Source organism: Nostoc sp. DedQUE08 (assembly GCF_034530895.1).
In the GTDB taxonomy this organism is placed as follows: Bacteria; Cyanobacteriota; Cyanobacteriia; order Cyanobacteriales; family Nostocaceae; genus Nostoc.
Genome location: NZ_JAVRCD010000014.1, coordinates 57,672 through 115,342, shown reverse-complemented (window position 1 = coordinate 115,342; position 57,671 = coordinate 57,672). Strand labels below are relative to the sequence as shown.

The 57,671-nt window shown below is 40.9% G+C and carries 51 protein-coding genes and 1 CRISPR repeat array (1 of these 52 only partly in view); of the genes, 23 read left to right on the top strand and 28 right to left on the bottom strand.

Annotated elements, in window-relative coordinates:
- The 3 genes from RMY64_RS12070 to RMY64_RS12060 all read left to right on the top strand — a co-directional run.
- Positions 1–423 carry the 3' portion of a CHAT domain-containing protein gene (locus RMY64_RS12070; protein ID WP_322700167.1) on the top strand. It extends 3,438 nt beyond the left edge of the window, so the window shows 423 of its 3,861 coding nt (coding positions 3,439–3,861); its start codon lies beyond the left edge, outside the window; it ends in the stop codon at positions 421–423.
- A gap of 355 nt (positions 424–778) precedes the next feature.
- Positions 779–1,246 carry a GNAT family N-acetyltransferase gene (locus tag RMY64_RS12065; protein ID WP_322670878.1) on the top strand — a complete coding sequence of 156 codons (468 nt, stop codon included), beginning with the start codon at positions 779–781 and terminating at the stop codon, positions 1,244–1,246.
- Between the two features lie 740 nt (positions 1,247–1,986).
- Positions 1,987–3,693, top strand: a complete 1,707-nt coding sequence (locus RMY64_RS12060) for a fasciclin domain-containing protein (protein ID WP_322670877.1) — start codon at positions 1,987–1,989, stop codon at positions 3,691–3,693.
- 54 nt (positions 3,694–3,747) lie between these two features.
- Here RMY64_RS12060 and RMY64_RS12055 read toward each other — a convergent pair whose 3' ends face one another.
- Positions 3,748–4,413, bottom strand: a complete 666-nt coding sequence (locus tag RMY64_RS12055; RefSeq protein WP_322700166.1) for an O-methyltransferase — start codon at positions 4,411–4,413, stop codon at positions 3,748–3,750.
- Between the two features lie 67 nt (positions 4,414–4,480).
- Between RMY64_RS12055 and RMY64_RS12050 the strand changes: the two genes are divergently transcribed.
- Positions 4,481–4,888, top strand: a complete 408-nt coding sequence (locus RMY64_RS12050) for a hypothetical protein (RefSeq protein ID WP_322700181.1) — start codon at positions 4,481–4,483, stop codon at positions 4,886–4,888.
- 40 nt (positions 4,889–4,928) lie between these two features.
- Here RMY64_RS12050 and RMY64_RS12045 read toward each other — a convergent pair whose 3' ends face one another.
- Complete coding sequence (locus RMY64_RS12045) at positions 4,929–5,396, bottom strand: hypothetical protein (RefSeq protein ID WP_322700165.1); 468 nt, start codon at positions 5,394–5,396, stop codon at positions 4,929–4,931.
- 102 nt (positions 5,397–5,498) lie between these two features.
- On the opposite strand from RMY64_RS12045, the gene RMY64_RS12040 reads away from it, so the two are divergent.
- The 3 genes from RMY64_RS12040 (at position 5,499) to RMY64_RS12030 (ending at position 7,471) form a co-directional block, all read left to right on the top strand.
- A complete protein-coding gene (locus RMY64_RS12040; RefSeq protein WP_322700164.1) occupies positions 5,499–6,272 on the top strand; it encodes a hypothetical protein in 774 nt (257 codons plus the stop codon).
- Between the two features lie 189 nt (positions 6,273–6,461).
- Positions 6,462–6,830, top strand: a complete 369-nt coding sequence (locus RMY64_RS12035) for a hypothetical protein (RefSeq protein WP_322700163.1) — start codon at positions 6,462–6,464, stop codon at positions 6,828–6,830.
- A 362-nt stretch (positions 6,831–7,192) separates the two neighbouring features.
- Positions 7,193–7,471, top strand: coding sequence for a hypothetical protein (locus RMY64_RS12030; protein ID WP_322700162.1), 279 nt, complete (start codon positions 7,193–7,195; stop codon positions 7,469–7,471).
- Between the two features lie 130 nt (positions 7,472–7,601).
- On the opposite strand, the gene RMY64_RS12025 is transcribed toward RMY64_RS12030, so the two are convergent.
- From RMY64_RS12025 to RMY64_RS12015, 3 genes are all read right to left on the bottom strand, one after another.
- On the bottom strand, positions 7,602–8,486 hold the full coding sequence (locus RMY64_RS12025; protein WP_322670871.1) for a hypothetical protein: 885 nt from the start codon (positions 8,484–8,486) through the stop codon (positions 7,602–7,604).
- Positions 8,487–8,555: 69 nt separating this feature from the next.
- Positions 8,556–9,146, bottom strand: coding sequence for a DUF1517 domain-containing protein (locus RMY64_RS12020; protein WP_322670996.1), 591 nt, complete (start codon positions 9,144–9,146; stop codon positions 8,556–8,558).
- Positions 9,147–9,250: 104 nt separating this feature from the next.
- On the bottom strand, positions 9,251–10,813 hold the full coding sequence (locus RMY64_RS12015; RefSeq protein ID WP_322700180.1) for a pentapeptide repeat-containing protein: 1,563 nt from the start codon (positions 10,811–10,813) through the stop codon (positions 9,251–9,253).
- A gap of 70 nt (positions 10,814–10,883) precedes the next feature.
- Between RMY64_RS12015 and RMY64_RS12010 the strand changes: the two genes are divergently transcribed.
- Both RMY64_RS12010 and RMY64_RS12005 read left to right on the top strand, forming a co-directional pair.
- A complete protein-coding gene (locus tag RMY64_RS12010; protein ID WP_322700179.1) occupies positions 10,884–11,720 on the top strand; it encodes a prephenate/arogenate dehydrogenase in 837 nt (278 codons plus the stop codon).
- Between the two features lie 207 nt (positions 11,721–11,927).
- A complete protein-coding gene (locus RMY64_RS12005) occupies positions 11,928–12,224 on the top strand; it encodes a hypothetical protein (RefSeq protein ID WP_322670870.1) in 297 nt (98 codons plus the stop codon).
- Positions 12,225–12,624: 400 nt separating this feature from the next.
- Positions 12,625–14,024: a CRISPR direct-repeat array (repeat unit 37 nt; unit sequence ATTGCAATTCATCAAAATCCCTATTAGGGATTGAAAC).
- 95 nt (positions 14,025–14,119) lie between these two features.
- Here the strand turns inward: RMY64_RS12005 and hetF are convergent.
- The 8 genes from hetF to RMY64_RS11965 form a co-directional block, all read right to left on the bottom strand.
- Positions 14,120–16,618, bottom strand: a complete 2,499-nt coding sequence (gene hetF, locus RMY64_RS12000; protein WP_322700161.1) for a cell division protein HetF — start codon at positions 16,616–16,618, stop codon at positions 14,120–14,122.
- Between the two features lie 698 nt (positions 16,619–17,316).
- Positions 17,317–17,478, bottom strand: a complete 162-nt coding sequence (locus tag RMY64_RS11995) for a hypothetical protein (protein ID WP_322700160.1) — start codon at positions 17,476–17,478, stop codon at positions 17,317–17,319.
- Positions 17,479–18,727: 1,249 nt separating this feature from the next.
- On the bottom strand, positions 18,728–19,483 hold the full coding sequence (locus tag RMY64_RS11990; protein ID WP_322670868.1) for an FHA domain-containing protein: 756 nt from the start codon (positions 19,481–19,483) through the stop codon (positions 18,728–18,730).
- A gap of 696 nt (positions 19,484–20,179) precedes the next feature.
- The gene (locus RMY64_RS11985; RefSeq protein WP_322670867.1) at positions 20,180–21,775 is read right to left on the bottom strand and encodes a serine/threonine-protein kinase; all 1,596 of its coding nucleotides are present in this window, start codon (positions 21,773–21,775) and stop codon (positions 20,180–20,182) included.
- A 692-nt stretch (positions 21,776–22,467) separates the two neighbouring features.
- The gene (locus tag RMY64_RS11980) at positions 22,468–23,298 is read right to left on the bottom strand and encodes a phytoene/squalene synthase family protein (protein WP_322670866.1); all 831 of its coding nucleotides are present in this window, start codon (positions 23,296–23,298) and stop codon (positions 22,468–22,470) included.
- 838 nt (positions 23,299–24,136) lie between these two features.
- Positions 24,137–24,580 carry a thioesterase family protein gene (locus RMY64_RS11975; protein WP_322670865.1) on the bottom strand — a complete coding sequence of 148 codons (444 nt, stop codon included), beginning with the start codon at positions 24,578–24,580 and terminating at the stop codon, positions 24,137–24,139.
- A 41-nt stretch (positions 24,581–24,621) separates the two neighbouring features.
- Positions 24,622–25,209: a TetR/AcrR family transcriptional regulator gene (locus RMY64_RS11970; protein WP_322670864.1), complete on the bottom strand. Its 588-nt coding sequence runs from the start codon at positions 25,207–25,209 to the stop codon at positions 24,622–24,624.
- Positions 25,210–25,359: 150 nt separating this feature from the next.
- Positions 25,360–25,611 (bottom strand): hypothetical protein, encoded by a 252-nt coding sequence (locus RMY64_RS11965; RefSeq protein WP_322670863.1) that lies wholly within the window; start codon positions 25,609–25,611, stop codon positions 25,360–25,362.
- A 430-nt stretch (positions 25,612–26,041) separates the two neighbouring features.
- On the opposite strand from RMY64_RS11965, the gene RMY64_RS11960 reads away from it, so the two are divergent.
- The gene (locus RMY64_RS11960) at positions 26,042–26,839 is read left to right on the top strand and encodes a sulfite exporter TauE/SafE family protein (protein ID WP_322685895.1); all 798 of its coding nucleotides are present in this window, start codon (positions 26,042–26,044) and stop codon (positions 26,837–26,839) included.
- Between the two features lie 50 nt (positions 26,840–26,889).
- On the opposite strand, the gene RMY64_RS11955 is transcribed toward RMY64_RS11960, so the two are convergent.
- A complete protein-coding gene (locus RMY64_RS11955; protein WP_322700159.1) occupies positions 26,890–27,552 on the bottom strand; it encodes a cadmium resistance transporter in 663 nt (220 codons plus the stop codon).
- Between the two features lie 243 nt (positions 27,553–27,795).
- Here RMY64_RS11955 and RMY64_RS11950 point away from each other — a divergent pair, with 243 nt between their 5' ends.
- Together RMY64_RS11950 and RMY64_RS11945 are read left to right on the top strand one after the other, a co-directional pair.
- Positions 27,796–29,382, top strand: a complete 1,587-nt coding sequence (locus RMY64_RS11950; protein ID WP_322700158.1) for a hypothetical protein — start codon at positions 27,796–27,798, stop codon at positions 29,380–29,382.
- A 200-nt stretch (positions 29,383–29,582) separates the two neighbouring features.
- Positions 29,583–30,269, top strand: coding sequence for a cadmium resistance transporter (locus tag RMY64_RS11945; RefSeq protein WP_322670859.1), 687 nt, complete (start codon positions 29,583–29,585; stop codon positions 30,267–30,269).
- Positions 30,270–30,529: 260 nt separating this feature from the next.
- Here RMY64_RS11945 and RMY64_RS11940 read toward each other — a convergent pair whose 3' ends face one another.
- The 3 genes from RMY64_RS11940 to RMY64_RS11930 form a co-directional block, all read right to left on the bottom strand.
- The gene (locus RMY64_RS11940) at positions 30,530–30,877 is read right to left on the bottom strand and encodes a hypothetical protein (RefSeq protein WP_322670858.1); all 348 of its coding nucleotides are present in this window, start codon (positions 30,875–30,877) and stop codon (positions 30,530–30,532) included.
- A gap of 437 nt (positions 30,878–31,314) precedes the next feature.
- Complete coding sequence (gene cysK / locus RMY64_RS11935) at positions 31,315–32,277, bottom strand: cysteine synthase A (RefSeq protein ID WP_322670857.1); 963 nt, start codon at positions 32,275–32,277, stop codon at positions 31,315–31,317.
- Between the two features lie 18 nt (positions 32,278–32,295).
- Complete coding sequence (locus RMY64_RS11930) at positions 32,296–32,778, bottom strand: Rrf2 family transcriptional regulator (RefSeq protein ID WP_322685903.1); 483 nt, start codon at positions 32,776–32,778, stop codon at positions 32,296–32,298.
- 216 nt (positions 32,779–32,994) lie between these two features.
- On the opposite strand from RMY64_RS11930, the gene cysE reads away from it, so the two are divergent.
- The gene (gene cysE, locus RMY64_RS11925) at positions 32,995–33,720 is read left to right on the top strand and encodes a serine O-acetyltransferase (protein WP_409339895.1); all 726 of its coding nucleotides are present in this window, start codon (positions 32,995–32,997) and stop codon (positions 33,718–33,720) included.
- Between the two features lie 180 nt (positions 33,721–33,900).
- Complete coding sequence (locus tag RMY64_RS11920) at positions 33,901–34,491, top strand: Crp/Fnr family transcriptional regulator (RefSeq protein ID WP_322700157.1); 591 nt, start codon at positions 33,901–33,903, stop codon at positions 34,489–34,491.
- A gap of 6 nt (positions 34,492–34,497) precedes the next feature.
- On the opposite strand, the gene RMY64_RS11915 is transcribed toward RMY64_RS11920, so the two are convergent.
- Together RMY64_RS11915 and RMY64_RS11910 are read right to left on the bottom strand one after the other, a co-directional pair.
- Complete coding sequence (locus RMY64_RS11915) at positions 34,498–34,830, bottom strand: NIL domain-containing protein (protein ID WP_322688945.1); 333 nt, start codon at positions 34,828–34,830, stop codon at positions 34,498–34,500.
- A 22-nt stretch (positions 34,831–34,852) separates the two neighbouring features.
- Entirely contained in the window at positions 34,853–35,518 is a 666-nt protein-coding gene (locus RMY64_RS11910) for an NIL domain-containing protein (protein WP_322700156.1), read from the bottom strand.
- Between the two features lie 688 nt (positions 35,519–36,206).
- Here RMY64_RS11910 and RMY64_RS11905 point away from each other — a divergent pair.
- Complete coding sequence (locus RMY64_RS11905; RefSeq protein WP_322700155.1) at positions 36,207–37,718, top strand: hypothetical protein; 1,512 nt, start codon at positions 36,207–36,209, stop codon at positions 37,716–37,718.
- Positions 37,719–37,848: 130 nt separating this feature from the next.
- Here the strand turns inward: RMY64_RS11905 and RMY64_RS11900 are convergent, their stop codons facing one another.
- The 8 genes from RMY64_RS11900 to purE form a co-directional block, all read right to left on the bottom strand.
- Positions 37,849–38,115: an NIL domain-containing protein gene (locus RMY64_RS11900; RefSeq protein WP_289797696.1), complete on the bottom strand. Its 267-nt coding sequence runs from the start codon at positions 38,113–38,115 to the stop codon at positions 37,849–37,851.
- A 149-nt stretch (positions 38,116–38,264) separates the two neighbouring features.
- Positions 38,265–39,140 carry a sulfate ABC transporter permease subunit CysW gene (gene cysW, locus RMY64_RS11895; RefSeq protein WP_322700154.1) on the bottom strand — a complete coding sequence of 292 codons (876 nt, stop codon included), beginning with the start codon at positions 39,138–39,140 and terminating at the stop codon, positions 38,265–38,267.
- Positions 39,127–39,987 (bottom strand): sulfate ABC transporter permease subunit CysT, encoded by an 861-nt coding sequence (gene cysT, locus RMY64_RS11890; RefSeq protein WP_322670850.1) that lies wholly within the window; start codon positions 39,985–39,987, stop codon positions 39,127–39,129. Before cysT ends, cysW begins: the two co-directional genes overlap by 14 nt.
- A 248-nt stretch (positions 39,988–40,235) precedes the next feature.
- The gene (locus tag RMY64_RS11885; protein ID WP_322700153.1) at positions 40,236–41,405 is read right to left on the bottom strand and encodes a sulfate ABC transporter substrate-binding protein; all 1,170 of its coding nucleotides are present in this window, start codon (positions 41,403–41,405) and stop codon (positions 40,236–40,238) included.
- 323 nt (positions 41,406–41,728) lie between these two features.
- Positions 41,729–42,493: a sulfite exporter TauE/SafE family protein gene (locus tag RMY64_RS11880; RefSeq protein ID WP_322670848.1), complete on the bottom strand. Its 765-nt coding sequence runs from the start codon at positions 42,491–42,493 to the stop codon at positions 41,729–41,731.
- A gap of 422 nt (positions 42,494–42,915) precedes the next feature.
- Entirely contained in the window at positions 42,916–43,695 is a 780-nt protein-coding gene (locus tag RMY64_RS11875) for a class II glutamine amidotransferase (protein ID WP_322685886.1), read from the bottom strand.
- A 153-nt stretch (positions 43,696–43,848) separates the two neighbouring features.
- Positions 43,849–44,148 carry a putative quinol monooxygenase gene (locus RMY64_RS11870; protein WP_322670846.1) on the bottom strand — a complete coding sequence of 100 codons (300 nt, stop codon included), beginning with the start codon at positions 44,146–44,148 and terminating at the stop codon, positions 43,849–43,851.
- Positions 44,149–44,316: 168 nt separating this feature from the next.
- The gene (gene purE, locus RMY64_RS11865) at positions 44,317–44,835 is read right to left on the bottom strand and encodes a 5-(carboxyamino)imidazole ribonucleotide mutase (RefSeq protein WP_322685885.1); all 519 of its coding nucleotides are present in this window, start codon (positions 44,833–44,835) and stop codon (positions 44,317–44,319) included.
- 91 nt (positions 44,836–44,926) lie between these two features.
- On the opposite strand from purE, the gene nagA reads away from it, so the two are divergent.
- The 5 genes from nagA to RMY64_RS11840 all read left to right on the top strand — a co-directional run bounded on the left by nagA (position 44,927) and on the right by RMY64_RS11840 (position 50,793).
- Entirely contained in the window at positions 44,927–46,090 is a 1,164-nt protein-coding gene (nagA, locus tag RMY64_RS11860; RefSeq protein WP_322685901.1) for an N-acetylglucosamine-6-phosphate deacetylase, read from the top strand.
- Positions 46,091–46,171: 81 nt separating this feature from the next.
- Positions 46,172–46,579, top strand: a complete 408-nt coding sequence (locus RMY64_RS11855; protein WP_322700152.1) for a hypothetical protein — start codon at positions 46,172–46,174, stop codon at positions 46,577–46,579.
- A 327-nt stretch (positions 46,580–46,906) separates the two neighbouring features.
- Entirely contained in the window at positions 46,907–50,032 is a 3,126-nt protein-coding gene (locus RMY64_RS11850; RefSeq protein ID WP_322700151.1) for a tetratricopeptide repeat protein, read from the top strand.
- The gene (locus tag RMY64_RS11845; RefSeq protein WP_322685905.1) at positions 49,971–50,420 is read left to right on the top strand and encodes a hypothetical protein; all 450 of its coding nucleotides are present in this window, start codon (positions 49,971–49,973) and stop codon (positions 50,418–50,420) included. Before RMY64_RS11850 ends, RMY64_RS11845 begins: the two co-directional genes overlap by 62 nt.
- A gap of 16 nt (positions 50,421–50,436) precedes the next feature.
- The gene (locus RMY64_RS11840) at positions 50,437–50,793 is read left to right on the top strand and encodes a DUF4288 domain-containing protein (protein WP_322675246.1); all 357 of its coding nucleotides are present in this window, start codon (positions 50,437–50,439) and stop codon (positions 50,791–50,793) included.
- Positions 50,794–51,021: 228 nt separating this feature from the next.
- On the opposite strand, the gene typA is transcribed toward RMY64_RS11840, so the two are convergent.
- Positions 51,022–52,812, bottom strand: coding sequence for a translational GTPase TypA (gene typA / locus RMY64_RS11835; protein WP_322675245.1), 1,791 nt, complete (start codon positions 52,810–52,812; stop codon positions 51,022–51,024).
- A gap of 612 nt (positions 52,813–53,424) precedes the next feature.
- Here typA and RMY64_RS11830 point away from each other — a divergent pair.
- The 3 genes from RMY64_RS11830 (at position 53,425) to RMY64_RS11820 (ending at position 57,646) form a co-directional block, all read left to right on the top strand.
- The gene (locus RMY64_RS11830; protein WP_322700150.1) at positions 53,425–54,795 is read left to right on the top strand and encodes a serine/threonine-protein kinase; all 1,371 of its coding nucleotides are present in this window, start codon (positions 53,425–53,427) and stop codon (positions 54,793–54,795) included.
- A gap of 71 nt (positions 54,796–54,866) precedes the next feature.
- Positions 54,867–56,330 (top strand): ABC transporter substrate-binding protein, encoded by a 1,464-nt coding sequence (locus RMY64_RS11825; RefSeq protein ID WP_322700149.1) that lies wholly within the window; start codon positions 54,867–54,869, stop codon positions 56,328–56,330.
- 263 nt (positions 56,331–56,593) lie between these two features.
- Positions 56,594–57,646 carry a hemerythrin domain-containing protein gene (locus RMY64_RS11820; protein WP_322675242.1) on the top strand — a complete coding sequence of 351 codons (1,053 nt, stop codon included), beginning with the start codon at positions 56,594–56,596 and terminating at the stop codon, positions 57,644–57,646.
- Positions 57,647–57,671: the final 25 nt, after the last annotated feature.

The following is a 57,671-nucleotide window of genomic DNA, read 5'->3' as shown; positions in this document are numbered from 1 at the left end:
AACCTTATTACCCTCTCTGCCTGTGAAAATTTAAGTACTAACAACTACACTATCAGCAGCGAATATGTGAGTTTAGTCAGTGGTTTTATAACTCAGGGCGTACCTCATGTAGTGAGTACTCTTTGGAGTGTAGAATCTTCGGCTAGCGCCTTAGTGATGATCGAGTTTTACCGACGATTACAGCCCAATAAATCAGCAGTTACTGCCTTAGCTGAAGCAACACGATGGCTGAAAGAACTAACTGCTGGAGAACTGACAAAATGGTATGAAGATATTTTGAATAATCTGCATCCAGAAGAAGTAAGAATTCAAACTTATTTAGCGACCCAACTATATAGAAATAGTAAAATGGCATCAGATAAAAATCTTTATAATCATCCTTATTATTGGGCAGCTTTTACAATTATGGGTAAGCCTAATTAATACTTTGAAACTTTTATTCCAGCCATAAAATTAGCCAGATACTTGTTTTTAGCTTCACCTCTCTAAAAGTTCAATGATTTCACTAAAATAGTCTAATTATATACAAAAATTGGATGAATTCACTGTGGTCTTAAAATTAATGGCAAAAGTGAAGATTAAAAATAAATATGAAATCAGAAACCAGAAATATAGTACTTAAAGCTTACGCAGAACTACATAAGTAAGTCGGCATAAAAAACCAAACTAAGTAAGTTTGCACAATAAAACTAAACTATGTGAAGAGAGGTAAACTAGACTAAAACTTTCTTTCCTCCTGCCTTATCGCAACGATAAATTTTTACGCCGAACTACAGCTTTGTCTAAACCTATAATTACCGTTCGCCTAATTACACGCGACGAACTTCCCCAACTTTTGGCTTTATATAAGCATCTAAATCCTGTCGATGCGCCTCTACCGACTGATGATGTCTTACAATCTATCTGGGATGGAATTTTAGATGATCCCCGTTTGTATTACATTGTGGCTGATGTTGATAAGCAGTTAGTAGCAACATGTAATTTAACTATTGTTCCCAACTTGACGCGTGGCGCACGTCCATACGGCATTATTGAAAATGTTGTTACCCATCTCGATTATCGACAACAGGGATTTGGTACACAAGTGCTGCATTATGCCTTAGCTTTAGCATGGCAGCAACAGTGCTATAAAGTGATGCTTCTAAGCGGCTCAAAAAACGAGGAGACGTTGCACTTCTATGAAAAAGCAGGATTCAAGCGTGGACTAAAAACAGGATTTGTTGCCCTACCTCCAGAGGAGTTGTGAGCAAAATTTATAGAGATTAGCTAGCTTCCAAAAATCCTAGTTTATCTTTGGGTTCGCTTTTATAAAATAGTCTTTTGGAAAAAAATAATTCTTAGCCAAAAATCTTGGCGCAATCAGGCTCGAAATTTTGGATTGCGATCGCTAATTTCCCGTCTAGTATTTGAAAATTTACCATCAAGGACAACTATCTAAAGAGTGAAAGTTTTTCTTCAAAATCCAGCCCTGAGTTAGTTGTATAATCACAATAAAAGATTAACAATACACCATATCGCCAAGATTGATTTTATTTCTTAAATCTTGCTAAAGATCATGATACATTGAGTTTAACGGCATTAACCCTCCTCGGCAATTATAAAGAGACGGCTATTAAAGGCCAATTATTTTACTGCTTGACTGCAATTTTAGAACTGAATAAAATCGCCTACTTGCATTAATTCTCTTTATTGTTGCGACATATTATATTACCACAGGAGCCATGCTTATTTTTAGTGTACTCTGCGGTTCTTAAAAAAAAATAGGAATTCGATACTATGTGTGGTGCACATGAGGATAAACGTTATGAGATATCAGAGCAGCTACTCATAATGTCCAGCGTATTAATTTTCCAGAGCTAACAGGTTTCATTTCTGGTTTTCATGTCGAGGCGAACCAAATAATCATCTAGATATTTGTATTCACTTAACCTTGCATCCAGTATTTTCCATATAGTCAACCCAAGAAATTGAAAAGAGGATATTTCCATGTCTAGTTTGTCTCGTTGGTCATCAACAAAGGTTGCTTTGCTAGTTCTGGGAATGACAGCTGCTACAATAACCCCCATCATAATTTCTGCCCCAGCTTCATCTCAAACCCCTGTTCCATCTACGACACCATCACCTGATACACCATCACCTGCAACACCATCACCTGCGACACCATCGCCTACGTCAACAGTTAACCTGTCTGATGTTTCCTCAGATTATTGGGCGCGTCCCTTCATTCAAGCCCTAGCTGAGAATAACGTGATTAGTGGCTTTCCTGATGGCACTTATAGACCAAATCAGCCTGTGACTCGTGCGGAATTTGCTGCTTTGATTCAAAAAGCTTTCAGTAACCAAAACCGAGTCCGGCAATTAAGTGCAGGTGGATTTAGTGATGTTCCTGCTAACTACTGGGCCGCTGCTGCAATTCAAAACGCTTACGAAACTGGATTTTTGGCAGGCTATCCTGGGAACGTGTTTAGACCAAATCAAGAAATTCCTAGAGTGCAGGGGATCGTTGCTTTAAGTAGTGGCTTAGGTTTAACTGGTGGCGATACAAGTACTCTCACTACTTACTACAACGATGCCTCAGCTATCCCAGAGTATGCTGTTGGCAGTGTTGCAGCAGCGACAGTAAGTAATCTTGTTGTCAACTACCCAGATGTAAAACAACTCAATCCGCAACAGTCTTTGACTCGTGCTGAAGCAGCAGCACTTTTATATCAAGCTTTAGTTAAACAAGGACGGGCGCAACCCATTGCTAGCAATCTTCCAGCTAGTCAGTACGTTGTAGCTGGAACTCCTGCCGGTACTGATATTGTTGCTCTAGCGTCATCCAGTAGTTCTTTTACAACTCTGACTTCTTTATTAAAGACAGCCGGTTTAGCAGATATTCTTCAACAGCCAGGCCCTTATACAGTCTTTGCTCCCACCAATGACGCATTTGCTGCTTTACCTGCTGCTACCTTACAACAGTTAGAGCAACCAGAAAACAGAGAAGCGTTAGTTAAGATTTTGAGATATCACGTGGTTCCCGGTGCGGTAACTTCTAGTCAACTCTCAGCAGGGGAATTGACAACAGATGAAGGAAGACCTGTAAATATTAAAATCGATTCCGCTAACAGTCAAGTCTCGGTGAATAATGCCAGAGTTCTCCAGGCGGACGTGAAAGCTAGCAATGGTGTTATCCATGCAATTAACCAAGTCCTGATTCCGCCTGACGTTAACATCAGTCAGTTAAATCAGCCACCAACAGGAAATGGGACACCTGATGTTAACGTAGGTAGAAGTACTCGTGGTGGCAGAAGCTATATCGGAGTTGGTGGTAACATTGGTTTGAGCGGCGATGATACAGCTCTGAGCGACACTAACTTTACAGTGATCAGCAAACTTGGTCTGACAAACAATATATCAGTGCGACCATCGGTAATCTTCGGGGACGATACAATATTTCTAGTTCCCGTGACTTTAGATTTTTCTCCCCGCAGAGCAGGTTCAGTGGGTGAAAGAACCTTTGCTATATCTCCTTACATCGGTGCTGGTGTAGCAATTGAAGCTAATGCTGATACTGATATTGGATTACTACTAACAGGTGGTGTAGACATTCCTCTCGGTTCTAGACTTACGCTAACAGGTGGTGTAAATGCTGCTTTTGTAGATGATACTGATGTAGGACTACAGTTAGGAATTGGCTATAACTTCAGGTAAATAGAAGTAGAACATGCAATAAGGGCGCACAGTTAGTTGTGCGCTCTTGCTGTATTAAGGTCGCTTGATTGCTAAAGTAAGTCCATCGGCGATGGGGACAAGGGAGAGGGTAACTCGTTCGTCATGATGTAACTTTTCGTTTAGCGCCCGGATTGCTTGGGTGCTTTCATCTTGATTTTGCTTATCAGCTACTTGTCCAGACCATAAAACATTATCGATCGCAATTAATCCACCTGGACGAACTAATTGCAGCGATCGCTCATAATATCCATCATAATTTTCTTTATCAGCATCAATAAAGGCAAAATCAAAAGTTTCGGCTTGTCCAGTTGCTAATAACTTATCTAAAGTTTCCAAAGCTGGTGCTAATCGTAAATCGATTTTATCGGCAACTCCGGCTTCTTGCCAATATCTGCGGGCGATCGCAGTAAATTCTTCACTCACATCACAAGCGATAATCTTGCCATCAGGCGGTAGTGCCAAAGCTACAGAAAGTGAGCTATAACCCGTAAATACTCCAACTTCTAGGGTTTTTTTCGCTCCAATTAACTGCACCAGAAGACTCATAAATTGCCCTTGTTCTGGTGAAATCTGCATTCCACTCCGGGGATGATTGGCAGTTTCTTGGCGCAACTTCCCAAGAATTTCTGGTTCTCGTAGCGAAACAGATAAAAGATAATTGTAAAGTTGGTTATCAAGACCTATAGACTGTTTTGGCATGATAGATCGGAGAATTGAGAGAAACTACAGTTATACTATCGCTGATAAGTGGAATCTCAGGAATAACATGGTGCGGTTAGTTTTGACAGCAATATTGCTGGTGCTAGTGACAGCTTGTGGCAGTATTGGACTGCTACCAACTAGCGATTTAGTGCAAAAAGCGATCGCACTTGGGCTAGAACAAACTCAACAAAAACTTAGCCAACAGTTGGATTTAGATTTTCAAGGATTTGAAATCAAGCGGTTATCAATTACCCAGGAACAACCCCTGACGATTGAAAATTTACCAGCTTTCCACGTTCGGGGAACCTACGACTTGATTCTCAAGCTACCAAAACGACGTTTGACGCAACCAAAACAACCCTTTGATGTTTACCTGCAAATTCAGCAAGAAGGTAAAACTTGGCGATCGCTAATTCCAGAAAAAGGTAGTAAAGATACTCAATCAATTTGGCGCAGTTATCTCATCCAATAATGACGGGGAAACGTTTGAATTACCTCACTCTTTTCCCAAACTACAGGTTAAATTTTGTGTATTCTATACCGTCATCTTCTGCAAGAATTACAAAATCGAAGGATTCAATTAACGCCTGTATTGCACCAGTTCCGCCATAGGGATGGCCAAAGGGGTCAAACTCCAGTCTAGCTCTGTCAACAGAAAGCATTCTACAAGCAATTAATTGATATTCACCATTTTGAAAAGCATCAAACATAGAATAAAAGTCCCAAGGAGTTTCGAGGCTAGGATCTGTCCACCTCTGTTCCACAGGTGTTGCAAACCAGCGACGGTAATATTCAGTCTCTTCCTCTTCACTAGGCCACCAAAAATGTGATAATGCTTTGCGATCAAAAAAAATTAGCCAATCTTCTTCATTACGCCAAAAATCGTTGTCTTTATCTTTTTTAATTTCGTTGAAAACTTCACAAAGAGCATTGAATCTTTTGCAATCATCTACTTGAAACTCTACAAAGCAGTATTCCATTCTTTTATTATGTGCAACTAGAAAAACCATCACAAATATATTTGTATAATTGAGAACCACTAGCCATAATCGAGGTGATAGTTTCATCGGAGACAGGGTAAGATGTATATCAACTTTTTCATCAGTTCCATTATTGGAATTGTGGTTCCGGTGCTGGTGGCTTTTGGCTTACTGCAATGGTTGCACATACCTACAGGTAACTTTCTTGATTGGGTAATTGGTGGTGCTAGTTTTTGGTGGCTGTTGGTAATTGTCACCGTACCGTGGAATGTGCATTTTCAAGCCAAAGAAGTCTTAGCAGAAGCAGCACAATCAACTGAGAAAGGCATTCCAGTTGATGAGAAACAAGTGAAGTATGTCACAGTATTGGCAAAGCGATCGCTCTGGGTTGCTATTGCTTTACACTTATTCTCAGCTGTTGGTCTTTATACTCTTGCTGTCACTGGTATTAGTACAGTTGGATATATAAGTTCTGGTGCAGCTTTATTATTAACAATTCTGCGTCCTGCGATTCGCGCTTACGAGTATTTATATGCGCGGTTAGCGATGATTCGCCAAGAATGGAAGTATCCGCGCGAAGATATTTTTGAACTGCGCGATCGCTTCTCTATATTGGAACAAAAAATCCAGTCTTTGGAAGATCAGCTTAATCCCGAACAACCCTATTCCTTATCCGCAACTCAACAACGTTTTGCCGAAGAAACTCGCAGAGATTTAGCTCGGATTGCGGCTAACTTGGAAGAATTACGGGCGACAAATCAAACAGAACATGAGCGTTTGGCAAGAGAAGCCAGAAATGCGATCGCGCAACTTTCTACCGATGGGCAATTTCTCGATCATGTCCGCGAAATCATTCGATTTTTTAAGACAGCTTAATTATTGCTTTAATAACTTGACCGAATTTTAAGTTTTGGATAATGATAGTGAATATTCATCATCCAAAATTTAAAAGAATTATTCAAAAATGGTTAACTATACCTTACGACCAGAAGAATAAGTTTGACATAAATTGTATAGTTCGGTATGCAATTTTTCTATATGTTGTAAAAAAGGAAAAAATCGGAAATGTTGGATTCTCTTATCTTGATTTTTATATTAGCCATAATTATCCCTTTTTTTATTGCTCAGATTATGCCGAACAGCAAGTGGCTAATAGGTTATGCTATTTGTTTTGGAACTTTTGTTGTTTCTGAGTATTATAATCACTTAACAACGCCAATCGAGCAACGAGGAAATGGTTTTGTTTACGCCTGGGCAATGCTTGCGAATTATTTAATTAATACATCGGGAACTGTGGGAATAATCGACAGGGCTATTGTATTATACTTTAAGTCAAGAGGGTATAAAATCAATATATGGTTCATAGTTAATATAATTTTTATTGATTTGATCCTTGTTTACATAGCGATATTGATAGTTAACATTCCTAAATAGATAGGCATTATTAAACAGAAAACAAGGATTATCAGGACTAAAGTCCTTATTACAAACTTTAATTGATTTACGTCTAAGAGGATGTTTGAAAAGTTTTTTTATCGGTAACAAAACGTTCTAGATCCCCCTAAATCCCCCTTTTTAAGGGGGACTTTGATTTCGGTTCCCCCTTTTTAAGGGGGGCTAGGGGGGATCGGTTAGTGCCTAAAATCACAGCCAACCACTTTTCAAACAACCTCTAACGACTTAGTAAATATCCCTTCATTTCTACTAATTTAAAATCCACTATTGAGGCTCATAGTATACCTCACTAGAGCAGGAAAGGCTATAGTGAAGTTCACATAACATCAGGAGTACTCATAGTGAATCAGATACAACTCACTTTAACTATTAGTTACTTGTTAATGTCATGCTATTTTTTAAGCAATTGGTTAATATTTTCCCTGCGTCATCCCACTTCTACTCCCGATGATAAATTTTTATCGGTTGTGATGTTTGTGGTAACAGCTATCTTCTGGCCTTTGATGATTCCGATGTCTTGTTTAGAAATGGTTCAACAAAAGCGCATAGACTTTAGTAAAATTATTCCTGTTCTCTTAGCAATATTTATATTTAGTATTTCATATTATTTAACCGAATAATTAATAATTCCTCCTCACAAATTGTATAGATATTAAAGAGAAGCCGGAGGATTGACTTGTTACCCTCCGGCTTCTTTATGCACAACTACCTTAACTTGTTAGGCAGTCTATTTATTAAACTTGGAATTGATTAACGGCGTCTGCTGCCAAAACCAGTTGAGCGACGAGGTGCTGAACTACGCCCACTACCAAAACCACTGCCAGAATTGCGTCTGGGTGAAGTGACTCTGCCAGAGGGTTGCAAGGTGCTACCACCAAAACCAGAACCAGAAGGACGGTTATTACCTGTAGTGCTACGCGGTACATTGCGTACATTTGAATTTCCAGGATATGACCTTCTAATTGTCCCTGTATTGCGGAACGCAGTGCGATTTCTCACGGCTGCGGGTTGCGTATTATAGCGAGTTTGGTAACTTTGAACTGCTTGGCCATAGCTTCCGCCATATCCACCAAAGCCACTTAATCCTTGCCCTGATTGATAGACAGGGGGTACATAATACTGGGGTCTAAACAACATACTACCAATTGCCTGACCGGCCAAGCTACCAGCTACAGACCCAGCAAATGGTGCCCAAAAATTATTTTCTCGACGGACTACAACCGTCTCTTGTTGTCCTGTTTGGGGATTGGTTTTATTCTCGGTAACGTTGTGGACGTACTCAATTTTAAAATCTTCCGTCAGATATAAAATGGGTTGTCCTTTATCTACCTTCAGATAGGTTTTTTTACCCTGCTTGATTTCATCATCAGTTAACCGTGCCATTTGCAAATTTTCGGTTGCAAAGGTTGGAGGATTATTGTTAAGTAAAAACAAGCTGTATTCACCAGTTGCATCGTCATAAGTAGCTTGTTGTATTTGATACTCACCATCACTCAGCTTGGTGTTAGTAGAGGTTTGGCTAACGTTCTTAGCTGGAGGAGTACTTTGGTTCTCGCCACCACAAGCAACAGTTGTGATACACAAACTCAGAGCTAAAAAAACGGCTGTAAATTTACGTACTATGGTCATGATCATTGGATTATTGTCCTATCTCTGAGCTTAACAATTTATCATCTAAGTAGTAAGTACGGACTACCCAACAGATTACAAAGGAATCAATTCTGGGTAATATTGCAGCAGTTGATCGCTAGTGAGTTCATCGCCCAACTGTGCTGGAGAGAAATGCACTTGAATTGCCTTTAATCTATGTTTATAATGCAAATTTATCAATGCTTTCAATCCTTCCTTGAGCGCCTGAACGTTAGAAAGATCGGTTTCCAAATCTGGCACTTCTCCTTCATAAGCTACTGTAATCATCACAATGACGTTGCGGGTTACAGGTATAGATAAAGGTTCATTCGATCCATTGGAAGCGTAATCTGGTTCGCTAAGATATCTTTCGGCAGAGTCAGTAAATAATTCATTCACGTAATCTCCCGCTTCGCCCTCATTAAAAAATACGTCACCTTCGTTAGCAGCAGAAAGCCAATATTCATCGTATTGCAGCAGGGTTTGGCTGATTTCTACCAATCCTTCTCCTAAAACTTCTAAGTCGCCATCGGCATCGATCGCATCCCGTCCTGCACTATTTAACACTCCCAAAATTGGCGCTACTTCACCTCCCCCTAAGTGCAGAAATAGGCGAAACACGACATAGCGAGTTCGACCGATCATTTTATTAAAAAGATTGCTCATTTTTTCCTCCAAAATTTTGTCATTTGTCATTTGTCATTGGTCATTGGTCATTTGTCATTGGTCATTGGTCATTGGTCATTAGTTCAATGCCCAATGTCCCATAACTAATGATTAATATAATGAAATCCTTTAACAAAATCTATAATAATATCTAATGAAGGTAATATATTTTTTGTTGAATCACTAGACATATCATAAGCTGAAGCATTAAGAGCAGAGCGATTAATAAATCTTTTTCCAAAGTTGGGATGGTCATAAACAATCAAAGTGTGGGCACTGGAATTCGTTAAAACTATTTGGGTTGGGGCTTTACAAAAATTTAATTTTGCGGCTACTTCGATATTTTTTTTCATCTGTTTAATTGTTGTAGCCTGATTCATAGCTTGTTCAAAAAGAGTATTTAATTGTTTCACTATCTGAGGCGATTTTAAGTCTTGCTTTGCAATAACTTCACTGTTAATCATTTCCACTATACTGGAAATATTTTTTTGAGTAGATGCCGCATCTAGAAAGGGAAGAATGACAATGTAAGCAGTGGGAAATAACGCTTCGTCGCTATCTACATGAAAGGTGAAAATAGTCCGGCGACGACCACTTTCGATGCTTGGAGGTTGTTTCAACCCTCGATATTCTTGAGCAATTTGGTAGTAAGCGCCAGCGATCGCAAAATTAGCTTCATGTTCTAGAGCTGCATCAACAATAATCCGAATTGTTGGCGGTGTTTCGTTAAAAAAATCTCGTGACTCTTCAGAATGGAAATTTTGGACAATGGAGCGATCGCCATTTGGGCTAAGATCGACCCATTCACAAACTATGCCTTCGGTTTTTAAGCCAAATCTGGAAGTGGCATAAAGCTTGGCTCCTGTCAAAGTTGCTCCTGTTAAGTCAGCACCGATCCATTCTGCTCTAATTAATTTTGCCTGAGTTAAATTAGCGTGGACTAAACTTGTATTTGTTAAATTGGCATTGCTTAAATCTGCGCCAATTAAATCAGCCCCGCTCAATTTTGCGCCGCTTAAATCTGCCCACCGAAGATTTGCGCCGCTCAAATCAGCCCACCGGAGATTTGCACCACTCAAATCAGCCCCGCTCAAGTTAGCATGGCTGAGATTGGCTTGTCTGAGTTCGGCATCTCGCAAATTTGCACCGCTCAAGTCAGAACGACTGAGATCGCTGGCGTTTAAGTTAGCCATCTCCAAGTTGGCTCCAGTTAAAGAAGCACCTCTCAAGATCGCCTCACTCAAGTTAGCGTGACGGAGATTCGCTTGGCGGAGTGTTGCTTCTCGCAAATCAGCACTGGTGAGATCGGCCTCTAACAAATCAGCGCGACTGAGGTCAGCGCGAACTAACTCGGTGCGGATTAATGAAGCTCCTCTCAGTTGAGCGCGACTTAAATCCGCTCGAATCAAATTAGCGACGTTGAGACTGGCGTTATTAAGGATGGCGCTGCATAGATTTGCACCACTCAGTCTAGCTACATTCAGCTTGACATTGCTCAAGTTAGCTTCACTCAGATTCGCGCCACTCAGGTTGACTATACTCAAATTAGCATCGCTCAGATTTACACCACTGAGTTTCACTCCACTCAGGTTTGCTTCTGGGAGGTCAACACCACTAAAGTTTAAGACTCCTGCTGCGTATTGTTCCAGTAATTCCTCTACAGTCATTGATGCTACCCCTTGGATGCCAACTTTAATAGTTGGTAAAGTCATAAAAAACGGAATGTCAAAATCAAAAATGAATATTGGAATTTTAGGATTGGGACTGATAGGCGGATCTTTGGGTTTTGATTTGCGATCGCAAGGACATCATATCTTAGGAGTTAGTCGCCGTGAAGCAACCTGTCAAAAGGCAGTTACCTTGGGCAGTGTCGATCGAGCATCAGTCGATCTGAGCCTATTAGCAGCCGCAGAAGTTGTATTTATTTGTACACCTCTAGCCCTTATTGTGCCCCAATTTGAACAGTTAGTCGCTCATTTGCCTACGGCTACAGTCGTCACTGATGTAGGTTCGGCGAAAGCACAGATAGTCAAGGATATTACTCCCCTTTGGAAAAATTTTATCGGCGGTCATCCAATGGCGGGCAGAACAGATAGTGGGATAGAAGCTGCACAGCGAGATTTATTTGTTGATAAACCTTATGTATTAACACCGATAACGACAACACCAACTAATGCAATTACAGTTGTAGAAGAAATTGTGCGATCGCTCGGAGCTAACATCTATTTTTGTCAACCAGAGCAACACGACCGCGCTGTGAGTTGGATTTCCCATTTACCGGTGATGGTTAGTTCCTCGTTGATTGCTGCTTGTTTGAGCGAAACTGACCCCGATGTTTTACAATTAGCCCAAAAGTTAGCTAGTTCGGGTTTTCGGGATACCAGTCGTGTGGGTGGCGGGAATCCAGAGTTGGGCGTAATGATGGCGCGGTATAATCGTCAAGCATTGCTGCGATCGCTACAACAATATCGTCAAAGCCTTGATGAGTTGACTAACTTAATTGAGCAAGAAAATTGGGCAGTTCTAGAGGAAAAGTTCAAATCAAGGCAACAGGCACGACCTGATTTTGTTTAATAGTTGTTGGGTGCGTTTAGCTATGGATAACGTACCCATATTTTAATTTAGTGAGTTAATTAATAAAGTTTGTTGGCTGCTTTTTTGTCAAAACAACTCTCCACAGCTACTCAGAAATTCCCACAATAAAATCTTTAAAAATGCTACTCAACAGTCTGATAGTCACCAAACCGATGTACCATACAGATAAATTTACAAAAATCAACAATGGTAGAACGTCCAATTAAGAAATCGGAACGTCAGGCTCAAGCAAACACTGACAGCAATTCCGAAAATTCGGATTCTGTAACCCCGATTGAATCTAACCCCAAAAGCTCAAAACCGAACCGCGACCGCTCGTCTGACAAAGGGAAAAAAGGCTCGTCATCTAGGGATGAAAGCAGACCACCGGTGAATCCTGCACTAGCGCGTGGCCCAAAACCGGTTAAACCTCCAACCCCCAAAGTTAAAACAGAAGAACTTGAAACCGAATCAGAATCTATCTCTGAGGAGTCTCAAGACTAAAATTACAAGTGTTGTTGTGTGTGATGTGGGAGGCTATAAGCATATTAAAGATTGAGATTTCTGACTCCGAAGGCAGCGATCGCGCCCCCCATCACCATTAGATTATTTTTAGCGATCGTATCTCTCATAGAGTTACTGTATGTCAAATGCGCGAATGGGTAGGTGTACAAATTCCACAGCCACAAAAAAGTGCTTCTATGTCAATACCAGTAAGCATTTCACCCCAATCATCACCCAATTATCATCCGCGCAATCTCTGAAATGCTTACAAAAACTAGGATGTCAGCCTTTAACTTTTCCCAGCACTCTTCCCAAAGGAATTTTCTAATGCTATGATTGCTCCAGAATCGCGCAACCGCACCTTGAAAACTAAATACAGCTTGGCTTTCAGGCTCCCGCTATTGCAATTCATCAAAATCCCTATTAGGGATTGAAACCCAGTAGCAACAGTTTTAACTACATTTAATCCATATTGCAATTCATCAAAATCCCTATTAGGGATTGAAACCTCAATGCCGATGACAGTTTGCCATAACAAAATACCGAATTGCAATTCATCAAAATCCCTATTAGGGATTGAAACAGATCCATCTTTACAATATCCTCAATATCCTCAAATTGCAATTCATCAAAATCCCTATTAGGGATTGAAACGGGCTGATTTGGCTGTGGATATAACTTGCCCTGGTATTGCAATTCATCAAAATCCCTATTAGGGATTGAAACCTGTAGCCTGCTTTTCCCCCTTGGGAGAGTAGGCTATTGCAATTCATCAAAATCCCTATTAGGGATTGAAACGCAGCAATGATGTCGCGGGCTTACATGACCCGCGACATTGCAATTCATCAAAATCCCTATTAGGGATTGAAACGCTGTGGATGATTCGCCACTTGAAAGCATCGGATTGCAATTCATCAAAATCCCTATTAGGGATTGAAACTTACCCTTTTGCTACAAAACGGACATCAACTGTTATTGCAATTCATCAAAATCCCTATTAGGGATTGAAACTACTCATGAAGACGTAGTAAAACTTGGGTGGACTTATTGCAATTCATCAAAATCCCTATTAGGGATTGAAACTTAATGTTTATTTCAAACTTCCATGTACAACATTTGATTGCAATTCATCAAAATCCCTATTAGGGATTGAAACGTCTCTGCCACCCTCAAACACCAAACCTTCAATCATTGCAATTCATCAAAATCCCTATTAGGGATTGAAACATTTCTTGAGGGGGGTCTAGGGGGGAAATCAAGTATTGCAATTCATCAAAATCCCTATTAGGGATTGAAACAATGATTAGTTGTATATCAGGTTTATCCCAAGACATTTATTGCAATTCATCAAAATCCCTATTAGGGATTGAAACAGAAACGGCTGTAGGCAACGCTGTAACTGCTGCTATTGCAATTCATCAAAATCCCTATTAGGGATTGAAACTTAAGCAACAAACGCTCGTATTCATCAACTTGAGGATTGCAATTCATCAAAATCCCTATTAGGGATTGAAACCCCAGGCTGTTATGCTTCTGGATTAAGAGACATTATTGCAATTCATCAAAATCCCTATTAGGGATTGAAACGCATCCTCAAAGCTTAATGGGTCTGTGATTATTTGATTGCAATTCATCAAAATCCCTATTAGGGATTGAAACGAGACAGTTTCTAGCCAAGAGGATGTGAGTATAATTGCAATTCATCAAAATCCCTATTAGGGATTGAAACGCTCCAGAGCCATCGCTGGGAGCTTCCAATAATCATTGCAATTCATCAAAATCCCTATTAGGGAAGCTGAAACCCCATATAGGTTTTAGCATTAGCGTTGCTAAAACCTTCTTCCCTCCTGCCTCTTGCCTGATCCCAACGAAAAATATTTACACGCACCAACTGATTACTGTTCTTCGCCTTTTTCTTGAAGGAGCGATCGCCAATCTTCAATCGCCTTCTCCGTCCACAGCCAATTTTTAGCTAATTTATCTACCTGGAAATTTTCTCGATCGGACTTGAGAACCGTTTGCCGCAATTTGATCGCTTCATTCAAATATTGCGTCTGCTTTCCATTAGATTGACTAAGTGCAGATTTATACAATCCAAGAGCTAAACCAGCATAAGAAGTTAAAGCATCTTGAGGAACTGTTGTATTTCTGGATGTTGAATTTGTGTTCTGTTCTTTGAGAGCTAAATTCAAAGCCTTGAACCAAGCATCATTGGCGCGATTCAGATTGCCTTCTGTGTAGTAGGCAAATCCCAAAGCGTTATTATATAAAAGCGATTCGGGTTTAGCTTTGGCAGCAGTTTCCCAATAACGACGGGCATCATCAACGCTATAGTTATTGTCTCCAGTTTGGATCGACTGCCACGCCAATCGCCCCTTGTAAAAATTCACAGATGGATCGTCAGCTTGTTTACTAGGAATTAGTTTTAAGGAAGTTTCAGCCGCAGCCAGTGCGCCGCGATTCAGTAGTTCTTCTACAGCCAATAACCCACCTTGCAAGTCACCCTGACTCAATTTTTCCGTAGCAGTAGCGGTGACAATTCCAGTTGCTTCTATTCCTAAATCGATATTCGGCTGCTTTTGAATCGGTCGAGAATCAGGTAGAGACTGGGCGGGAATTTCTGGTATTTTAGGCAGTGCTTGGGGGCGATTTTGCCACCAATTTAAACCGATCGCAGCAGCGATCGCACCGATCCCCACAACACCCACAATCGGCCACAACTTGCGGCGACGGGTACGATTTCTTGACGGGGGTGGTTGCGATTGCGAAAAATTAGACTTTTGCCAATTTTCCTCAAGGTTCCCAGGAGTTGGAGGTGGCGGTGCTGGAACTTCTCCCCACAAATCTGCTGACTCTTCTGAGGAAGTCGTTTCCTCTGAAATCTGGCTTTGGTGAAGACTATTTTCGCTAATTTGTCGATCCGGTTCAGTTGCAGGTTTTTGGTTATCTAGCTGACGAAACAAATCCGAAACGATCGCAGAATCTTCTTCATAGCTTGGGTCATCATACTCAATTTCATCAACCAGATCGCCCCAAGTATCTTCACCTAGCCAGTCCAACCCAGAATCCCGCGTCAAACCACTAGGAATCATATCTTCCATTCCTAAAGGCATCTCGCTATCATCAGGTATACCAGGGTACATCATGGAAGTTACCCCTAAAGGCGAACTATACTGATTCAGCGAATCTGTACTTGTAGATACCTCAGCTTCCTGACTTAAAAAACCGTCAAATTCTGGCTGGAGATATAAAATCGGTAATGCCCAGTACATCTGGTGAGAACCATAAGCAGAAATTAATCCTTGGCGCACCCGACTTACACACAAATCTACTGGATATCCCTGACTTAAATTGCGGTAAAACAATTGTGTGAGCGTCAACGCCACTTCATCAGGAATCCTTTCTGACATCGCCAAAACGCTTCTAATTCCGCGCTTCACCAGACTTTCTGCTAAGTTTCGTTCGCCAGTATCTCCAGAGGGATTAGACGCTGCTGTGTATGCCCCCAAGCAGGAATTAAACACTGCCATTTGGATATTATTGTTGACAAGCAAACCTGCCAAATCGTCCCCAGTTAAGATTTCCGTTAAGCCAGTTCTGCGACTAACAAGATAAATTTCTCCGCCATTTGCGCCTAAGTTACTATGACCGGAGTAATGGAGAACGTGATATCTACCTTGTTCTAGGGCTTGCGTCAGTTCTTCCCGTCCTGGTTGGTCTAAGACAGTAAGTTCAATTTCTGGGAAACGATTCCGACTTTCACCAAGTCGTGACGTTTGACGGTGAAGTTCCGCTTGCAGTTTAATTGCTTCTTGTTTCTGTAAGTCAAGACGGACTTGATCTGAGGGAGAAGCAATTACCATCAAGACTCTGACACCACCTTGTTCTGGTGGTGTGGGCATATTTTGCGACCGCAAAGGAGAAGCCCCCAAAATTCCACTTTGGAAGCGAGAAAAAGCCACATAAGGCCCAGTGGCCAGAGGGCGATCGCCTGCGTGCATCACTTCCCAAGGCAAACGAGCTAATCTAGTGTCTTTTAGCCCCAAGCGTAAGCGTAGTACTTGTTGATGGTTCTGAGCAATACCTTGGGCAGTAATCCAACTATCTCTGAGAGTGCCTTGAAATAGGGCGTTATAAAATTGTTGACCCAACGCCACCAAATTCACAGAGTTTCTGGCAATATCACTTTCATGCCCGCCAGAGGTAAATGGATCTCCTTGCAACACCGAATTCAACGGGTCATTCATCAAATGCCCAGCAGCCATCAACCAATCAGCTATAGGCCAAGTCACCAATTCTTCTGCCAATGGTACCCCAGGCGCGACTTGTTCCGTCCGCACCAAGTAGTCATTTTGCCCTACAGGAGTTACCGAAATGTGGAATTCCTGGGTCACAGTTTCTCCTGTCCGCCTCCTAAATCTGGTTTGAAACGCGAAAGTTTCAAGTCGATTTTTCGCTTCCTCTGATAATTTAGATGCATCCTGCCCCTGAATGTTTCTGATTCGGTGTCGTTTTGGTTTTTCTGCCTTTACAACTTTATCCGGATCGGATTACCTGGGTCTAGAACACTTAATTGGTAGATGCACCTTGATCTTCAACTCCCCTAGTTGGCTAACACCCACTGGGGGTTTTTTTATTTTTGGCAAACAACAGCAACTTCTGACGCAGATATTCTCTACCAGAAAATAGTGCTTAATCCTAGAATACTTGATTAATAGATGGATGTCCCTCGATCTTTAACTCCCCTAATTGAGTTAATATCCACTTTGGTTTTTTTGAGACACGATAACAATCAATTTTCTCATAAATTTATCCGGAGCATGGTGGTTAAACCTAGAACATTTAAGTGGTAGATGCACCCTGATAACTAGCTCCCCTGGTTGGCTAACGCCCACTGGGGGGTTTTTTTATGAAAATTGAGTCCTATTGATTAACCCTGAAACACCCATTTTGTAAAGCAGCGCACCGATCGTTTAATTGGTAGGTCTGTCCTGATAACTAACCCCTCTAAGGTTTTTCTTCCATCGACAAACAGTAACAACTTCAACTTCTGCTAATTTATCCGGTAGCGACCCATTTATTTTAGAAAAGATTATTGGTAGATGCACCCTGATAACTCACTCCCCTGGTTGGTTAACACCCACTGGGGGTTTTTTTTAATTGCATCACTGATAGCGATCGCAAATGCCTCTCGTAGAGAAATGTAAGCGAGTCTTTTCCTCTCAAAGATGCTACGCGTAGCTTGCTTTTCCATAGAGGTACGAGCTTTACAGCCCATCGTAGACATCAACTCTGATTTAGTTCATTTTTCCCGGAAGATGCTATCTGCCCCTAGAAAAGATTATTGGTAGATGCACCCTGATAACTCACTCTCCTAGTAGGTTAACACCCACTGGGGGTTTTTTTATTAAAAAAATAACTGACTCTGATAACTCACTCCCCTGATAGGTTAACATCCACTGGGAGTTTTTTCTACTACTTGCGTTACCAATAGCGAGACGCATTTGCGTTTCGTAAAGAAATATTAGCGAGTCTTTTCCTCCTTTTCCATAGAGGTACGAGCTTTACAGCCCATTATTGTAGACATCGCCTCTGATTTAGTTCATTTTTCCCGGAAGATGCTAGCTGCCCCTAGAAAAGATTATTGGTAGATGCACCCTGATAACTCACTCTCCTAGTAGGTTAACACCCACTGGGGGTTTTTTTATTAAAAAAATAACTGACTCTGATAACTCACTCCCCTGATAGGTTAACATCCACTGGGAGTTTTTTCTACTACTTGCGTTACCAATAGCGAGACGCATTTGCGTTTCGTAGAGAAATGTTAGCGAGTCTTTTCCTCTTAGAGATGCTACGCGTACCTTGCTTCTCCATAGAGGTACGAACGTTACAGCCTGTTATAGACATCGCCATCGCCTCTGATTTAGTTCATTTTTCCCGGAAGATGCTAGCTGCCCCTAGAAAAGATTATTGGTAGATGCACCCTGATAACTCACTCCCCTAGTAGGCTAACACCCACTGGGGGTTTTTTTATTTAAAAAATAACTGACCTTTGTCCAAATTTATCCGGAGTATGGTCTTCAACCTGAGAACACTTAATTGGTAGATGCACCCTGATAACTAACTCCCCTAGTAGGTTAACACCCACTGGGGGTTTTTTTGCCCTAGACGCATAGCGGTGAGCTACATAACCGGAGTAAATCACTATCACTACTCTTGTTGTTACTCCTGGTAGACCTTGAGTATCTTCCTGTTCCCAGGATAGAGCATAACTTACTCACTCAATTCCTGAATCGCTTTCTTTTTATTGTGAGCTAGAGACGCCACTCCAAAATGATTGCTATGATATTTAATCACATTCTTAATTTTTTTTATATATTTTGACGAGTTTCCTTTTAACTTTCACTATTTGTCTGCCTCAGCAAACCTTACCTTCTCAGCACAGACTAACAGACTAAATATCAGGCTACCGCTAACAGCACTCCCGAAGCAATTGAAAACAGTTAGAAGTTCCAATTTTTTAGCTGGTTGGGATTAGACGGTAATTGTGTGGTAAACAGGCGGTCTAAAATTTCTGATTTCTGTTCTGAACTGAAGTTGTCATAAAAATTTTCAAGCTTCTCAACTATTCCGAAATTTCTGAAAGCCTCTAAATTAGAATCTGGTTTTTCAATTAGAGGTTTTTGTCTATTCTGGGAATAACTAAGTATATCCACTGTATGATTATTCCTTCGATGCACAAGCTGCATCAATAAATCGATTGCAACAGTTGGCAGAACGCGGTAGGTAGAAGTCACAAAAAAATCAAAAGTCATATTTCCTAGACGGATGCGATCGCCGTCTTTAAGCTTAATCGGCCTAACAACGCGATTACTATTCACAAACGAGCCATTGGTACTGTTGAAATCAATTAAGTAAAAGCCTTGCTCGTCAATATGCTGAATAGCAGCGTGGCGACGAGACAGATGATTGTCAGCAATGCAAATACCACTGGTGCGATTACGACCTATCGTCCAGATTTGTTGTGGCTGTCGTAAACTCTGAGTCTGATTGTCGCCCAAGTTAGTCATCAAATAAACAGCAGCACTATCCACTACGCCATGTACGTAACCCGCCTTGACTCTCCTCAACGACGGTTGAGATAGGTTTTCTAGCTGAAGAATTTCATCTAGAAGGCTGCTGTGGTGTTCATACACCTTGAGGAATACTTGATATAAAGTTAATCGCCGTTCTATTTCCGTTTGTGCAAAGTCAGTCATTATACGTAAACCTTATACTACCTGATTTCAGTTGTAATATACATCTCCAGCCGACAATCAGGGATAATTGATTTTTTGCTTTTTACTACCATCTGAAAAATTTAGTGGTTTAGGATCGTGCTATTTTATTTACAAATTTTAGGTTTGGGATTCTCTGTTATTTATAGCCAGAAAAAGCATATAAATACCTTTAGAAAATTATCATGATGCTTTATTGTTTATTGTAAATAATCATTTGTTATTTGTAACAGATAAAAATCATAAAGATTTCATGAAGAAATAACAAATATCTACGTATTTTTGCTAGATATTTGGATATTTATTAATATTCGTGAGAGTGATAGTCATCGATCAACCTAAACATTATACATATTTGTTCGATTTTGAATAAATCTAAGTTTTATCGAGAATAATCAGGGCTAATTTTCCCATATATAAGAAAATTTCAGCATTATGATGCTGATAAAATAAGTGTTTTAAAATTGTTAATAAAAACGGAGAGCTTAAAAGCAGGGGGTTAAGGCTATTCTGCTAATCTCAAATAATTGATTTTAAGAAAAAGGATTCATCCGTCAGGATAATCTAAAACCTAATATAGGAGAAGATTCGCATAGAAATAGGGCGACAAAAGAGGCTATTCCCGATGAATTAGGAAATTCTATCCGTCTATAAATCGGGGTAGTTGACATTTTAAAATCACAACAGGCCTCGTTTTCCATTGGGACGCACAGTCATCCAATTAGTTTTTGCTAGTGCTAGCTGCTCATCAGAAATTTTGGCACTGGTGAGATTAGCACCACACAGATTTGCTCCTCGGAGGTTAGCATTGCTGAGATAAGCATTACTAAGGTCTGCGCCTCGCAGGTCTGCTCCTTCTAAATCAGCATGGTTAAAGTATGCTTTGCTTAAATTAGCATCCTTAAGATTTGCTCGAGTTAGACTGGCTCTGCCAAAGTCACTATTGTGAAGATTTGCTCCCTGAAGATTGGTTTTTTGTAATTGAGCAGAATGGAAATTTGTTTGAGATAAATCAGCACCTTGCAGATTTAGCAAATTTAAATTGTGTAAGGCAAAATCTCGTCTTCCCTTCAGATAAGCTGTTAATAAACCTTGGGTATCTAACTTCCGCCCAACTTTAGAATTTTGACTTTGTGAACCATTGCTGTTGCTACTGAAAGTCGTTGATTTGGCCATCCCAGAACCCTGGTGTAATCCCGCAGCTTCCGCTGCCTTGGCTCGTCTAGCACGAATCGCTGCCGCTACCTGTGCCACTCCAGTGTTGGTAGCAGCAGGGTTGTTACATAAAACAGCAGAATTTTCCAGGTGGTTATATGTTCGCTCTTTAGATCGATTATCAGATTTAGTCAGCAAACCCTTTGCTAAACTATCTAAGTATGGTTCTATTTCCAATGCTCTGAGAACTTCTGCCGCTGACTGATAGCGATTACGTACAGACACCTCTAACATTCTTCGCAACACATTGCCTAAGTGATCGCTCACTTGCACAAGCTGCTCCCACATCATCTCGCCAGTGTTGGGATTGTAATCTAAATCTTTAGGAGTTTTGCTAGTCAGTAAATAAATGCATGTCACACCTAGTGCATAAATATCACTGGCGTAGACTGGACGCATAGCCATTTGCTCTGGAGGTGCAAAACCAGGAGTACCAATAGCATACGCAGTTAATGCTGTCTGTCCTGATGGGCCTGTCGCACTTTGGCTAATTTGGTTCTTGACGGCACCAAAGTCGATGAGTACCATTCTGGCATCTTGAGTGCGGCGGATTAAGTTGGCTGGCTTAATATCACGGTGAATCACCTTTTGATCGTGGATGTATTGCAACAGTGGCAAAATCTCGCTCAAAAATTGCTTGACTCCGGTTTCGCTCAAGATGCCGTTAAGTTTGACCTCCTCTTGCAAGGTGTCACCACTGATATATTCTTGAACTAAGTAGAATTGCTCACTATCTTCAAAATAGTCTAACAATCTTGGCACTTGGGGATGATTGCCAATCTTACCTAGAGTTTTGGCTTCTCGTTCAAAGAGTTCTCTGGCCATCTGTAAAACGTGTGGGGCGCTTCCTGATGGGCGTAATTGTTTGATTACGCAACTCGGTTCTCCTGGTAAGCCTCGATCGTTGGCTAGGAAGGTCGCTCCAAAGCCACCCTGACCTAATGGTTGGATTGCCTGATAACGATCGCGCAACAGTAGTTGCGAGCCACAAGACTGACACCTTTGGCTATATACCAAATTTTCTGGATTGGAACAGGTAGGATTTAAGCAGTAGCTCATGCACTCTCAACTCGCTGCACGAATAATCACGGGGAGTGTTATACTCCCTTCCAATTATTTAGACATTAATCAACTCTTGCCAGGTAATTTTTGCTGGAAATCCTTTGAAGAGTTCCTAAAGTTTAACTGAGATTACCTAAAGCGATCGCTAAACAAGATTATTTATTATACTTACATTGGCAAATACTGTTTATGCTATTTTCTAGCAATTCGTAATTCCTAATAACGCTCTCTCAAGGCTTGTGGCGTTCATCGCGCTATTATCCCATTCAGAAAATCAGCTTTAATCTGGTTTTTGTATGGGAAAATTGGTATTAAAAGGTATTGAAGGGCAGTGCCTAACACCAGTTACTAATTTGGGGAAACCCCAGACGCTCGCGGACTCGCTCTAAGCATTGGCGCAGCCTCTCTAAGAGTTGCTATGCCGTTGGCTAACGCGAGTGCGGGCCGCAGACAAGCCTCTCGTACCACTTTGTGGAAGCAAGCTACGTGTAGCGTCTCCCTTTGGGAGAAGAGAAGGCTTTACGCTGCGCTATTGCTTTTAGCGTCTCCCCTTCCTCCTAAAGGGAGAGGCTAACCTAACGCCAAGGGAGAAAACCGCACTGGCTACCCTACAGAAAGTCGCTGTAGAATTTTGGATGCCCAAATTTGGAGGCAATTTAGAATCATCTTCATTAGTCCTTAAGAGATTATTAGCTAGCTTTCATGTTCACACTAATCAGCTGTTCGATAAGTGCAAAAACATCACTGCGGCTGAGTTTCTCTTTACCATTAGCAAGGGCGTCAAGAGTGCCGTTTGCCAAAGTGAAGGGGATTTGACAAAAATCTAAGGCTGGCCCGGTAGGAAGGTCTTTGATATAAGCTTCTGCCAGGGCTAGATTGCGTCGGGCATAGTCTTGCATATTTTCTGCACTCCAACCTTCTGGGAAGAATTCTACCCCACGCCCCAAATCTTCAGTATGGTTACGCAGGATATTAACTGCTTGTAAACCGCGACCAAACCCAATCGCCTGGGTACGGTTCGTTTGTGTTCCATCATACCAAGTCCATAAGTCAGAAAGTAACAGTCCCACTGCACCTGCAACTCCAAAGGTATAACGATCTAAATCAGATTCTGTATAAATTTTCCAGTTTTTTTCTGCCCAATAAGCCATCCGGTCTGCCATTGCAGCAGTGGCATCCCAAATTCGAGGTGCAATGGTGTCTGGTGCTAGCAGTGACCATTCTCTAATCCTCAAAGTGACTTCTTCTAATGAATTCTCATACCCACTAAATCCTGCAAAGAAAGCATCTACCGCAAAGCCATCAACTCCTGCCTGTAATGTCAAGCTAATCGTTCTTAACAGCTTTGCTTTAGTAGCGTTATCTAGTTCGGGATGATCTTCAATTTCATCAATAGCACGCATACACAAATATGCTGATGCTACTGCTTCTTGCAATCCTGGCGGTAAAACACTAATTGGAATATAAAAAGTTCGGCTAGTTTCTTTGAGGATTTGCAATGCATCTCTACGTAAATTCATGTTTTCACTCCCCACTTGATTTTTGCACCACATGAAGTTTCCAGTTTTTTGATGATACTGGATATAGTTTTGACTAAACTTTAAAAACTATAGACTATAAGATACGCTAGTATTTCATCTAAAAATTGATAGTTTTTGGTGTTGCAATTAACAAAACTCTCAAATTTATCAAAGTCTAGTCTAGTATAGAGGTTTTTGGGTGCAAAAGTGTTTAAAGTGTCGTTTGATATAGCTTTCATAAACTTTTAGCATACATATAAAGAATTATGGTAATATTTGGTTGGATATGACGAAATTGTTCTATAAGCAAACATCCATTTTAGCGATTTGAAAGTGCTTTAAGTCTGCGTTAATCTGACTAAGAAAATGGAATGATTGTATATATAAAGACAATTCAGGAAAAGCTGACAACGGATAACAGCATTGGTATATACCTTTGGATGAGTACAGTGGTTTAGCGAAGAGTTAGGGTCAGTTAAATTGGACGACATATAAGGCTGTAATGCCTGAGTTGTGACTATAGACTATACCTAATCTATTGGAGTCAGAACCGCTTTGCTGTTCAAAGTGACATAAAGTGACCAAAATTCAAAACAAGAAGTTCCCGTATATTTACGAGATTGACAATAAAAGGGAAAATTCCATACCTTTTCCCGACTTTTGCAAGAAGTGGGAATGAGAGGACACCTCCCCATCTGCTCTTAGCAAGGGGAGATGCCATAGGCATTGGGGTTATTTCGCGTATTCATCAAGAATCGGTGTTATAGTCCAGATTATGTTTACAAACAAACCGAATAGTCTGTAAAAACTCAAAAAAATATCGAAGTATTCCTAATTATTAAATTTTCTGAATCCCTTGTTGATATTGTAAATATTTTTTCTGTAATTCCTCTGGAATGGGAATAAGACGATTATTTTGCAGACTGACAAAACCACCCTTCTGACTAGCTACTGCTGCTAACTCATTGTTAGATAAAATTTCAGCTTGCACAGTCCACTTTAAGCGTCCTAAACCACTCAGCCATAAACGTCCAATCACTCGATCGATAATCTTTATTGGACGTTTATATTCAATTTCAGTCCCAGCTAGAATTGGTGTATATCCTAGCTCAATTTGTTGATTGAGTTGCCAATGTTCATCTAAAAACTTTAGACGTAAATCCTCTAGCCATCTGATATACACGATATTACTCACAATTCCCATAAAATCAATGTCGTATGTTTTGACAGGAATTGCTAATACTACTTCTAATGGTCTGTGTAAGTTGTTATTTACTAGCATTATTGATCTTGATATTTTTTAATACTGCTTGGTCTGTTCAATTAAAGAGAAGTTTTCAAGTATTGATTCAGGTGATTCATTACTCTATGGATATGAATTGAATCTCCATAAAGCTTGCTGATCATTATGCCTCCTTCCAGCGTTGCAATTATGATGGTAGCGATTTCATCAGCACTCACTTCCGGGCGAATTTCACCTTTTTCAATTCCTTTTTCAATAATTCGACAAATTAGATGTAGCCAAGAGTTCATCGCTTGTTGAGCACGTTCTCGCAACGCCGGATGAGCATCATCACTTTCCACAGCAGTATTCAGCAGTGGACACCCGCCCTTAATCGGTGGATTTTCTGCAAAGCTACTAAACACCCCAATAATTGCTTGCAGACGTTCTACTGCGTGGTGTTTGCTTCGTAATGCAAATCTAGTATGCTGTTTAATGCGAGCGATCGCAAAATCAAAAGCCTGTAGTGCGAGATCGTCTTTGCTTTGGAAATGATTGTAAATTCCTCCTTTCTGCAATCCAGTTACACGCATAATGTCTGACATCGATGAGCCTGCATATCCCTGTTGGTTAAACAGTTCGGCTGCTTGGTGGAGAATTCTACTTTTTGTTTCTTCGCCTTTGGACATTACAGCGATTTATTAGAGTAGGGAGTTGTGAGTTTATTGAACTAAAAATTACTGTAAATTCAAAATTACCGACCGAACAGTCTTTTTGTTTCTACCATAATATATGTTTGCAGGTCAAGTATTTTTCAACGCTGAGTTCTGAACAAAGATTTATTTGATGAAGTCAAGCCATACATAGATTTGCACGATGGCATTTGAAGTGAAGACAATATACTTAAGTAAGTTAACACAACGTCCAGACAACGCAGATTTCACCCGGTCATAAATACTATTAGTTTTGATGCTACCTCCAGTGTCGGCAATGATAAATTTTGGCATCAACAGAAATTTCAGCAGCAATATTGGCGATTTGAGCTTTGCTAAACAGGATTTTGGCTGGGTTGTAAAAACAAAATTTTCCATGAGTTATTAGACTTGCGGTCTATTATCCAGAGAATATAGCGATATACAAAGCGAATACGCTGGACGTTTGATGGCGTTTACAAGTAAAATACGGTAAGTACATCGCTTTACGGGCTTTTGTATGTAAAACCGCAGAAAAACCAGTAAGAAGTTAATTTTAGTCAAACAACTGACCTATAAGCAGTTATCAAAGTCTGTTTCAGCTAAATGCCAGTTGTCATACTTCCAAAAACTTCCAGACAGGTTTTAAGTTGTCCAGTAATCCTCTGCCCTAACTTTTAGCTGGATAACCTTTCCTTGTGTCACTCATCTTTTGAGAAACACAATAACTTGCCATGACTAGCTCTATCTACCACTGGGCTGTGATTCGGCTGAGTTATTGCTCTCTAGTAGTGAAGTTCTAGCTGACTTTCTCAAACCCCCAAAGAGTATGCACTATTTATTACTACCATTCTTAAGCTTCTTCGTTGGCATCATAGTTGGTTTGACGGGAATTGGCGGAGCCTCTCTCATCACTCCAATGTTGATTTTTGTTTTTCAGGTTCCACCTTCCATCGCTGTGAGTTCTGATGTTGTAGCTGCCACATTGATGAAGGTTGTTGGTAGCGTCAAGCATTGGGAACAAAAAACCCTGGATACAAAAGTTGTCAAATGGTTGGCCTTTGGAAGTGTTCCAGGCTCATTATTCGGAGTGGGGATTTTGCATCTCATTAAACATACAGGTAAGTATAACCTGGATAATATCTTGCTCCGTTTGCTGGGTGGGATGATTTTGCTAGTCACAGTGTTAGCACTAGTGCAATTGTTGTTATTGACTTTTTTCCCCAAATTTAATTTACCCGAACTGCCAAAGTTAGACTTAGAAACTAACTTCGGTCGATTTATAACAATTACTTTGGGAGCAATTTTAGGCTGTTTTGTCGGTCTAACTAGCGTCTCTTCAGGTTCAATGTTTGCCCTAGTGCTGATTGGGTTTTTCCGTCTTGATGCCCGGAAGTTGGTGGGTACAGATATTTCACACGCAGCGATTTTACTGCTGTTTACAGCCCTTGGTCATCTCAGCCTGGGAACAGTTGATTGGAGTTTGGTACTTCCTATATGGTTAGGCTCTGTGCCTGGGGTGTTACTAGGTGCTAAAATCTGCCAAGTAGCTCCGCAACGCCCACTACGGTTTATTATTTACGCCATTTTGATGATGGTAAGTTGGAAATTAGTTCATCAAGTGTAACCAAATTGAGATTTTAGCTCCCAAATCCAGCATTCAAAATCCAACGTTGATTAACTTCTTACCCAAGATAGTAGAGTGAATGTACCTCGCTCATACATAATGAACAGACCCAAGCCAATTAACACAAAAGGTACGGCAGCTTTACCGTAGCGACTTAAAATATTAGCAATGGTAGGTTGACGACTTAAAAAATAAGCGATCGCACACCAAACCCCTACCATGATAAAAAATATACCTAAAATTACTCCCAAACTGGTAAGGTTATGACCAGCGAACAAAGGGATATATATACTAATATTGTCACCACCATTAGCGATCGTTACTGCTGCTACTTTATAGGTTTGAGGATGCAAAATACTCAGAATAAAAGACAATACCGGGTTAGTAGGTGTAGGCTCTTTAAAATCACTACTGACTGTCTGAACTGTTATAGTTTCTTCTTTTCTAAATATTAATTGCTGAATACCAATAGCAATTGGTAGTAGTCCTAGCAATCCTATCCATTCTCGCTGTACAACCAATCCACCAAAAAATCCTGGTAAGCTAGCGATGATAATGGCTGTAAAACCCAGATATTGACCGAGTAAGATATGCCGCCGCCGAAAATTAGCATCTACTTGTGAAAAAAATATTAACAAGATAATGATGTCATCTATGTTAGTGGCGATGAAGGCAATTATCCCTTCACTGAAGGCTGTCCCTAGCTGACTCATGCTGGATTTTTAGAATCTACGATTTACCACCATACCAAATTCACTAATTCGTAATTCGTAATTCGTAATTCGTAATTCGTAATTATTGAGTTTAAATTCCTCACTAAATTATATTTTTTGGTGGTTTATAAGAAAGTTGGGATCTAAATTTCCAACTAATTTAATTACGAATTATTTTAACCTTCTGGCACAACTAAGCTTTAAAATGACAAAGTAATTATTCTCACAAGGAGGATTTTGTCAATGCCTAGACTTACGGTTCCACCTAATTTCATCGGTACTTCCGGTATCGATACTTTAGCCGCAGAAGAGTCAAATGCATCTGTGGCAATTGGTATTGATATTTTAAATGGAGGTGTGATTAATACGTTTTCAGGAAATGACAGTATTTCTGGTACTGGTAAGCCTAGCACAGGTAGTACTAAGCCTAAGAAACCTGTTATTGGCATCGGCATTAATAACAGTGGCACTCTCTATGCAGGGGATGGAAGTGACATGATTGCCGGCATCGGTACTGGCTTGAAATTTATAGGCACTGGCATCAACAACAGTAGTAGTCTCAATGCAGGGAATGGAATTGGCATCAGCAACAGTGGCAGTTTAAAAGCTGGAAACGGAAATGACACTATCACTGGCACTAGTACTGGCGTTACTCCAATCGGCATCAGCAACAGTGGTAGTTTTGATGCTGGAAACGGAAATGACACTATCACTGGCACTGGTACTGGTGGCACTGGCTTCCGTGTCTTTGGTACACCCAATGCTCTTAAAGACCGTAAAGGCGATACTGGAATCGGCATCAGCAACAGTGGCAGTTTTGATGCATGGTATGGAAATGACACTATCACAGGCGTTGGTACTGGCAGTATTGGCATTCAGGGCGGCTTTCAGGGAGGCGATAATTCTAAAGGTGGCGACGGCGGTACTGGAATCGGCATCAGCAACAGTGGCAATTTTGATGCAGGGAATGGAAATGACACTATCACAGGCATTGGTACTGGTGGTAATGGTCGCGAAGGTACCGCCTATGCCTTTACTGCTTCCATCCCCCCCAGTATATTCAGAGGCGAAAGCGGCGATGGCGGTACTGGAATCGGGATCAGCAACAGTGGCAGTTTTGATGTAGGGGACGGAAATGACACTATCACTGGCACTGGTACTGGTGGTACTGGTGGTACTGGTAGCGAAGGTTTCGCCCAGGACACTACTAGTAATTACACGAGCGTAGACGAAAGCGGCGACGGCGGTGCTAAAATCGGCACTACTAGCATCGGCATACAAAACATTAAAAAAGCTATTATCACTACTGGTGAAAACACCGACACGATTGAGGGTTTTGCAACCAGCTTGGAAGCAAACATCCTAGCCTATGGCATCTTCAATGATGGAATCATTGATACAGGTAATGATCATGACATCCTTACTGGACAAGCAACAACCACAATTGGTGGTATTGCCTATGGAATTTATGGGCAAGGAATTATCAGGACTAACGATGGAAATGACAAAATTACCGCTACCAATAATATCGATAAAGTTCAACAGAAAGTCAGTATCGGTGGCGGTATCCGCTTTGAACTAGGGACTGGAAATGACTACTTCAAAGGCTTCGGGTCTGCAATTGTTGATGGCGGAAGTGGTTTTGATACCCTTGATGTGAGCGCTTTCAAGCGTTCTGAAGTTAGTGTATCTGGTGTTATTTCTAGCAATAGTCTAAACCCTGCCAATATTACCTTCAACAACAATGACAATCTCATTACCCTTTCGACAATTGGCTTTGAGAATTTTATCTTTGCAGATAGCTCTTTCTCCTACAGCAGTTTGGCCTAAAACGAGAATTACCACAATTAAATTGTACACATACTGTATACAATTTAATTGTGAGTAAAGTAATGTAGTTTCGGCTTTTGATGCCTTGCTTAATAATTAGTAAAAATTAGTTTTTGAACGAATTGCGTCAGAGAAAGTAGCTGACTACAGAGTAGGATGCTCCCCAATACGTAAAAGCATGTCTATATTTCTCTTAAAATATGAGCGAGTTAGTTACTGCAATGACTACAGGGGCAATTGCGTTCATTGCCACTAATATTGATGATATTGTCATTTTATTGTTGTTTTTTTCTCAAATAAATGCTAATTTTCGCCCCCAGCATATAGTTGCTGGTCAGTTTCTAGGTTTTACGGTTCTGTTAATTCTTAGTCTTCCTGGTTTGTTTGGTGGGTTAGTTTTATCAAAAAGCTGGATTGGATTACTTGGTTTACTACCAATGTCCATAGGTATCAGTAGTTTAGTGAATCGGGAAGAAGATTCATCAAAAGAAGTTATAGCTGGAACAGAAGAAGCGGAAGCATCAACAATTACTAGTTTTTTTTCTCCCCAAGCTTATAGTGTGGCAGCCGTTACAATTGCCAATGGTAGCGATAATATTAGTGTCTACGTGCCTTTATTTGCTAGTAGTAACTTAGAGACTTTTTTAGTGATTATCGGATTATTTTTTCTATTGTTAGGAGTTTGGTGCTACGCTGCATCCAAATTAACTAATAACAGAGTCATCGCTAATGTATTGACTCGCTACATAAATAATCTTGTACCTTTTGTTCTTATCGGATTAGGCGCTTTTATTGTATTAAAAAGTGAAGCTTTGAGTCCAATCAAGTTAGCTGCTAGTTGTTGCTGTTTAACAGTTTTGGTAAAAAGTGATATTGCTAACCATTAACAAAAAATAATTTAGAAGCAGAATTGAAGATGCTCTGTTTCCAGTTAGTAGTTAGAGGATGTCTGAGAAGTATCAAATATTGGTTGATCCCCCCTTACCCTGTTAAAAAAGGGTAAAGAATAACCTTGAAGTCCCTCTTTTTAAGGGGGATTTAAGGGGAGCTTTGAGCGTTCGGTGTATACAAAAAACTTTTTAGACGTTCTCTTAGAATTCAGCTTTTGACAGGATTCAAAACAATACCTATAAAAAAGCCATCACTTTCATTCGCATTTTTTAGGGGAGCGATTTATAACATTAAGAGGCAATGTCTTTTGAAATTCCTTAATTGCTTCAATATGAGTTTGAGTTATATTTATATGTTCCTCTACTGCCTCTGTAAACACTTCTGTTGAGCCATCTTCTGCTAATTTTTTCGTCAAATCTTTGACTTTCTGCGCCTGCTTCTGGATACTTTCTCCGCTATCTTCGATGCGTTTGCCTTGTTGGTGACTAGTATGGTCATCTGTTTGTAAACTCTCACCCAACTCTTTTACTGCTTTGCCTTGCTCAAGTAATTCCTGAGCATGTTTCTGTGCGGTTTGTATAGTCTGCTGGGAAATTTTATGCATAATATGAATCCTTGTATTGCAATTTGATTGCAATAATTTCAGTACAAAGTGATTTTGTTTACTAATCTTTATTAAGGAGCGATCGCTACAATAAAGAATTTACCCACTAAAAAATTATATGACTTGTTAAAAACTCACCAACCTATCATTCGACAGATTAAAGTCATATATCAAAAGGTCAAGATTAATAACTGTTGGAAAATTTTCAAAATCAAAGCGATCGCTTATCACCATTGCGTATGCTTAACTTTTATCAAATGATGATTTGCACTGTATATAGCGGTTCTCGTTTACGTGAGGTATACCTGTAAGGGCACGGCACTGCCATACCCCTACACCTCGCAATATAATGTTGTACCGCATCTGAATGGGAACCGCTATATATTGTGACTAATCAACTATCCAAATAGGTATAACACACGCTACAAAATCAAATATTAAACTTTACTCAACCACTCATTCTCTTCTGGATCTTTGAACAGTGAGGTGCTGAGGTAGCGTTCGCCGAAGCTAGGCTGGATCGTGACGATGAGGCGACCCGCATTTTCTGGACGTTGTGCCACTTGAATAGCCGCGTATAAAGCAGCACCAGTCGAAATCCCTGATAGCAATCCTTCTTCTTTTGCGAGGCGACGGCTGTAAGCGATCGCTTGCTCATCTGCTACCTGAATCACTTCATCTACCAGTTCTGAACGGTAAATTGCTGGGACAAATCCCGCGCCGATACCTTGAATTTTGTGAGGGCCTGATTTACCGCCTGCTAATACCGGACTGTTGCTTGGTTCAACTGCGATCGCTTGAAAACTCGGCTTCCGTTTTTTAATAACTTCTGCAACTCCCGTAATCGTTCCACCAGTACCCACTCCCGCCACGAGAATATCTACCTCTCCATCGGTATCATTCCAAATTTCTTCGGCTGTGGTTTCGGCGTGAACTTTCGGGTTAGCGGGGTTGCGGAACTGCTGCAACATATAAGCATTGGGCGTTTTAGCTACAATCTGCTCTGCATGAGCGATCGCTCCTCGCATCCCTTCTACCCCTGGCGTTAACTCTAGTTGAGCGCCATAAGCTTTGAGCATGGATCGTCTTTCGTGGCTCATTGTGTCAGGCATCGTTAGAATGAGATGGTAGCCCTTGGCAGCTGCTACCATCGCTAGCGCAATTCCTGTATTTCCAGAAGTCGGCTCTACTAAAATAGTTTTTCCGGGGTGAATTAAGCCTGCTTCTTCTGCCGTTTCCACCATACTCCCGCCAATCCGGTCTTTCACAGAAGATGCTGGATTCATGCTTTCTAGCTTCACCACAATCCGAGCAACCGCTCCTGACGCTTGGGGAATCTTGTTTAATTGAACTAAAGGAGTTCGGCCGATTAACTCTGTGATATCTTTCGCTATCCGCATGTGGGTACTCCGTCGTGTCTAAATATAATACATTGGACTCTGCTGGGCGCGAGTTTCTCTTTCCTCGCACAAGTCTTGGAGTGTATAACGACCCAAAACTTCTATTGAGGCAGCGTTAGCTTGCTCCCAAACTTCATAAACTAGAGTCTTTTCCAGAGTCGGAGAGTTAGAGGTATCTTTCTCTTTCCGCTCACCTTCAACCAAAGTGACAATTTCAAGTATTGTAATCTGCCAAGGTTCCCGAACTAAAACGAAACCTCCTTTAGAGCCGCGTTGGCTCTGCACCACACCAGCACGCCGGAGGTTGGTCAAAATTTGTTCCAGATAGCGCTCAGGTATGGGTTGTTTGGCAGTAATCTCGCTCATGGTTAAAGGAAGTTTTTTTCCGTGGTGGCTTGCCAGTTCTAATAGTGCCAGCAGCGCGTATTCCACTTTGGAAGACAGATCCAAGAGAGCGTAGTTTTGGCTATTCAACACTGTACTCAATATACTACGGTGAATTGGGGGACTTATCGCAGTTTATGCGAAATTAATTTTTTTCAACTGTGGAATGTGATAACATCCCACTTATTACCCACAAAAACACTATACTCTATCGACTTACCGTAGATTTAGATATTATACAATTCCCAATATAAGGACTCGATCTTTTTTTTGGGAATCATCCTGAGTTTCTGTTTTCAGAGCCTCACCTACCAACAAAAATCTCAACAGAGTATGCTAATAACTGATTTGCGAACCATTTTTGAGCGCGATCCAGCAGCCCGTAACTGGCTAGAAGTATTGTTTTGTTACCCTGGACTGCAAGCTCTAGTGTTTCATCGATTGGCGCACTGGCTGTATAAAATTGGAATTCCCTTTATACCAAGGTTCATCTCTCATATTAGTAGGTTTTTAACCGGAATTGAAATCCATCCTGGGGCATTAATTGGTCAGGGAGTGTTTATTGACCACGGTATGGGAGTTGTGATTGGCGAGACTGCGATCGTAGGTGACTATGCTCTGATTTATCAAGGTGTCACCCTTGGCGGGACTGGGAAAGAAAGCGGCAAACGCCATCCAACTTTAGGTTCTCATGTGGTTGTGGGAGCAGGTGCAAAAGTATTGGGAAATATTCAAATTGGCGATCGCGTCCGTATCGGAGCCGGTTCTGTGGTACTACGAGATGTTCCCAGTAACACTACAGTAGTTGGGATTCCAGGGCGCGTAACTCGTCAGAACAACTTAAATAGCAACGTTCTGGATCATGATAAAGTACGCGACGTAGAAGCTGAAGTCATTCGTGCTTTATTTGAACGCGTCAAGTCTCTAGAGAAACAGTTTGAGCAGTTGGAACAATCAAGTTTGTCCCCAACTGAGCTTGGCGACGAATTAACTGACAACCCTAAGAGCAAAAACTCTGATGGGATGATTGAAGATTTTCTGGATGGTGCGGGAATTTAATTTTGGGAATGGGGCATTGGGCATTGGGCATGGGGCATTGGGCATGAGTTATTCTTCCCCTGCTCCCCTGCCTCCCCTGCTCTCTTCTCCCCTCTCTCCTCTTTAAAATATCCATAGGTTCTTATAACCTGATATAAATGTAATACTACGGTTAATTTATCGGAGAATAGTTTTATATATATGGTGTCTTTGTACACAAGCGTATCTAGTTCAAGCAGTAACAATACTAAGCAACTTTTTGCCCGTAGGTCATTTCTGCCAGAGCATCATAAGGATCTTTGGAAGATTGAAACGGGTTTTGTGAGAACTTTTAGCTATCTGGAAGATGGTACAACTGTTGCTCTGGGATTGTGGGGCCCTGGGGATGTCGTTGGTAAAAGGTTGTCAAAATTAGAACCTTATCAGATGGAATGCCTAACTAAAGTGGAGGCAACAGTTTTACCTCTAGAAGAGTGGACTGAACTAACAGAAACTCTACTTGCCCATATCCAACAGGCTCAAGAATTGATGATCATTCGTAGCCATAAAAAAGTGGATACTATGCTTATCAAGCTATTGGCATGGTTATCCAAAAAGTTTGGTTCGGAAGTTGAGAAGGGGCGTTTAATAGATATGCGTCTGACTCATGAAGACCTGGCGGAAATGCTCGGTTCAACTCGTGTTACGATCACTCGTGTTCTTGGGCAGTTTGAGCAAGAGGGCTTGATCGATCGCCTCTCCCTACATCGAATTGTGTTGCGAGAAGAAGAAATTTGGTACTATGAAATTTAAATTATTTCAGTAAGACCAGCTATCGCCGTCAGCATTCGGCTTGCCCACAATTCTAAGATTCAAGGATTCTAGGTAAGCTAAACCGCTAGAAATTTGTGGCACTGTTCCCCGTAGTTCAATGTCAAAGCATCCTTCTGTATTTGGTTGTAGCACAGCTTTGGTAATATTAACTACCAAGCCGTAAGTAGAAATTAACTGCGAAATCACGGGCGCTTGCAGATAGCATTTGGGAATATGTATCCGCAAACGAATCTGAGTGACTTGGCTTTTTTCAGAAACTGAAGAAACCAGTGATAATCTATTTTGGGAATTGGTTTTTTGGTTATTTAGTGCTGACATTGAATAGTGATGATTTTATTAATTAGCGTAGGCGTAGCCCGTCGTAGACATCGCTATAAACGCTAGACAAATCTAGCCAAATCGGTAGTCCCAGTTTTTCTAAATAACTCAAGCTAGAGTAGAGTTGCTTTGTTCTTCCCCACAAATCCAAGTCAAACCAGCCGTCATCTTGCGTATCGGGTTGAAGTAACGCGCTGGTGATATTGACTGTTAGTCCATAACCAGAAATTAACTCGGAAATCACTGGTTCTTGGTAATAAGATTTTAAGATACACAGTTGCAAGCGTAATCGATTGGTTTGACCCTGAGAAATCCATTGCTGGAATTGTTCTTGCCATTTATTTGTCAACCATGCAGAGTCTTTGGGACTCAATTTGCTAGCTGGATTTGGGAAAGGTAGAGTATGCTGGTTGGGTTGAATTTGGTTAGCGATCGCTAGTTGCAGCAAATTCACTTCCAATCCTTGCAAGTAAGATAAGCTATTTGTCAGTTTTTGAGGATTTCCTGAAAGTTCCAAATCAAACCAGCCATCGCTGTCACTGTCGGATGTCAGGGATGCAGCTTTAATATTGACAGTTAAACCATAACGAGACACCAGTCGAGAAATTACAGGTTGCCTGTTATACCGTTGAGGCACGAGAATTCGACTGTGGACTGAAGCGGGTTCTACAGATTTACTCTGAGACATCAGATTAATTTCCCATCGCCATGCCTACGGTGGTAACACGGCTGGTGAGCGGCTCCTGAGCGCAGTCGTTCGCGTAGTGTTCCGCAGGGAAGGGAGTCGAACCATGCCGAAGTGCTACGCAATTTTTGGGTTCGGCAGAGAATCTTGTTAATGCCGTGCCCCTACAATTCAACTGTGTGTGGTTGAATATCAGCCTGATAGAAATTTTCATATTTCTGGCTTTTTATTAAACTACGGTAAATCTACAGGTTTAATGTATTTAGTTGTTATCTACAGGAAGTTATCACAAAAACCGTAAAAAAGCAATCAGCAAATTAACGTAAGTTAGGAGCAATGTAGAGTACTTGACAATAAACGAATTTGGAATTTATTTCATCTGTCTCTTCACTGATATCGTCATTATCTTGGAATCAAAACTGAATGCTCACCAAATCTCTGAATACTTAGTTAAATTAAAGCCATCGATAAGGACGAAAGCAAACCTCTTGAACGACATGAGCGAGCCACACGCAACTATGTGGGACTTAGTTTGTACTTGAGTTAATTATTAATAAACTGACTGGTCAGTGCTGACGCGATCGCGAAAACTTTAAACTTTAAATTCATATCCTAAAATTACCTTGTTCTTTACCCTGTTAGGATATTAATCAGCATAAGATAGTCGGTTAACTTTTGATTATAAAGTTTGATGATTAATATTACTAAATTAAATAAAATTGACTTTCTCGTTTTGATTGGGATTGTGATTATTGGTCTTATACATTTACCTTTTCCATTTGACGGAGATCAAGCATTTTTTAGGCTTGGTGCTTTGGAGATGCAACAAGGAAAATTACTCTATCGTGATTTTTGGGATGTGAAGCAACCAGGGATTTTTTGCTTTTACTTTTTAGCAGGAACTTTATTTGGTTTTAATGAGATTGGTATCCATCTCTTTGAACTTATTTATATGGTGTTTCTGTCTATAATATTGTTGCTGAGTCTCAAAAGCTATTTTCAGCATCCGATAATCGCAAGTTTAGTACCTTTGTTAACAGTTGGCGTTTACTATACTGTTTCACAGCCTTGGCATCTGACTCAAGTGGAAGCATTGGTTAGTTTGCCTTTATTTACTTGTGTTTGGTTAACTTCTCAATCTTTTAAATATGAAGGTAGAAAAGCATTTTTTATACTTTTACTATCAGGCTTTATTGGTGGAATCGTTATCACATTTAAATTAATACTTTTACTAATATTACTTTCCTTTTGGCTAACTATTTTGATATATTCTTTGCTGATCAAACGGCAGCCAATTTCAAAAGTATTTGTAGAAATATTTATTCCCATTTTTATGGGGATTATATTTCCTATTTTATGTATTGTTAGCTATTTTGCCTGGTTTAATAGTTTACCAATTTTGTATCAGACATTTTTTTTATATCCACCTCGGATTGTTGCTAATTCCCAATTTAACCCAAGTGGGCTTTTTGCAGGAATCAAATGGTTCTTAAATAATTTTTACCCTCTAATTTTAGCTGCGACTGTTGCAGTAGATGTATCATTGCGTAAGTCTAAGAATATATTGACTTTGCTACTTGTGATTTGGTGTATTTTTGCTTGGGGTGTGATTGTTTTACAACGTGGGGCATTTTGGGAATACCATTATTTACTATTGTTTGTACCTTTAGGTGTTTTAGCAACTAAAGGATTAGATGTTTTATGGGAGTCTTTAAGAAAATTGAGTTCCCCATTTACGGCAATCCTGCTGATATTTTTGTTTTTCTTCCCTTTATCGCACACTCTGATAAAAAAGAGCATTGTTCTGGCTAATAATAACTTTGCTTTAACTGAAGATACACGATTCAAATATCAGACTGTTTTTAGAGAAAAATATCCATCTCTTCGTTCAGAGGCTAAATTTATCTCCCAACCAGGAAGTCTTCCTGGTAAGATTTATGTAGCTGGCGATCCATCTATTTACTACTTCTCCAATCGGACTCAGGCAACATCGCTACGTGGTTGGGCACTTGAATATTTCCTGCCTGAGCAATGGACAAAACTTCTAGAAGAGTTAGATTCATCTAAGCCTCCTTATATCTTTATTGATTATATTCAGCAACCTACTATCAACAAAAATTTTCCCAGAATGCTAGAATTTCTTGAGGGAAGATACCGTATTTTACGTCAAAATGATAACGGTATTTGGTATACCCTTTTGTAGAAAAGCCACTACAGCAATTCTGAATTATTCATGAGAAACAAGATCCCCGACAACTTTTACGAAGTCGGGGATCTGCGGGTTGCAATTCTCTTAAAACCAGATAAATAAACTGTTTGTGTTGCTATAATCCTTACCAATCGCTTGCTTTAGTATCATCCCAGACTTCCAATTCCAAATCGCGGAGATAAGTTAACCCGCTTTGAATTTGTGCATCTGTTCCTTGTAGTTCAAGGTCAAACCAACCATCTCCGACAGCATTGGCTCCCAAAATCGCTGCTGTGATATTCACAATCAGTCCGTAGTCAGACACCAGGCGAGAAATAACAGGTTCCTGGTGATAATCTTTAGGAATTCTAAGTCGAATCCGTTTATTGGTAAGTGTATTGTCAGTAGCCATATCTGAGTTATTTCAATCCCTAATCGGGATTGGTACAGAACTACTTTTAACCCTAACGGTAATTTACTGATAGGTACTAGGTAGATCGTACCATGTCCCATGATTTGCTTGTATCTTATTCAAAAGATAACTATAATTGCTTGATTTTTCTATTCAACATTTTTAATGCGGGTTTTCCGTTCTAGAATCTCCTTCAGCACCAAGGTTACTACTGCTAACAACGCTAACAGTACAGCCGCAGAGAAAGCCGCTTCAGTTTCGTATTGTTTGTAAGCGTCTTCTACAAACAGTGGTAGGCTCTGGGTTTGATCAGCAATGTTGCCAGATACTACTGAAACCGCTCCGAATTCACCCATTGCTCTGGCATTGGTCAAAATTAAACCATAGAGTAAGCCCCAACGGATACTAGGTAGAGTGACGCGCAAAAATATTTGCCAATCTTTCGCACCTAGAGTTCTAGCAGCTTCTTCTTGATCCTTACCAAACTCTTCTAAAACCGGAATCACTTCCCGCGCCACAAAGGGCATACTCACAAAGGCTGTAGCCAGTACCATACCTGGAAAGGCAAAGATAATCTTGATATCATGAGCCTGGAGCCAAGGGCCAAACCACCCATTCCGGCCGTAAAGTAGCACAATCATTAACCCTGCAACTACGGGCGAAATCGAAAAGGGCAGGTCAATTATGCTCAAAACTACGGCGCGTCCAGGAAATTTATGACGAGCGATCGCCCAAGCTGCACATAAACCAAATACCGTATTTAAAGGTAGAGAAATCACAGCTAATAACAGTGTCAGCCAAGCTGCATGCATAAAAGCTGGTCGCGTCAGGTTGGATAGAAACGGCCCAACACCCTTACTAAAGGCTTGGACAAAAACGTTAATTGCCGGGATATATTGAACTAGGGCTAAATAAGCGATCGCTATCCCAATTAAAACTATTGGCACCCAACTCTTCTGCTCTTTTGGCTTGGCCGTATGTGTCTCAGATGCAGATGAGTGAAAACTTGGCTTATCTACTGTCATATCGCCTTGCCCATGCTTGTAAGAAATTAATTGCCAATAACAGTACCAACGAAATTGATAGTAAAACTATGCCAATTACTGTTGCACCAGAATAGTCATACTGCTCTAGCCGTTGGAAAATTAGTACAGGTGCGATCAAATCTTGATAGGGCGTATTGGAAGAGATAATCACAGTTGACCCATATTCCCCAACTGCACGGGAGAAACCCAAGGCAACACCAGTCAAAATCGTGGGAAATAAAGGTGGCAAAATCACTTTCCAGAAGGTCTGCCATTGAGAAGCACCCAGACACCAGGCGGCTTCTTCAATTTCATGTTCCATTTCCTGAAGCACGGGTTGCACAGTTCTCACGATAAAAGGTAGTGAGATAAATATCATTGCTACCGCTACTCCTGTGCGGGTAAAAGATACCTTTATTCCCAGTGGTGCTAGTAGCGAACCTAGCCAGCCGTTATCACTGTAAACTGTTGCCAAGGTTAGCCCTGCTACGGCAGTTGGTAGTGCAAAGGGTAAATCCACTGTGGCATCAATCAAGCGCTTGAAGGGAAAGTCGTAGCGAACCAGAACCCAAGCAATCAGAGTTCCAAATACGCCATTGAGTAAGGCAGCAAATATTGCCGTCACAAAAGTTACGTTGTATGTTGCTAGTGCGATATCACTGGTTGCGATCGCCCAAAACCTAGATGGAGGTTCTGTAGCTGCTTTCAGAAACATGGCAGCTATGGGGACAAACAACATCACCGTCAGGTATGCAATGGTGATTCGCCAAGTCCAAGGAACTCGTCCCAATCCCTTCCAGAATGGCGTTTTGCGTTCAACTTCCACAGAAGGAGATACAGATGTCATAGTGAAAAATTCAAAATTTAAAATTCACAAGGAGCTTTTTGCCAGTGTTCGTAATTGCTAATGACGCTCTCTACGAGACGCTAAAAGCGTAGCTTGCAACTCTTACAGAGTACGCGGACTCGCTACCGCTACGCTAACGTAATTCAACCACAGACCAACTATTTTTAATTCTGGAGAAAAGAAAGTTGTGGAGTCAGAATTACGAATTACGTAGCTTGCTTCTCGCAGCGAGTATTACGAATTACGAATTATTTTTTGCCTTGAATCTTGTCAAACACGCCCCCATCTGCGAAGAACTTCTGATCGATTGCTTCCCAACCGCCCAAGTCTGCAACTGTACCCAGAGTTTTCAGCTTGGGAAATTTGTCAGTGACTTCCTTGGTTTGAGCTAAAGTCTCATCCACAGGACGGAATCCTAATTTGACAAACTCTTGCTGTGCTTCTGGGCTATAGAGGTATTTCACAAAACCTTCAGCAACTTCGCGGGTTCCGTGCTTATCGACGTTTTTATCTACCACAGCGATCGGATTGTCAATGGATATATTTACATCGGGAACGACATAGTCAACCTTCTCGCCCTTTTGTTGTGCCAAAAGAACTTCGTTTTCGTAGTTGATTAAGACATCTCCCTGCCCTTGCTTGGCGAATGTATCAGTAGCTTCCCGCGCATCTTTAGGCAAGATTGGCACATTTTTGTAAACTTTGGTCACAAATTCAGTAGCTTTCGCCTCATCGCCACCTGTTTTAATTACAGAATCCCATAGTGCTAAGAAATTCCACTTAGCACCGCCGGAAGTTTTGGGGTTAGCAGTAATCAATTTCACACCGTCTTTGGCTAAATCTTGCCAGTTCTTGATGCCTTTAGGATTGCCGGAACGAGTGACTATTGCTGCAACAGATTTGGAGACAATACCATTGTTGGGAACTTCTTTCTCCCATCCTGGCTGAATCAATCCAGCCTTCTCAATCTTTGTGGTGTCTCCAGCTAATGCTAAGTGAACAACATCTGCTTCCAAACCATCAATAACAGCACGAGTTTGGGAACCAGAACCACCATAGCTTTGCTTGAAGACGACAGTTTGATTATGATCTTTTTTCCACTGTTCTACAAACTTAGGAATAATTGCTTCGTGAGCGGCTTTGGTGACAGCAAAGGAAACTAAAGTTAGTTCAACATTATCTTTGCTTGCAGCCACAGGAGTAGCATTAGCAGCAGGGGTTTCAGAGGAAGAAGTACTCCCAGTTTCTCCACCAGAGCAGGCAGCAAGGGCTACACTCAATACAGTACCTACTAAAAAGAGTGATACAAAGCTTTTGAGCGAATTTAGTCTGAACCGATACGTTCTATTGAACGCGTAGGCGTAGCCCGCCTTCGGCATCGCTTGTAACCTTTTCAGTGGGCGTTGCCACAAACTCATTCTATTTCCTCCACTAAATAATCTACAAATAACTGATGGGAATACAGTTATATAGTGTTTATCATACTGGATGATTCCATGTATCTAGTTGCAAACACCAAAAAACCTCATATTCTTTATCAAGAACATGGTGATTTTACCAGTTCTGTAAAAAATTAAAAATGCTTTTACTTTCAACTATCAAATTGCATAGGCGCGGGCCGTTGTAGGCATCGCAATCAACTATCTGGTGCATCAAGCAACTTGCTAGAGAATAGCTAATCTAGCGTAGGCGTAGTCCGCACTTCGACAAGCTCAGTGACCATCGTAGATATCGACTTCGCTCAACGCAGTGCAACAAAATCAAATAACGTCTTGAGTGCAAGAGAAATTACTGTAGTGAGAAATATACGGCGCAACCAGAGGTTACTAAGTCTGAGAGCAACCCGCGATCCAACAACTCCACCAATGAACATAGTAATACTCAGAATAATACCTAGTTGGTAATCAACTATTCCCTGTGTAAAGAAAATAATAGTGGCAATCAGTGAAGAAAAAATGTTGATAAATTTTGTGTTTGCGATCGCCTGCACAAATGTCATCCGAAATAGACTGACATAAGCTGCTGTGAGCATAGTGACATAGCCACCACTAAAAAAACCACCATAAACACCAAGCACAAAAGTTGCCACATATCCAACAATTTCTGCTATTGGTGATGGTTTCCCTATTTTTGAAACGATTCCAGCATTCCGATTGGTGATTGAAAAGACGGTAACTACAATCATCAAAATCGAGATAATCAGAGGCATCGATTTTGAAGGTACAACTAAAACAAGTAATGCACCAATAATTGAGCCTAAAAGTGTTAATAAAATCATTATTGGCAAGCGACTGCGGTCAATTACTTTTTTACCAATAAAAGGCAATGTACCACCAACACTCATAAAAGTTAATGCCAGCATATTAGTGGCAAGAGCAATACGCGGTTCAATGCTCAATTGAAACATTACAGGGACGGTAATTAAAGAAGTGCTTCCTGTAATGACACTTATAACACTTGTGAGAAAGAAAACTGCGATGAGTAAAAGTAATTGGGTAGCATTCATTAGAGATTCGATCTTTATGTTGTTATCAATACATTTTTTTACAGAATGCTTGCAGTAGATAAAAGATATCTAAAGCCTTTAGTATGAAAGGAATACAGCTTTTTGAAATTATATTAATATAAATATAATTCCGTGTAAACTTATAATTTTATACCAACATAAATGGTAGATTTTATATATTGTTAACAACTAAGTTGGGGGACTTTATATAAATTGATAAATTACAACAGTGAGCCACATCCAATACTGTGCGATCGAGGGTTATTGGTATAGATGATTGGTCTTTCAATGCGCGATAAATCGCGTCTCTACATTAGGATTTGATTGCTTGATGAACCGGATATATTGCAATATAAATAGCATCAAAAACAAAACCCATTTAGAAATTATCTAAATGGGAAAAATTGAACAAATATTTATGATTAACTGAATCCATCTTTCAGGGGTAGCCCGTCCTGAAAAACTAGTAATTCCCCTGGTTGAATTTGTGTCCAAACTTCATTGTCAGTCAGGGGTGTGGTAGCAATGACAGCGACGCGATCGCGTTCAGTAGTCACTTCCCGAAAATCTACGGTCATGTCTTGGTCAATTAAATGAGCAGCAGCAAAGGGCGCTTGGCGAATAATGTAGCTGAGATTAGTTGAGCAATAAGCAAAAAAGTGTTCTCCATCTGATAATAAGTAATTAAATATACCTACTGTCGCAATTACAGCAGTAATTTCTTGCAGCACAAAATACAATTCCTTGATATCGGGCTTACCTTTAGGAAAGCGCGATCGCAATGTTTCTAGGATCGTACAGAATGCTTTTTCACTATCGGTATCACCTACGGCTTGATAAAAGCCCAAATTTTCTGGATCGAAATCTGGCAAATTACCGTTGTGGGCAAACACCCAATACTGACCCCACAATTCTCTGCGGAAAGGATGGCAATTGTGTAGGGCAATTTCACCCTGAGTAGCTTTGCGGATATGGGCTATGACGTGGGTTGAGTGGATGGGATAACTCCGCACAAACTCCGCTACCGGAGAAGCAACAGAAGGTTGAGCGTCTAAAAACATTCGACATCCCTTTCCTTCAAAGAAAGCAATGCCCCAACCATCGCGATGGTCATCGGTTTTTCCTCCCCGTGCAGAAAACCCTTCAAAAGAAAAGCAAATATCCGTTGGAACATTGCAATTCATTCCGAGCAATTGGCACATTAGCTCTCAATTTTTGACTAAGGTCTCAGGATCAAGATACTTCAGAATACTGCATTGATTCTGGAGCGATCGCTTCAATCTTAGAATTTAAGGCTGAGATGTTCCAAACGATCTCCAAAAATAAAGAGTCTGCTTTTAGTTAGCATGATGACACTATGCCAAAAGATTGTAGCGGCGGATATCTGGTGCAGCAGTCACTAAACCTTCGAGTTTAGCTGCTGCCGCTTGGAAATGGGGTGAATCTAGATGAGTATTCAAGGCTTCATGAGAAGCCCACTCTTCTACAAAAGTAAAGTCTGTTGGATCGTATTGGTTTTGCAAAAGTTCATACTTAATCGCACCTGCCTCCTGACGGGTTGGCTCAATAAGTTCCAATAGTACAGCTTTTAGTTCTTCTACTTTGTTAGGCAAAGCAATAATACGGGCAACAATCTGAATAGTTTGGTTTGTCATTTGTCATTTGTCATTTGTCATTTGTCATTGGGCATTGGGCATTGAAAAGAGACAAGGTAGACAAGGAAGAGGGGGAAGACAAGGGAGAGATTTGTTCAATAATTCCCTCTTGTCCTCTTGTCCCCCTTGTCTCCCTCATTTTCCCTGCTGCTCTGGTATTAATATTTATTAAAACATCTGCTGTAAATATTGCTCATAGCCTAATTGTTCTAATTTTGCTTGCTTTGCAATTACTGAGTCACATAAGGTTTGGCGATATTGTTGCACTTTTTCTAACAATTCTGGTTGATGAGTTGCGAGGATTTGTATTGCTAAAAGACCAGCATTTTTGGCATTACCGATCGCTACTGTTGCCACAGGAATACCACCAGGCATCTGTAAAATAGAATACAAAGAATCTACACCTTGTAAGTTCCGAGTGGGTACAGGAACACCGATCACAGGAAGGGGAGTTAAAGACGCTACCATTCCAGGTAGATGGGCAGCACCACCGGCGCCAGCAATAATTACCTTAATACCCCGTTGGTGTGCAAGTTGAGCATATTGCACCATACGTTCTGGGGTACGGTGAGCCGAAACGATCGCTACTTCGCTCTCAATACCAAATTCTTCACAAACTGCGATCGCATCTTTCATAGTGGGCAAATCGGAATCGCTGCCCATGATAATACCAACTAGGGGAGCCATAGAATTTTGGATTTTGGATTTTGGATTTTGGATTAATCGTCGGTTGTTTCATCTAAAATCGGAGAGATTTAGCTATCTTCTCCTCAGTGTGATGACCCAAGCAACACAAAATCCTGTAGATATTATCAATGCTAGAGTGACTGGTTACAAAGATTTGCAGATGCTCTTGGTCGATCAAGAGGGCATAATTGAGCAAATCTTGCCAATGGATACAGTCGGGAAAGACATCTGTGCATCTGCGATCGATGTTGCAGGTGACTGGATTTCATTGGGTGGCGTTGATTTACAAATTAACGGTGCGTTGGGTTTGGCATTTCCTGATTTAACGGCTGAAAATGCTCATGTACTCCAGAAAATAACGCAATTTTTGTGGGATGTCGGGGTAGATGGATTTTTACCGACACTTGTGACAACTTCAGTAGAAAAGATTCAGCGATCGCTTGCTGTGATTGCTGATATTATCCCCTGTCAACAAGCTGGTGCCAAGATTCTCGGAGTCCATTTAGAAGGCCCATGTTTGAATTACCATAAGCGCGGCGCACACCCAGCAGAGTACTTGTTACCTTTAACAATTGACGAGGTAAAGCGGGTTTTGGGAGATTATGCCCACGTCGTAAAAGTCATCACCTTAGCGCCGGAATTAGATCCCACTGGTGAAGTAATTCCATATTTGCGTTCTTTGGGAATTACCGTTAGTTTAGGACATTCTCAGGCGACATCAGCCCAAGCGCAACTTGCTTTTGAACTCGGTGCAACGATGGTAACTCATGCTTTCAATGCCATGCCGCCATTGCATCACCGCGAACCAGGATTATTAGGGGCAGCAATTACCCATTCTGATGTAATGTGTGGTTTTATTGCTGATGGCGAACACGTCTCGCCCACGATGCTGCAAATATTACTTCGCGCTAGCTATGAAGAAAAAGGGCTGTTCCTCGTCAGTGATGCCCTTTCACCTCTGGGGCTACCCGATGGCGTGTATCCTTGGGACAGTCGGGAAATTGAAGTTAAAAACGGTACGGCACGACTAGCCGATGGCACTTTATCGGGGACGACTTTACCCTTATTAGTGGGAGTGCAGAATTTGGTGAAATGGGGAATTTGTGATGTGGAGACTGCCATTTTACTAGCTACGGATGCACCTAGACGAGCGATTGGTTTATCTGGAATTGCCAAGAGTCAACCCGCTAATTTATTACGCTGGCATTGGGATGAAGCGACAAAAGAACTAACGTGGCAGCGATTATTGGGCTAAATTTCGCTTCAAGGTGATAAGGGAAGAAGCGTTAATATACTTAGTAAAAATGTACATTTCTGAGATAGACATCATAAACCAATGGATATAGCTTTACTCGTTAAATTTCTCGCTCCTTGTCTGCCATTTCTGTTGAATGTGGGCAATAAAGCTGTAGAAGGGGCATCTCAAAAAGTAGGTGAGGATGTTTGGAATAAAGCCAAAGCTATTTGGGCTAAGTTACATCCCAAAGTAGAGGCTAAGGAAGCAGCGAAGGAAGCAGCAACGGATGTGGCACAAAAGCCAGAAGATGAAGATTTACAAGCAAGTTTGCGAGTGCAACTTAAGAAGATTTTAGAAGCGGATACAGCACTTGCAGAGGAAATAGCTAAAATTTTACAAGCATCGACTGACAAACCCAAAGACAATATTCAGGTCAGTGCTAATGCTTACGACCAAAGTACGGTGAAGCAAGTTGGAAAGATTGACGCAAACCAAGTAAGTTTTTAATTAAATAGGGTGGATAGAGTACTGCCTACACTAAAAATTTTGATGTTTTGAGTTCCGAACAGAAACAGCCCAGTTCTGAACAGGAACGGCCGAGTTCTAAACAGGAAGGGCCGAGTTCTAAACAGGAACGGCCGAGTTTTAAACAGAAACGGCCGAGTTTTAAACAGAAACGGCCGAGTTCTGAACAGAAACGGCCGAGTTCTGAACAGGAACGGCCGAGTTTTAAACAGAAACGGCCGAGTTCTGAACAGAAACGGCCGAGTTCTGAACAGGAACTTCCGAGTTCACAGCCACAATATCAAGCAAAATTTTTACCTACTGTAAGCAATGGTAGAGGAACCCAGCCCCAGTAACTCGAACAACATTGAAATGAATCTCACTGCCTACGGTGACAGTAAGGTAACTCAAGTAGGACAGATAAATGCAGTAGAAGTCAAAATTATTGTTGACCGAATAGAACCAGTACTAGAGCAATTGCAACAAATCTCTCCACCAGAATCGCCAGGGGTTCTCAAAGCAGGGAATCCCGGTAAAAGTTTGGCTTACTGGCAAGGAAGAACAGCAGAAATCGCCCAAATACAGCAATGGTTAATTGATAAAAATACCTTTTTAATTGGTATAGAAGGCATCGGTGGCACAGGTAAATCGATGCTGGCTACGAAAATTTATGATGAAATTGTCGGTTTCCCTAAGCGATTTTGGGCTGATGTTAGTTATGGCGCAGGTTTTAGCGATTTAGCCCGCCAAGTCCTCAGTGAATTTGGCTTTCCGGTTCCAGAACAAGAAGCGCAGTTAATGCAAGCGCTAATTAAGTGTCTGCAATCTGGGCAATATTTACTGATCATTGACAACCTGGAGAGTTTATTACAGCCAGATAGACAGTGGGAAAGTCAATTCTACGGCGACTTTTTCACTGCTTGGGTGGAATATGGCGGTAATAGTAAGGTAATAGTTACCACTAGGGAAAGACCAGAATTACCAAAATTTACATGGCTACCCCTGAAAGGTTTACAAGTCGCAGAAGGAGTAGCACTGTTAACAGAGTTAGGCATTCGCGGGGATTTAGGGGATTTTGTCGAATTGGTAGATGGACATCCTTTGCTGTTGAGATTAGTAGCAGATTTATTAAAAGAAGAATATCCCCAAGACGCGGATTTAAGACGATTAGCAGATTTAGGTTTAGGGAATTTGCGGCAGTTGTTGACAGATCCCCAAGTGGTAGGTGTGCATCGCCTGGAAAATGTAGGGATGGTGTTGGTATTGGATGCCAGTTTTGAGCGATTGAGTGAATTGCAAAAGACTTTATTGCTGAATATTAGTGTTTATCGTGGTGCTGTTGAAAGTGCCGCAGCAGTGGCGATGTTACCGGTAAGTTCAGCAGCCGAGATTGAGAGAGAATTGAGGAATCTGGTAAAGCGTTCTTTGTTGGTAGAAAAGCTTAATGGGAAGCGGCGATTTGAATTTCAGCCCGTGGTGTTGGAGTATGTGCGGTATAAAACTGGTAATCAGACAGAGGCGCATCAACGAGCTATTGATTATTATCGCTCATTTGCTAAACAACCCCCCTGGACAACAAAAGATGATGTTAAAGAATACTTGGAAATCTTTCATCACTTTTATCAGTTGCAAGATTATAACTCTGCTTTTGATGAGCTTTGGGTTTGCCATAATTTTTTATCTTTGCGGGGTTATTATGCAGACCAAGTAGAATTATATAGGCAGTTGGTAAGTAAATGGGAAGAAATTGGCGATAGAGAAAACTGGAATTACCGGGCTTCTCTCACTTCATTGGGCAATGCTTACAACCGCCTGGGACAGTACCAACGGGCAATAGAGTTCTTCCAGCAGTCTTTGGAAATTTCTAAGGAGATAAGCGATCGCAACGGCGAAGGTGCTTCTTTAGGCAATTTGGGCAATGCTTACAACTCTTTGGGACAGTACCAACGGGCAATAGAGTTCTACCAACAGTCTTTGGAAATCTCTAGGGAGACAGGCAATCGCAACAGTGAAGGTGCTTCTTTATGCAATTTGGGCAATGCTTACAACTCTTTGGGACAGTACCAAAGGGCGATTGAGTTTTGCCAGCAGTCTTTGAAAATCTTTAGGGACATAAGCGATTGTAATAGCGAAGGTGCTTCCTTAATGAGTTTGGGCAATGCTTACAACTCCCTGGGACAATACCAACGGGCAATAGAGTTCTACCAGCACTCTTTGGAAATCTCTAGAGAGATAGGCGATCGTAATAGCGAAGGTAATTCCTTAATGGGTTTGGGCAATGCTTACAACTCCCTGGGACAATACCAACGGGCAATAGAGTTCTACCAGCACTCTTTGGAAATCTCTAGGGAGATAGGCGATCGCAACAGCGAAGGTAATTCCTTGGGCAATTTGGGTAATGCTTACAACTTTCTGGGACAGTACCAACGGGCGATAGAGTTCTGCCAACACTCTCTGGAAATATCTAGGGAAATAGGCAATCGCAACAGCGAAGGTAATTCCTTAGGCGATTTAGGTAATGCTTACAACTCTCTAGGACAGTACCAACGAGCAATTGAGTTCCATGAGCAGTATTTGAATATAGCCAGGGAGATGGGCGATCGCAACAGTGAAGGTAATTCCTTAATGGGTTTGGGCAATGCTTACAACTCTCTGGGACAGCACCAACGGGCGATAGAGTTCTTCCAGCAGTCTTTGAAGATCAAAAGGGAGATAGGCAATCGCAATGGGGAAGGTAATTTATTAAACAATTTGGGCAATGCTTACAACTCTCTGGGACAGCACCAAAGTGCGATAGAGTTCTGCCACCAATCTTTGGAAATATCCAGGGAAATATGCGATCGCAATAGCGAAGGCAATTCTTTAATTTGTTTAGGTAATGCTTACAACTCTCTGGGACAGCACCAAAGTGCGATAGAGTTCTGCCACCAATCTTTGGAAATATCCAGGGAAATATGCGATCGCAATGGCGAATGTGTTTCCTTAGGCAATTTGGGCAATGGTTACAACTCTCTGGGACAGCACCAAAGTGCGATAGAGTTCTGCCAGCAGTCTTTGGAAATATCTAGGGAAATAGGCGATCGCAATAGCCAAGGCAAAACCTTAAACAATTTGGGCAATGCTTACTTATGCTTGGGCGAATACCAACGGGCGATTGATTTCTGCCAGCAGTCTTTGGATATATTCAGCCAAATCGGCGATCGTAATGGCGAAGCGATCGCATGGTTTAATTTAGGTGAGGCATTAGAAAACCTTAATCGAGAATCAGACGCGCTGGGTGCTTATCGTAATGCCCGTGAACTTTGTCAGGCGATGGGACTCGATGCTAATCTGCAAGATTGCAACAATGCAATTGAGCGTCTTTCTCAACCACAAACGCCTGTAGTCTTCCGTCGTGATTTATGGCGTTGGTTGCGTCGGTTGTGGCGTTGGGTACGCAATTGGTTTCGGCGGTAATATTAATTTACTATCTTATGAAAAGGGAAATAGTGGGCTATTTTTCAACTATATGCTGCAAAAACCACTGGTCAGTCTGTTAACTATGGGATTGTTTGTACAACCTATTGCTACTCACTCCCAGGCTTTAATCTATAATTACAACAATGCAAATTTATCTGAGCAATCCTTACTAATAAGCCAATTTAGACCAGGGGCTAGTTGTGAAGCCAACGATAACTTAAGTTTGTTTGCTGATACTTTTATTAGTGTGTGCCGAAAAGCATCGATTAGGCGGGAGTTTCCGAGCGAGTTTCTGAACTCTTATTTAGAAGACATCAAGAAAAGCAGATCGGCTAGTGGTAAAAAAGCTTGGAAGTTATTGAATGATAATAGATTCAAAAAATAGCTAGAGATAACATGAAATGGAAACTAAAAGTGCAAATAAAGCAGAATCCTTCTATATTGCTATAATTCTCTACAAATCATCTTCAGATCAACCTGATTATCAACCTTTGTACCAAGAAAGCTTTGTTTTGATTAAAGCCACTTCTTTAGAGGAAGCAAAAGCAAAGGCTTTGAATCATGGTAAAAATGAAAGTGTCAGCTATACAAATGAAAATGAAGAAACTATTACTTGGTCTTTGCAGCAATTAGTAGACGTGAATTCAGTTTTGTATGATGACTTTGATTCATCTGAGGATATTGTTGATTTATATGCTCGACATTTTCGGAACTATGAGGCTTACCAGTCATTTGAGCCATTATTATCTCAAGAGTAACTTGGAGAATAGTTATCAAACCACGCGATCGCACACGTGTAAAAGCACTAAGACAGGATGATTTAAGTGCTACTGACTTTGGCTCATGTGTAATAAACATCGGGCATTTCGGGCATTATTATACTTCTATTCATTGTTATATTCATTTAAAAAATGATTGTTACACACCTAGCAAACAAAAAAGCCCGCTGATGCGGACTTTCTAAATTAATTAAGTTATTGCTTTACTTACCGTTTTGCCAACTTCTTCGACATCTTCCGCAGACGAATTGATTGGGGTGTAACTTCCACCAATTCATCGGGGCCGATGTATTCCAAAGCACGCTCTAGGCTCATGTCTATTGGTGCTTGCAACTGAACCAATTCATCGCCACCAGCAGCGCGGTGGTTGGTCAACTGCTTGGTTTTACAGATATTCAGTTCCAAATCTTGCGGACGATTGTGTTCGCCCACAATCATGCCTCTGTAAACCTTTGTGCCGGGAGTAATAAAGAATGCTCCTCTATCTTCGGCGTTCCTCATGGCGTAGAAGGTAGAAACGCCTTCTTCAAATGAGATTAAAACGCCTTTGTTACGGGCTTCAATGTCGCCACTCAGTTGACGGTAATCTAAGAAGCTGTGGTTCATGATGCCTTCGCCACGCGTCATCCGCATGAATTCACCCCGGAAACCAATCAAACCACGGGCGGGAATGACAAACTCTAGCTGAGTGCGATCGCCACTACCTGGTTGCATATCTTGCATTTCGCCTTTACGTTGTCCCAGGCGTTCGATACAGCTACCCACGGCATCAACAGGAATGTCTAACACTAAGAGTTCGTAAGGTTCGCAAGGTTGTCCGTTGACTTCGCGGTAAATAACCTGTGGCTGAGATACTTGAAACTCGAATCCTTCCCGGCGCATGGTTTCAATTAAGATACCCAGGTGAAGTTCTCCACGACCGGAAACGAGGAATTTATCGGGAGAATCGGTTTCTTCAACGCGTAAAGCCACGTTGGTTTCAAGTTCGCGGAAAAGGCGATCGCGCACTTGTCTTGATGTCACCAACTTGCCTTCTTGACCTGCAAAGGGCGAATCATTCACCCAGAAGGTCATTTGTAAGGTTGGTTCATCGACTTTAATTAGTGGTAAAGCTTGGGGTTCGTTAGGATCGGTAATCGTTTCTCCAATGTAAGCATCGGCGAAACCAGCCACCGCCACAATATAACCTGCGGTTGCTTCTTCCATTTCCACCCGTTTCAAACCTTCAAAGCCCATCAATTTGGTAATTTTACCTTTGACGATGGTGCCATTTTCTGTCACTAAAGCCGCTTGCTGTCCTGAACGGATAGTACCATTGTGAATTCTGCCAATGATAATCCGTCCCAGATATTCAGAATAATCTAGGGTTGTGACTTGTAATTGCAGAGGTTTATTGCGATCGCCCACTGGTGATGGAACGTGTTTTAGAATCGCGTTAAACAAAGGTTGCATATCTACCGATTCTGCTTCCAAGGTTTCTTTGGCAAAACCTCCCATCCCGGAGGCGAACAGATAAGGAAAATCACATTGGTCTTCATCTGCGCCTAATTCCAAGAACAGATCCAAGACTTTATCAACTGCAACGTGGGGGTCAGCCTGACCGCGATCGATTTTGTTGATCACAACGATGGGACGCAGCCCTTTTTCCAAAGCTTTTTTCAGAACAAAGCGTGTTTGGGGCATGGGGCCTTCATTGGCATCGACAATCAGAAGACATCCGTCAACCATGCCGAGTACCCGTTCAACTTCGCCACCAAAGTCAGCGTGTCCAGGAGTATCAACAATATTAATTAGTGTTTCTTTGTAGCGAACTGCTGTATTTTTGGACAGGATAGTAATACCCCGTTCCCGTTCTAGGGCGTTGGAGTCCATAACGCAATCCGGAACGTCTTCGCCTTCGCGGAAAATGCCGGATTGTTTGAGGAGTGCGTCAACCAGCGTGGTTTTGCCGTGGTCAACGTGGGCGATAATGGCGACGTTGCGAATTGGGAGCGTCATAGAAGCTTTTGGTGAACTCTAGAGGGTGTTTATAAGATTTACATTTGAATGCTAGGCTGTTTTAACAGAATTGAGAAGGATCGGCAAATTCTGTAAAGAACCTTTAATAATTCTAGCGTAATCGTCACAATTGCGGGGAGTTTTATAAACCCCACAATCGAGATGTGTGGTAATTACGGCGTTACTGGGATAAAAAAGCTTCTGTGACAAACAGGTGTTACCTGAAGGGCTGTATTGCTTTTGAGAATTGCGGTTGATTCGCATAGAGGAATTTAGTCATTGAAATGCTTTGGTGAAAAGTGCGATCTTTGTCCCAGAGAGATGAAGTTACTGGCTACTAAAAGTCAGGTTATTTCGTGTTTGGGATCGATAGAGAAGCGATCGCCAAGCGTGGTTTTTATTGACTAGAATGGGGTGGGTATATCTACAAAAATATTCAGTGTACGCAAAACAATCGCAATGTAGAGCCAGGTCAATTGTTTACGAGAGTAAGAAGCGATGTCTACGACGGGCTACGCCTACGTCATTATCTATGTAGAGACTTTACAATGTAACGCTTCTAGAGAATTTAAGGTATATCCTAAAAACTAATAAAATGACAGCGATAATTATATGGTCTGCTGCCTAAATCCTAATTGCGAGAATCCCCAAAATCCTGACGGGGCAAATTTCTGCCTCAGTTGTGGCACAGAGTTGGTATCGCTATTGAGAAATCGTTACCGAATCATCACACCATTAGGCAGAGGAGGGTTTGCACGCACATATATCGCCGAAGATATAGACAAGCTTAATGAACGATGTGTTGTGAAGCAGCTGGTTCTAAGTCAATTTTATGCCAGTCAGGGTAGTCAGGCACATAAAAAAGCGACTGAGTTGTTTGAACGAGAGGCCAAACGTCTCAAAGAACTAGGAGAACATGTCCAAATTCCCAATTTGTATGCATATTTTAAGGAAGCTGAATATCTGTATTTAGTGCAGCAGTTTATCGAAGGACAAAATCTGTTACAAGAGTTAAAACAACAAGGGGTTTTTGATGAAGCCAAGATTCGAGATGTTTTAAAGAATTTATTATCTGTACTGATATACATACATCAACAACAAGTAATTCACCGAGATATTAAACCAGAAAATATTATTCGCCGTCAAAATGATGGGAAGTTAGTACTAATTGATTTTGGAGTGGCAAAACAAAAAACGGAACCTACAAACACTACGATCGGGACAATTATTGGTTCATTAGGTTATGCACCAGTTGAGCAAATGCAAACGGGTAAAGTTTTTTTGTCTAGTGATATCTACAGTTTAGGAATAACTTGCTTTCAACTGCTGACCAATATCTCTCCTTCGAGTTTGTGGATGAAACAAGGCTATGGTTGGACTTCTAGTTGGCGGCAGCATTTAACGCAACCCATAAGTCAAGAATTAGAGATAATTCTTAATAAGTGTCTAGAAGAAAATCACGAACAGCGTTATCAATCTGCACAGGCTGTCTTACAAGACTTAAAGAAGTTGCCACCGCTAAGGTATACATCACCTCCTACAGTTATTCCACCTACTTTACCATCAAGGACGCAACCGCAAAATCAACATCAATCAACTCGATATCTACCACAATTATCTAACAGTAGATTATTATCTGGAGCAATCATAGCTGGATCGGGTAGTTCATTTTTAGCGATCGCACTTATAAGTTTTCTCGGAACGACTTGGATTAGCTCTGGATTGTGGTTGCTCATTTTAGGAGGATTAGTCTTTATTCAATCTCGCCCCCTTCTAGAAAAAGCTTATTTAATTGTTATTGCTATCATCGCCAATTTACTCGTTGTCTTTATTTTCAGAAATCTTTTAACTAATAATCTTTTCAAAGCTGGTTTAAATGGGCTGTTACTTGTAGGATTGCTAGTTATTCTAGCAGGTATATTGACAATTATTATTGTGGGTGTATCTGAAATAATCAACAACCTGATTGCTAAATATCTTTAGTTTTTTGTATTGTTCAATTGTTATAAATCTCTTTATTTAAAAGAATTTTTGTAATAGATTGGTAATTATTCATGACAAATAAAAAAGAAAACTTGAGACTGCTTATTTCTCTTGGTCTGGCTGGGGTAATGGTAGCAGCTATTTTATGGTTAATTAACAAAGTATCTTCTACTATCGTAACAACACCATCAAACCCTACACAAACTTCATCTTCATTTACAAATAAGTTGTCATTAATGAATTTGGGTACAAGGATTTTGGTGAAAGTGCAAACATCCCCTGAAAAAACAGATGGAGTTAAAGCTTTTGCTGAAAAAGATTACATTACTGCCGTTAAAAAATTTACTGATTCTCTGAAAAATAATCGCAACGATCCAGAAACTTTAATTTATTTAAATAATGCCAAAATAGCGCGAGATAATTCATCAGCTATAAAAGTTGCGATCGTCGCACCAATTAACTTCGACCCTAGTTTAGCAGAAGAGATTTTACGCGGTGTAGCTCAAGCTCAAAATGAAGTTAATACCCAAGGAGGAATTAATGGTAAAAAATTGCAAATTGTAATTGCAAGTGCTGATAATAGAGAAGATTCTGCACGGCTAGATAATGAATTAGTTGAAGATAAAAGCCTTGTAGCTTCTGTGGGTGTTAGACGTAACGCAGAAATATATAAAGAGAAAGGTTTGGTTTTAGTCTTGCCCGTCGAGCTACCAAATCAAGCAGAAAATTCAGGAAAGTTAGATAATAATGCATTAAATAGTCAGCCTAATAGTTCCACAAATAACTACTTATTTCACGTAAATCCGTTATATGATAATTTAGTAGATACTCATTCTCGCTACATTGCTCGACAAGCAAGGAATGTTGCTATTTGTGGCGATGTTCGTAATTCAAGAGATAATCCAACCTCTTCATCAAATCAGATACTTGTAGAAAAGTACACTCAAGCTATCAAAAATTATGGCAGCAACGTTATTAGTACGCCTTGCAATTTAGCAGATAAGAATTTTGACCCTAAAGCTTTTGTAGATAAAGCCATAGAAACAGAAAATGCAAGTGGCTTTTTACTAATGCCTTCAATCAGAAATATCTACTTTGCCACCAAAGTAGCACAAGAAGTTAAAGGTAGAAAGCCACTGTTTGCTTCTGAAACTATGTACAGTGCTACAACTTTGCAAAATGGCAAGGATCTCGAAGGACTGGTATTACCTGTGTATTGGCATCGTGATGCTAATAAAGATAACCCTTTTGCAAAAAATGCCTTTCAGCTTTGGAATGCTCAAGTAAATCAGAGAACAGCAGGAGCTTATGATGCACTCCAAGCAATTATTGCTGGTTTAAAAAAAGATAGTACCCGCGAAGGATTACAAAGGGTATTGTCTAATCCCAATTTTTCAACATCTGGAGCAACCGGAATGATTCAGTTTTCGGCATCCGGGGAGCGTCAAGGAGAAGCAATGCTTGTCAAAATTGAGCGTTGCGAGTCTTGCTCTAGTGGAACTGGTTACGATTTTGCCCTCTTGAATAAGAAGTAGTTTTTTTGAGCTTAATTGTCATTCTCAAGATAGAAATTGCTTTCAAATAGGTAATTTATTCAATTTAAATGTCATACTAAACTGCTTGATTTGATGGCAATCAAAAATTGAAGCGATCGCTTCGATTTTTCTCTAAGGAAAAGTTTTTTTCTCTACCCAGAGTTGTGAGCGCGATCGCTCAAAAGAAAGATGGAATCTCCCTAACCTCTGTGTCAAAGTTATATCAAGTAAGAATTACGAACGCTTTGCCGAGGAGAACACGGATGGTAACTACTTTAGATGATACGAAACGCAATGCTATTGCTGTAAAACTTGCAAGTCTAAAAGCTCTGCAACAGTTGGTCATCGAAAATGAACAATCGCTTTTGACGCAAGGGCTTGATGCTGAAATTGCCGATCGCATCCGAAATTTTATCAATGATGATGAAAAAAACCTTGGTATTTTAGAAACTGTAATTGGTCAGTATGGGATTCAGGCTGAACCTAAAGAAAATGTTACACAATTCATTGAAAAAGCTCGCGAATTGTTCAAAGGTTCTGAGTTAAGCCTGTATGAGAAAGTTTCTCAGCATGAATTGCTGAAACATCAAGTAGTAATGAGTGGCTTGATAGTTCACAAAGCTGCTCAAAAAGTTGGCGCTGATGTGTTGCTAGCGATCGGCCCATTAAATACCATTAACTTTGAAAACCGCGCTCACCAAGAGCAACTTAAAGGCATTCTGGAAATTCTGGGTGTCCGCGAACTCACTGGACAAGATGCAGATCAAGGAATTTGGGCACGTGTTCAAGATGCTATGGCCGCAGTTAGTGGTGTAGTAGGTAGTGCTGTCACCCAAAACAGCGACAAAAAGGATCTAAATATCCAAGATGTCATCCGCCTCGATCACAACAAGGTAAATACCTTATTCACCGAACTACTGCAAAGCGACGATCCGCAGAAGATCCAAGAGTACTTCGGTCAAATTTATAAGGATTTAAATGCCCACGCTGAAGCTGAAGAGGAAGTAGTCTATACAAGAGTACGTCCTTTCTACGGTCAAGATAACACCCAAGAACTGTTTGATGAACAAGCTGAAATGAAGCAGGTGTTAGACCAAATTAAGGGTATTAGCCCTTCGTCACCTGAATTCAAAGATCGAGTTACACAGCTTATGGAAGCTGTTGGCGACCATATTCGTCAAGAAGAAAGCACAATGTTTGCTGCCATTCGTAACAACTTGAGCAGCGATGAAAGCGAGCAACTGGCTACTGAATTCAAAGCCGCTAAGACCAAAATTCAAGAGAAATTAGGTGTTGTTAGCGAATCCAATGTGTAGAAGGCTTTTGAGCTTTCTATAGCTG

Bases quoted from the DNA above. Each gene is read 5' to 3' on its own strand.
- RMY64_RS12005 (WP_322670870.1), top strand. From the start codon at position 11,928: ATGGTAGAACGTCCAATTAAGAAATCGGAACGTCAGGCTCAAGCAAAC.
- RMY64_RS12020 (WP_322670996.1), bottom strand. From the start codon at position 9,146: ATGAGCAATCTTTTTAATAAAATGATCGGTCGAACTCGCTATGTCGTG.
- RMY64_RS11910 (WP_322700156.1), bottom strand. From the start codon at position 35,518: ATGTCTCAGAGTAAATCTGTAGAACCCGCTTCAGTCCACAGTCGAATT.
- RMY64_RS11885 (WP_322700153.1), bottom strand. From the start codon at position 41,405: ATGAGTTTGTGGCAACGCCCACTGAAAAGGTTACAAGCGATGCCGAAG.
- RMY64_RS11945 (WP_322670859.1), top strand. From the start codon at position 29,583: ATGAGCGAGTTAGTTACTGCAATGACTACAGGGGCAATTGCGTTCATT.
- RMY64_RS11875 (WP_322685886.1), bottom strand. From the start codon at position 43,695: ATGTGCCAATTGCTCGGAATGAATTGCAATGTTCCAACGGATATTTGC.
- RMY64_RS11850 (WP_322700151.1), top strand. From the start codon at position 46,907: ATGGTAGAGGAACCCAGCCCCAGTAACTCGAACAACATTGAAATGAAT.
- cysE (WP_409339895.1), top strand. From the start codon at position 32,995: ATGCTAATAACTGATTTGCGAACCATTTTTGAGCGCGATCCAGCAGCC.
- RMY64_RS11990 (WP_322670868.1), bottom strand. From the start codon at position 19,483: ATGACTGACTTTGCACAAACGGAAATAGAACGGCGATTAACTTTATAT.
- RMY64_RS11980 (WP_322670866.1), bottom strand. From the start codon at position 23,298: ATGAATTTACGTAGAGATGCATTGCAAATCCTCAAAGAAACTAGCCGA.
- RMY64_RS11995 (WP_322700160.1), bottom strand. From the start codon at position 17,478: ATGGAAAAGCAAGCTACGCGTAGCATCTTTGAGAGGAAAAGACTCGCT.
- RMY64_RS11915 (WP_322688945.1), bottom strand. From the start codon at position 34,830: ATGTCAGCACTAAATAACCAAAAAACCAATTCCCAAAATAGATTATCA.
- RMY64_RS11985 (WP_322670867.1), bottom strand. From the start codon at position 21,775: ATGAGCTACTGCTTAAATCCTACCTGTTCCAATCCAGAAAATTTGGTA.
- RMY64_RS11855 (WP_322700152.1), top strand. From the start codon at position 46,172: ATGGATATAGCTTTACTCGTTAAATTTCTCGCTCCTTGTCTGCCATTT.
- RMY64_RS11880 (WP_322670848.1), bottom strand. From the start codon at position 42,493: ATGAATGCTACCCAATTACTTTTACTCATCGCAGTTTTCTTTCTCACA.
- RMY64_RS12010 (WP_322700179.1), top strand. From the start codon at position 10,884: ATGAATATTGGAATTTTAGGATTGGGACTGATAGGCGGATCTTTGGGT.
- RMY64_RS11900 (WP_289797696.1), bottom strand. From the start codon at position 38,115: ATGGCTACTGACAATACACTTACCAATAAACGGATTCGACTTAGAATT.
- RMY64_RS11970 (WP_322670864.1), bottom strand. From the start codon at position 25,209: ATGTCCAAAGGCGAAGAAACAAAAAGTAGAATTCTCCACCAAGCAGCC.
- cysK (WP_322670857.1), bottom strand. From the start codon at position 32,277: ATGCGGATAGCGAAAGATATCACAGAGTTAATCGGCCGAACTCCTTTA.
- RMY64_RS11960 (WP_322685895.1), top strand. From the start codon at position 26,042: ATGCACTATTTATTACTACCATTCTTAAGCTTCTTCGTTGGCATCATA.
- cysT (WP_322670850.1), bottom strand. From the start codon at position 39,987: ATGACATCTGTATCTCCTTCTGTGGAAGTTGAACGCAAAACGCCATTC.
- RMY64_RS11950 (WP_322700158.1), top strand. From the start codon at position 27,796: ATGCCTAGACTTACGGTTCCACCTAATTTCATCGGTACTTCCGGTATC.
- RMY64_RS11940 (WP_322670858.1), bottom strand. From the start codon at position 30,877: ATGCATAAAATTTCCCAGCAGACTATACAAACCGCACAGAAACATGCT.
- RMY64_RS12045 (WP_322700165.1), bottom strand. From the start codon at position 5,396: ATGGAATACTGCTTTGTAGAGTTTCAAGTAGATGATTGCAAAAGATTC.
- cysW (WP_322700154.1), bottom strand. From the start codon at position 39,140: ATGACAGTAGATAAGCCAAGTTTTCACTCATCTGCATCTGAGACACAT.
- typA (WP_322675245.1), bottom strand. From the start codon at position 52,812: ATGACGCTCCCAATTCGCAACGTCGCCATTATCGCCCACGTTGACCAC.
- RMY64_RS12035 (WP_322700163.1), top strand. From the start codon at position 6,462: ATGTTGGATTCTCTTATCTTGATTTTTATATTAGCCATAATTATCCCT.
- RMY64_RS11830 (WP_322700150.1), top strand. From the start codon at position 53,425: ATGGTCTGCTGCCTAAATCCTAATTGCGAGAATCCCCAAAATCCTGAC.
- RMY64_RS12015 (WP_322700180.1), bottom strand. From the start codon at position 10,813: ATGACTGTAGAGGAATTACTGGAACAATACGCAGCAGGAGTCTTAAAC.
- RMY64_RS11870 (WP_322670846.1), bottom strand. From the start codon at position 44,148: ATGACAAACCAAACTATTCAGATTGTTGCCCGTATTATTGCTTTGCCT.
- RMY64_RS12025 (WP_322670871.1), bottom strand. From the start codon at position 8,486: ATGATCATGACCATAGTACGTAAATTTACAGCCGTTTTTTTAGCTCTG.
- RMY64_RS11955 (WP_322700159.1), bottom strand. From the start codon at position 27,552: ATGAGTCAGCTAGGGACAGCCTTCAGTGAAGGGATAATTGCCTTCATC.
- RMY64_RS11825 (WP_322700149.1), top strand. From the start codon at position 54,867: ATGACAAATAAAAAAGAAAACTTGAGACTGCTTATTTCTCTTGGTCTG.
- RMY64_RS12060 (WP_322670877.1), top strand. From the start codon at position 1,987: ATGTCTAGTTTGTCTCGTTGGTCATCAACAAAGGTTGCTTTGCTAGTT.
- RMY64_RS12050 (WP_322700181.1), top strand. From the start codon at position 4,481: ATGGTGCGGTTAGTTTTGACAGCAATATTGCTGGTGCTAGTGACAGCT.
- nagA (WP_322685901.1), top strand. From the start codon at position 44,927: ATGACCCAAGCAACACAAAATCCTGTAGATATTATCAATGCTAGAGTG.
- RMY64_RS11920 (WP_322700157.1), top strand. From the start codon at position 33,901: ATGGTGTCTTTGTACACAAGCGTATCTAGTTCAAGCAGTAACAATACT.
- purE (WP_322685885.1), bottom strand. From the start codon at position 44,835: ATGGCTCCCCTAGTTGGTATTATCATGGGCAGCGATTCCGATTTGCCC.
- RMY64_RS11820 (WP_322675242.1), top strand. From the start codon at position 56,594: ATGGTAACTACTTTAGATGATACGAAACGCAATGCTATTGCTGTAAAA.
- RMY64_RS11840 (WP_322675246.1), top strand. From the start codon at position 50,437: ATGGAAACTAAAAGTGCAAATAAAGCAGAATCCTTCTATATTGCTATA.
- RMY64_RS12040 (WP_322700164.1), top strand. From the start codon at position 5,499: ATGTATATCAACTTTTTCATCAGTTCCATTATTGGAATTGTGGTTCCG.
- RMY64_RS12055 (WP_322700166.1), bottom strand. From the start codon at position 4,413: ATGCCAAAACAGTCTATAGGTCTTGATAACCAACTTTACAATTATCTT.
- RMY64_RS11965 (WP_322670863.1), bottom strand. From the start codon at position 25,611: ATGGAAAATTTTGTTTTTACAACCCAGCCAAAATCCTGTTTAGCAAAG.
- RMY64_RS11905 (WP_322700155.1), top strand. From the start codon at position 36,207: ATGATTAATATTACTAAATTAAATAAAATTGACTTTCTCGTTTTGATT.
- RMY64_RS11975 (WP_322670865.1), bottom strand. From the start codon at position 24,580: ATGCTAGTAAATAACAACTTACACAGACCATTAGAAGTAGTATTAGCA.